Origin of the sequence: Streptomyces sp. NPDC058198 (assembly GCF_042882605.1) — a bacterium.
Taxonomy (GTDB): domain Bacteria; phylum Actinomycetota; class Actinomycetes; order Streptomycetales; family Streptomycetaceae; genus Streptomyces.
This window is the reverse complement of sequence record NZ_JBHVVP010000009.1, coordinates 1-56635: the sequence shown is the minus strand read 5'-3', so window position 1 is coordinate 56635 and position 56635 is coordinate 1. Positions and strand designations below refer to the sequence as shown.

Here is a 56635-nt window from a genome sequence, read left to right as displayed (position 1 = left end):
CCGAGGCCCACGCTGCCCGCCCATATGCCGATGGCCTTGGGCTGCTCGTCGCGCTCGAAGACATTCATCAGGACGGCGAGAGTGGCGGGCATCACAAAGGCGGCGCCGAAGCCCATCAGGGCGCGGTAGCCGATGAGTTCGGCGGGCGACCCGGACAGGGCGGCGAGGCCGGAGCCGAGACCGAAGACGAGGATGCCGAAGAGCAGTACCTTCTTGCGGCCGATACGGTCGCCGAGGAGACCCGAGGTGAAGAGCAGTCCGGCGAAGACGAGCGTGTAGGAGTTGATCGCCCACTCCAGCTCGCTCTGGGTGGCGCCGAGACCGGTGGGTGCGGGGGCGGCGATCGTCTTGACCGCGACGTTCAGGATCGAGTTGTCCAGCACGACGATGAGCAGGCTGAACATGAGGACGCCCAGGATCGCCCAGCGGCGGCGGTGGACGGCTTCGGGTATGCGAGGTGCGGCGGCAGGGGCGCCGGACGGTATGGACATGACCGACAGACTAAGCCTGTTTCGATACGAGACCGTCTCGTATTATAAAGTCTTTACCGTACAAGGCCATTGCCGGCCCACGAAGCTCGACCGGCCAGGTCCTGGGGAAGGGCCCACTTCCCGTGGAAGGCCTCGGGATGCCACCATGGTTACGGTCCGGGGACGCCGTCAGGGCGCCTCGAGATGACGAAAGGGCCATGGGCCATGACTCTCCAGGCTGCGCAGACGCCGCCCGCGGGACGCCCCACCGACAGTGCCAAGGCGCTGTACGGCGGCAAGAGCTCCCGCCGCATCACCGTGCATGACATCGCCGCCGCCAAGGAGCGCGGCGAGAAGTGGCCCATGCTCACCGCCTACGACGCGATGACCGCTTCCGTCTTCGACGACGCCGGGATCCCCGTCATGCTGGTCGGCGACTCCATGGGCAACTGCCATCTGGGCTACGAGACCACCGTGCCCGTCACGCTGGACGAGATGACGATGCTCTCCGCCGCGGTCGTCCGGGGCACGAAGCGCGCCCTGATCGTCGGCGACCTGCCCTTCGGCTCGTACCAGGAAGGCCCGGTCCAGGCGCTGCGCAGCGCCACCCGGCTGGTGAAGGACGCGGGTGTCGGCGCGGTCAAGCTGGAGGGCGGCGAGCGCTCGCACAGCCAGATAGAGCTGCTGGTGCAGGCCGGCATCCCGGTGATGGCCCACATCGGGCTCACCCCGCAGTCCGTCAACGCCATGGGATACCGGGTGCAGGGCCGTGGCGAGGAGGCCGCCCAGCAGATGCTGCGCGACGCCAAGGCGGTGCAGGACGCGGGCGCCTTCGCGGTCGTGCTCGAACTCGTACCGGCCGAGCTGGCCGCCGAGGTCACGCGCGTTCTGCACATCCCGACCATCGGTATCGGCGCCGGTCCCGAGACGGACGCCCAGGTGCTCGTGTACACCGACATGGTCGGTCTGACGGGCGGCAAGGTGCCGCGCTTCACGAAGCAGTACGCGAACCTCCGCCAGACGCTGGGCGACGCGGCGAAGGCCTTCGCCGACGAGGTCGTCGGCGGAACGTTCCCGCAGGAGGACCACACCTTCCACTAGGCCCTGTCCGGCCTAGGTCCTGTCCGGAGCGCCGCCGGAGCATGGTTCCGCGGCGCCTCCCCCGAGCCACTGCCCGCACGAGCGACAGCCCGCCGATCTTCCCCCGTCGGCGGGCTGTCGCGCGCCGACGGCGGTTTGTCGGTGGGATGTCAGTGGGCTGTCGGCCGCTTGTCGGTGGATTGTCGGTGGCAGCTGATCTGATAGGCACATGACGCGAATCGACAAGAACCCCAACGGCGTCCGCACGGGCAACGCCGTCGAGGTGCGGGGGCTGGTCAAGCAGTACGGCGGACCCCAGGGCACCCGAGCCCTCGACGGAGTGGACCTCGACGTGCGCGAAGGCACCGTCCTCGGTGTGCTCGGACCCAACGGCGCCGGTAAGACAACGCTCGTCCGTATTCTCTCCACCCTCGTCCAGCCGGACGCCGGGACCGCGATGGTCGCCGGGTACGACGTGCTGCGCCAGCCCCGCCAGCTGCGCCGCGTCATCGGCCTCACCGGCCAGTACGCCTCGGTCGACGAGAAGCTCTCCGGCTGGGAGAACCTCTACATGATCGGGCGGCTTCTCGACCTGTCCCGCAAGGACGCCCGCCGCCGCTCCGACGAACTCCTGGAGCGCTTCTCCCTCACGGACGCCGCGAAGAAGCCGGCGATGCAGTACTCCGGCGGTATGCGGCGCCGGCTCGACCTGGCCGCGTCGATGATCGGCCGGCCGTCCGTGCTCTATCTGGACGAGCCGACGACCGGGCTCGACCCCCGGACCCGTAACGAGGTCTGGGACGAGGTGCAGCGGATGGTCGCCGAGGGGGCCACCGTGCTGCTCACCACCCAGTACATGGAAGAGGCGGAGCAGCTGGCGAGCGAGCTGACGGTCATCGACCAGGGCCGGGTCATCGCCCAGGGCGGTGTGAACGAGCTGAAGGCGAAGGTCGGCGGGCGGACGCTACAGATCCGGCCGACGGATCCCGCGCACCTCCCGGCGATGGCGCGGGCGATTGCCGAGACCGGACTCGACGGGGTGTCCGGCACCCATGTCGTCCCCGACGAGGAACTCCTCTACGTACCGATCCTCAGCGACGAGCAGCTGACCGCGGTCGTCGGCCTGCTGGGCGAGCGCGGCTTCGGCATCGCCCATATCGGCACCCATCTGCCCAGCCTGGACGAAGTGTTCCTGGCCATCACCGGCCAGAAGACGGCATCCGCGTCCGACACCGCACCCGAGGAGGTCGCAGCATGAGCACGACCACGCTGCCCACGTCCACAACCGAGCAGCAGCCCACGCCGTCCCGCGCCGTCACCGGCGGCGGCGACGAGGGCCGGATCGGACTGCGCGCCAATCTGCGTCACATCGGCGCCCTGGTGCGCCGTAACACCCTCCAGATCAAGCAGGATCCGGAGTCGATGTTCGACGTCCTGCTGATGCCGATCATCTTCACGCTGCTGTTCGTGTACGTCTTCGGCGGCTCCGTCGGCGCCAGCCTCGGCGGCGACCGTGACGCGTATGTGAACTATGTGATCCCCGGCCTGATGGCCATGATGGGCCTGAACATCGCCATGGCGGTCGGCACAGGCATGAACGACGACTTCCGCAAGGGGGTCATGGACCGGTTCCGTACGATGCCGATCGCCCGGTCCTCCGTGCTGATCGCGAAGATCGTCGTCGAGATCGGCCGGATGCTGATCGCCACCACCATCCTGCTCGGCATGGGCTTCCTGCTCGGCATGGAGATCAAGACCTCGGTGCTGGAGCTGCTCGGGGCCGTCGGTCTCTCCCTGGCGTTCGGCGCCTCGCTGATGTGGATCTTCATCCTGCTGGGGCTCACCATGAAGACGGCGCAGGCCGTCCAGGGGGTGGCCATGCTGGTGCTGATGCCCCTGCAGTTCGGTTCGTCGATCTTCGCTCCGCCGTCCACGATGCCCGGCTGGCTACAGTCCTTCACCGACTACAACCCGCTCTCCAACCTGGCGGACGCGGCGCGGAATCTGATCAATGGCGGTCCGGTCGCGCACTCGGCGTGGATGACGCTGGGGTGGGCGGCGGGGATCACGCTGGTGACGGCTCCGCTCGCGGTCGCCAAGTTCCGCAAGAAGTCCTGACGCCGGCGGGACGGCATCAGACGAGGGCGGCGGCCTGCTCCAGCGTGAGGCCGCCGCCCTCGGTGCTCGCCGCCTCGAACGCGGCATCTCCGAGCAGGGCCACCACGGTCTCGCGCGCGTTCATCAGAACGTCCCGCTCCATGCCCGTCCGGAAGTGCCCGCGGGGCAGCAGCGCCTTGTACGCGCCGATGAGCCGGGCCGCGTCCCGTATCCGCTCCCGGCCCCGGTCGTCGCCGGCCTGGCCGCCAAGACCGGCCAACGCCCAGGCCGCCGTCACCAGATGGACCGCGGCCATCTCCGGGGCGACCATCTGTGACAGCGGCGACCGCGCTGACTCCAGGGCCGTGCGCGCCGCCTCCAGCGCCTCGGCGTACCGCCCGTCCGCGCAGTCCAGCCAGGCGAAGGCCCCCGTCACAAAGCCCTCGAAGAGGGCGAGTGTCTCGGTGCGGAAGACCTCCAGCAGCAGGCGGAGCTGGACCCGGGCCTCGTCCCGCCGTCCGGTGCGGCCCAGCCACAGCGCGAGAATGAGCCGGATGGCAGGGAGCGCCTCGTGCGGCACGTCCCGGCCCTCCTCCAGCACCTCGCGGAGGATGCGCTCCCCCTCCTCGCCGCTGCCCGTCTCGAACATGGTCGCCGCGAGCCGGGCCCGCAGCAGCACCACCTGACCGAGGGCGCCGAGCCCCTCGGCGTGGCCGACGGCCGCCGCGTAGTCCTCGGCGGCGAGGGCGTAGTCACCGCGCTTCTCCCTGGCCTCACCGCGGGCCGAGAGCGCCTCCGCGGTGCCCCAGGCGTCGCCGAGCCGCTCGAAGATCTCCAGGCTGCGGTCGGCGTCCCGGGTCGCGTCGCCCGCCCACTCGGTGCGATTCGCCAGGATGTTGGCCCGCAGATAGAGGGCGCCGCCCAGCTCCCACTCGTAACCGAACCGCTCGCAGGCCGCCACCGTCTCGTCGAGGACCACTCTCAGCTGTTCCGCGTCCCCGGTGAACATGATCGCGAAGAACCACAGCGTGCCGGGGAACCGGCAGGTCTGCGGCAGGCCCGGCCGGTAGACGGTGGCCACCGCCTTCAGCCATTCGCGTCTTTCCGGCCTCGCCCAGACGTCCTCGCCGTGGTCCATGCTGACCAGCTCGATCAGCCGCACCTCGCGTCGGGCCTCCAGCAGTACGTCGGGCGCCATGGGCGGCGGAGCGTCCGTGCACCGCTCGACGAGCGGCAGGGCCGGTTCCAGCGGCGGGGCGAACGGATCGGGGCCGAGGGCCGCGGCGGCGCCCGCCCACTGACGCGCGTCGGCGCGCAGGTCGAGCATCTGCCAGAACCAGCTGAGGGACAGGACGAGGCAGAGCGTCTCGTGCTCGTCGCGGAACGCGACGGCCCGGCGCAGCGCGGTGCGGAGATTCTCGAACTCCAGCTGGAAGCGGGCGATCCCGGCACGCTGGCCGCGACCGCGCAGCTCGATGTCGGTGGTCCTGGCCAGCTCCCGGTAGTGGACGAGATGCCGGCGCTCGGTGGGGGCGCGGTCTCCCGCCTCGTCGAGCCGCTCCGTGGTGTATTCGGCGACGGTCTCCAGCAGCCGGTAGCGCATGCCGCCGTCCGGTGAAGGGGCCGCGACGACAAGGGACTTGTCGATGAGCCAGCCGAGCAGCCCGGCGACATCGCGGGACTCGACGGAGTCGTCGTGCTTGCGGCCCTCGCTCTCCGGGCCGACGTCCGCGCAGACCGACTCCGCCGCCGTCAGATCGCAGCCGCCCGCGAAGACGGACAGCCGCCGCAGTACGGCGCGTTCGGGCGCGGCGAGCAGGTCCCAGGACCAGTCGACGACGGCGCGCAGCGTCTGCTGGCGTGGCAGTACGGTCCTGCTTCCGCTGGTCAGCAGCCGGAAGCGGTCGTCCAGACGGTCGGCGATCTGGCGCGGATTGAGCATCCGCAGCCGGGCCGCGGCCAGTTCGATGGCGAGCGGCAGCCCGTCGAGCCGACGGCAGATCTCGGCGACCGCGTCCGGATCGTCGGCCGCGTCGAAGCCGGGCCGTACGGCGCGGGCGCGCTCCGCGAAGAGCCGGTGCGCCGGGTCGGGCGGCAGGGGCTCCACCTGCCGTACGGTTTCACCGGGCACCCCGAGCGGCTCACGGCTGGTCGCCAGCACCGTCAGCTCCGGGCAGCGCGCCAGCAGCTCTTCGGCGAGGGTCGCGGCGGCCTCGATGACATGCTCGCAATTGTCGAGGAGCAGCAGCATGCGCCGGCGCGCGCAGTGCTCGGCCAGCCGTACGAGCGGCTCACTGCCCTGCCGGTCGGCGGCCCGCAGCTCCTCGGCCCCGGCCCCCCGCAGCACGGTCTCCCGCGCCCCGAGTGCGGTCAGTACGGCCTCGGCCACGGTCTCCGGATCGTCCACGGGCGCGAGTTCGGCCAGCCAGACCCCGTCCGGCCATTCCTCCGCCGCCCGCTCGGCGGCCTCCTGCGAGAGCCGCGTCTTCCCGGCCCCGCCGGGCCCGAGGAGGGTCACGAGCCGGGCCCGCCCGAGGTCGCCGCGAAGGGCCTCGATGTCCGCCTCGCGCCCCACGAAGCTGGTCAGCCGGGCGCGGAGGTTGCCGGGTGTGGGGCGCGGCGCGCGGGCGGGGCCGCCGGACCCACCATGGGCGCCTGCCGCGTCCGGCTCACCCACCGGGCCGCCCGGCTGGAGCAACTCCTCGTGCAGTGCGCGCAGTTCCGGGCCCGGGTCGGTGCCCAGGCGGGTCGCCAGGGCGCGGCGGACGGTCTCGTACGCCGCCAGTGCCTCGGCGGGGCGGGACATGTCGCGCAGGGCGCGGATACGCAGCGCCTGGAGCGGCTCGTCGAGCGGGAACGCGCCGCAGAGCGCGGCCAGTTCGGGCAGGACCGCCTCCGCCCGGCCCAGGGCGAGCGCGGCCGTCAGCCGGGTCCTGCGGGCCTCCAGGCGGCGGGTCTCCCAGCGGGCCGCTTCCGCCGTACGGTCGGGGAGGTCGGCCAGGGCCGGCCCCCGCCAGAGTCCGAGCGCGTCGTCGAGAAGGCTCGCCGCCTTCGCCGGGTCGCCCGCCTCCAGGGCCCGCGCCCCCTCGCCCGCGAGCCGGCCGAAGCGGTGGAGATCGACGTCCTCCGGGTCGGCGCAGAGCCGGTACCCGCCGTCCGACGACGCCACGGCCGCGTGCCCGAGCGCCCGCCGCAGCCGTCCGACGAGCGCCTGGAGCGCCCCCACCGCGTCCGCCGGCGGATCACCGTCCCAGACGTCGGCGACGAGCGCGGCGACCGGCACCGTACGCCCGGCCCGCAGCGCGAGAACCGTCAGCAGCGCACGCAGCCGCGCTCCACCGAGGGCGACGGGGGTGCCGTCGTCGTGCAGTGCCCGAGTGGTGCCGAGGACGCGATAGCGCATCCGCCCATTGTCCCCGGACCCGGACTCGTATCCACGCCGCCCTGCCGTGGATGCCCGCCGGCGGACGGGGGCAGGAACCACGGAGGGCGGGTGGGACGTTCCTCCAGCGCCGCCGGTACGGTCGATCCGCACCGCAACCGATCCCCGGGAGACCCGCCCATGACCACCGCCACCACCCGCAACAGCGATCGGCGGATCTCTCCGGTCTTCCTCGGGATCGTCGCCGTCATGGCGGTCTCCGGCTGGGCCGTGTGGACGGACTTCGCGTCGGACATCGGCGTCGCGGTCTTCCTGTTCGTCACGGCCGCCTGGGTCGTCTCGCTGTGTCTGCACGAGTACGCGCACGCACGCACCGCGCTGCACGGCGGCGACATCTCCATCGGCGCGAAGGGCTATCTGACCCTCAACCCGCTCAAATACACCCATGCGCTGCTGAGCATCGTGCTGCCCGTGATCTTTGTGATCATGGGCGGGATCGGTCTGCCCGGCGGCGCGGTCTTCATCGAGCGGAACCGCATCCAGGGCCGCTGGAAGCACAGCCTGATCTCGGCGGCGGGGCCGCTCACGAACGTGCTGTTCGCGGTCGTGTGCACGGCGCCGTTCTGGCTGGGCGCCCTGGACGGGGTGCCGACGGGCTTCCGCTACGCGCTCGGTTTTCTCGCCCTGCTCCAGGTCACCGCGGCGATCCTGAACTTCCTGCCGGTGCCGGGCCTGGACGGCTACGGGGTGGTCGAGCCGTGGCTGTCGTACAAGATCCGCCGGCAGGTGGAGCCGTACGCGCAGTTCGGACTGCTCGCCGTCTTCGTGATCATCCTCATCCCGGGGGTGAACGCGGTCTTCTTCGACGCGATCGACGCGATTCTGCGCGGGCTCGGGGTGACGAACCTGGACACCTACTGCGGCCGGAACCTGTTCAGCTGGTGGACCGACAGGAACGAATTCGCCTGCGGTCCTGTCAGCCCGTAGCCGTGGTCGTACGGGCCGCCCGCTCCATCCTCGCCCGGCGGTGGTAGTACCAGGCCATGTTGGACGAGAGCCCGGCGAGCAGGACCCAGACGATGCCGAGCCAGCTGCCCTGGACGAAGGAGACGACGGCCGCGGCGACGGCGAGGACGCAGACGGCGAGGGCGTACAGAGCGAGGCGGGGCATGGGGGTCGGCTCCTGTCGGGGGCTTCCTGGGCTGCGGTCGTACGCCGTCCAGTGTCCCCCATGCCCGCGGTGCCTCCGGCGGCGCCGCCGGTTACGCGACGGCCCGGTCACCCGACGGCCGGTTACCCGACGGTCCGGTCACCGGTCCGTCCGCTCACACGTCCGTCACGCGCAGCCCGGCGTGCGCCTTGTAGCGGCGGTTGACCGAGATCAGATTCGCCACCAGCGACTCGACCTGGTGGGCATTGCGCAGCCGGCCCGCGAAGACCCCGCGCATGCCGGGGATGCGGCCCGCGAGCGCCTGCACGAGGTCGGTGTCCGCGCGTACCTCTCCGAGCACCATCACATCGGTGTCGATCTGCTCGACCGCGGGGTCCTGGAGCAGCACCGCGGACAGGTGGTGGAAGGCGGCGGTCACCCGGGACTCGGGCAGCAGGGCGGCGGCCTGCTCGGCGGCGCTGCCCTCCTCGGGGGTGAGGGCGTACGCGCCCTTCTTGTCGAAGCCGAGCGGGTTGACGCAGTCGACGACCAGCTTCCCCGCCAGCTCCTCCTTGAGGGACTCCAGGGTCTTGGCGTGCCCCTCCCACGGCACCGCGACGATGACCACGTCGCTGCGGAGCGCGCAGTCGGCGTTGGCGGCGCCCTCGACGCCGTTGCCGAGCTCGGCGGCGGCCGCCTCGGCCCGCTCGGCCACCCGGGATCCGATGATCACTTTCTGCCCGGCCCTGGCCAGCCGGTAGGCAAGTCCACGGCCCTGGTCGCCGGTGCCGCCGAGCACGCCGACCACCAGGCCGGAGACGTCCGGGAGGTCCCAGGGGTCCTTGGCGGGGGGCTTGGGCGTGCTGCCACTGTCAGTCGAAGTCATGACTCCGACTCTACGTGCAGGTAACCGGTCACGTTCGGGTGAGTTGGCGTCGACCGCCCGCGCCCGTGAGCCCGGCTGCGACAGGATGCGGGCCCATGGATGCCGTACGCGTCGCACTGCTGCGTGAAGTTCTCGCCGGAACGCACTGGCCCTCGGCGACCCGCCGGTTCGCCGGGGCGCTGCGGTCCTCCGTCGTACCGCAGGGCGGCGGGCTGCTGCTGGTCGGGACCGAGGAGTACGAGCCCTGGCATCTGGCCGCGCATCTCGTGGACGAGGCGGCGTGGTCCGGGCAGCCGGAGCTGAACCCCACGCTGGTACGGCACCGGGTGCGGGCCGGGGATCCGGCGCATCTGGCCGTCGGTCTCGGCCGGCTCCAGGCGGCGGGCCGGGGCGCGACGCTGCTCGTCGTCGCGCCGCAGCGGCCGGACGGCGGGCTGCTGGAGCGGGTGCACGACGCGCGGCGGGCCGGGGCGACGGTGCTGTCGCTCGACGGCGGGGACGCGGAGGTGCGCGGCCTGGCGCACGAGGCGCTGACGGTGGCCGCGTCGGACGCGGCGCACGGCGTGGACCTGGACACCGTGCAGCATCTGGTGAGCGCGGCCGCCGGGGAGAACAGCCTGCCCGCGCCGCGAGGCCGGCGCCGCTTCAGGGACCGGCTGTCCCACCTGGCCGACCAGCTGACCGCGCCGCCCCCGGCCCGCTGGTAGCCGAGCCCGGGCACGGGCCGCCCCGGTCCGGCGGGGAATCCGGTTGCCCTGGCCTGCCCGCAGCGCGGAACATGGCCCCTCGTGACCAACAAGCTCGGCGCGATCCTGCCGGATCTCTCCCCTCTCCGTTCCTCCCGGGATTTCCGGCTGCTCTGGGTGCAGGGGCTGGTGACGAACTTCGGCAGCTTCATGGCGATGATCGCGCTGCCGCTCCAGATCAAGGAGCTCACCGGCTCCCCGCTCGCCGTCGGCGCGATGGGTGCGGTGGAGCTCGTGCCACTGATCATCTTCGGGCTGTACGGCGGGGCGCTCGCCGACGCCGTCGACCGCCGCAGGGTCATCCTGCTCACCGAGGCGGGGCTCGGGGTGCTGGCCGGCATCCTGCTGGTGAACGCGCTGCTGCCGGAGCCCCTGCTGTGGCCGCTGTATCTGGTGGCGGCCGGGGTGTCCGCGCTGGCGGGACTCCAGCGCCCGGCGCTGGACTCGCTGATGGCGCGGATCGTGCCGCACGACCAGCTGACCGCGGCCGCCGCGCTCAACGCGGTGCGCTGGCAGCTCGGCGCCATCGCGGGACCGTCGCTGGCGGGTCTGGTCGTCGCGTACGCGGGCCATGCCACGGCCTACGGGGTCACGATCCTGGGCTTCGCCGCCTCCGTACTGCTGTGTCTGCGGCTGGCGCCGGCGCCGGCCGCGCACGACGCGGAGAAGCCGTCCCTGCGGGGTATCGCGGAGGGCGCGCGCTACGCCTGGAGCAGACCGGTGCTGCTGGGCACGTACGCGATAGACATGGCCGCGATGTTCTTCGCCTTCCCGAACACGATCTTCCCCTTCCTCGCGGACGACCTGGACGCGCAGTGGTCGCTGGGACTGATGTACGCGGCGGGGTCGGTCGGCTCGGTGGTGCTCAGCCTGACCAGCGGGTGGACCTCGCGGGTGCGGCGGCACGGGCTCTTCGTGGTGTTCGGCGCGGCGGCCTGGGGGCTGGCGATCACGGCCGCGGGGTGGTTCTCCAACATCTGGGTGGTGCTGGTCTGTCTGGCGTTCGCGGGCGCGGGCGACATGCTCAGCGGCCTGGGCCGCTCGACCATCTGGAACCAGACCATCCCGGAGGAGCTGCGCGGCCGGCTGGCGGGCATCGAGGTGCTCTCGTACAGCGTCGGGCCACAGCTGGGCCAGGTCCGCGCGGGCGCGATGGCGGGCTGGACGGGCACCCGCCCGGCGATCTGGGGCGGCGGCCTGGCCTGCCTCGCCTCGGTGGGCCTGCTGGCGGCGGTGCTGCCGAGGCTGGTGACGTACGACGCGGCGACGGACGAGGACGCGGTGCGCCGCCGCGCTCAGAAGGAAGCGACGACGACGGCGCCGGCCTGACCCGGCCGCGCCGCCCGGCCCGTCGCTCCCCGCCGGGTCAGGACCGGGCGCCCGCTTCCGGCCCTGACCCGGTCACACCGCCGTCAGGCGGACCCGTCCCCGTCCTTGCCCCGGGACGCGTCGTGCCAGCGGGGGTCCGTCTCCCACTCCTGGTTGCGTTCCCTCGCCGTCTCCATCGCGTGCTCCGCCTCCTGGCGGGTCGTATAGGGGCCGAAGCGGTCCTTGGCCGGGCACTCAGGACCCTCCTCGACCTTCTTGTGTTGCAGGCAGTAGAACCACTCGCCCGGTTTGCCGGTCGTACGCTTCTTGAACAGGGCCATCATCGGCTCCTTCCTCTGACGCCATGCTGCCCCACGGCCGCTGGTTAGACTCGCTGGCATGTCTGGCCAGTCGCTGCTCGTACCAGGGGAGCTCTCTCCCGTCCGCTCCGTTCCCGGAAAAATCCGGCGCCCCGAATATGTCGGCAAACCTGCGCCTACCCCGTACACCGGGCCGGAAGTGCAGACCGCCGAAACGATCGAGCTGATGCGGATCGCGGGGCGTATCGCCGCGCAGGCGATGGAGGAGGCCGCGAAGCACATCGCGCCCGGCGTGACCACGGACGAACTGGACCGGGTCGCACACGAGTTCATGTGTGACCACGGCGCCTATCCGTCGACCCTCGGCTACCGCGGTTTCCCCAAGTCGCTCTGCGCGTCCGTCAATGAGGTGATCTGCCACGGGATCCCGGACTCCACGGTGCTCCGCGACGGCGACATCGTGAACCTGGACGTGACCGCGTACATCAACGGGGTGCACGGCGACAACAACGCGACCTACTTCTGCGGGAATGTCGACGAGGAGTCGAAGCTCCTGGTGGAGCGGACCCGCGAGTCGCTGAACCGCGCCATCAAGGCCGTGCGGCCGGGCCGCCAGATCAATGTCATCGGGCGGGTCATCGAGTCGTACGCCAAGCGGTTCGGCTACGGCGTCGTCAGGGACTTCACCGGCCACGGGATCAATTCGTCCTTCCACTCCGGGCTGATCGTGCCGCACTACGACAGCCCGCACGCCACCACCCTCATCCAGCGGGGCATGACCTTCACCATCGAGCCGATGCTCACACTCGGCACGTACGAGCACGACATGTGGGACGACGGCTGGACCGTGGTGACCAAGGACCGCAAGCGCACCGCGCAGTTCGAACACACGCTGGTGGTGACGGAGACGGGCGCCGAGATCCTCACCCTTCCCTGAGGTTGCCCCGGGGCCGGGGCGGGGTAGCGTTTTTACCGACAGGACGTCGGGAACCAGTTGACTTAGGTAAGCCTAAGTAAGAGTATCGGTGATGGCTGCCGCCTGTGCTGCCAGCGCCGGTATCCGCCGGCTCCCGTCCCCCTCGGTCCCCGGAGGCCCGCCTTGGACGCAACCGCCACCGCCACCCCGTTCTCCACGCTGATCCGTGTCGCCTCGCACGAGCAGCACACGGAGGCGGAGACCTCGACCTTCATGAGCGATCTGCTGGGCGGCCGGCTCGGGGTGGACGCGTACACCCGCTACACCGAACAGCTGTGGTTCGTGTACCGCGCGCTGGAGAGCGCCGCCGAGTCGCTGAAGGCGGATCCGGTCGCAGGACCCTTCATCCGGCGCGAGCTGCTGCGTACGCCCGAGCTGGAGCGCGATCTCGCGCATCTGCGCGGTGCGGACTGGCGCACGGGCCTTGAGCCGCTGCCCGCGACCGCCGCGTACGCCGCGCGGGTCGAGGAGTGCGCGCGTGTCTGGCCCGGCGGCTATGTGGCGCACCACTACACCCGCTATCTCGGGGATCTCTCCGGCGGCCAGATCATCCGCGACAAGGCGGAGAAGACCTGGGGATTCGCCCGCAAGGGCGATGGCGTCCGGTTCTACGTCTTCGAGGAGATCCCCAACCCGGCGGCCTTCAAGCGGGGCTACCGCGAGCTGCTGGACCAGGTGGCGGCGGACGATCTGGAGAAGCAGCGGATCATCGACGAGTGCAAGCGCGCGTTCGACTTCAACGGGGCGGTCTTCCGTGAGCTGGGCGCCCGGTTCCCGCTGAGCGCGTAGCCACTGTCCCCGGTCGGTCGCCGCCCGCCGCCCGGCATCCCGCCGCCGGGCGGCGTCAGTGGGCCGTGAGCAGGCGCACGCGTCCGCCGATTTCGATCGAGCCGTCCGGGCCGGGTGCCGTGAGCAGCTGCGACCCCCGGCCCTGGGTGATGTTCAGGGCGCGGCCCAGCGCCGCCGTGAGCAGCAGGGCCGCCGCGCCGGTCGCCTCGTCCTCGACGATGCCGTCGTCACGGCGCGGGAAGGCCCGGGCCCTGACGCGGCCCGCCGACTCGTCCAGCCAGGCCCAGGCGTAGAGCCAGCCCTCACCGGGCGGCGGGGCGGGCAGCGCGTCGACCTCGGCGACGGAGGCGTACTGCTGAATGATGCGCGGCGGGGCCCATTCGGGACGGGCGGTGATCCAGGTGAACTCGCCGTCCTGACGGACCCACACCTCACCGGCGGGCGGGTTCACCGACTCCAGATCGAGCAGCCAGCCGGCGCCGACGAGCGGATGCCCGGCGAACGGCAGCCGCAGCCCCGGCGTATAGATGTCGACCACACCACGCTCGGGGTCGTCCACGAACACGGTCTCGCTGTAGCCGAGTTCGGCGGCGATGGCCTGCCGGGACGCCCGGTCCGGGTGGTCGCGCCCTTCGCGGACGACGCCGAGCGTATTGCCGTGTCGGCCGTCCGCACCGCAGAAGACGCTGAGTACGTCGATGTCAGTCACCCGGGCATTCAAACATCACCGACGCGGCGGGGCCGCACCGACGATGTCCGTCGGTGCGGCCCCGCCGTCAGTGGGATCAGGACTCGTCCAGGGCCGTGCGGCGGCGCTTGGTGGCGAGGACCGCCGCCACGCCGGCCGCGGCAATCGCGCCGGCGGCGCTCAGGAGCGTGCCCGTCGGGACCTCGGAGCCCGTGGAGGCGAGGGAACCGGTGCCGCCGACCGTGCCGCCGCCGGTCGTACCGCCGGAGGCGCCTCCGGTGGTGCCGCCCGTACCGCCGGAGATGCCTCCGGACGTGCCGCCCGTACCGCCCGGGAGGTCCGCGTCGTCGTCCAGCGAGACCGCGAGGGTCAGCGTGTCGAGGTCCGTGCCCGCCGGGTACATGCCGCCGAAGGCCTGGGTGCCGTCGGCGGTGAGGGTCGCGGGGACGCCGCTCAGGGTGACGACCCCGTCCTTGGCCGCCAGGTCACCGGCCGGGAGGTCGAGCGTGGCGAAGGTCAGGTCCTTGAACGTGGAGACCTTGTGCGTCTCACGGTCCTTCGTGCTGACGTCCGCGACGAGCGTGCCCTTGCCGTCCTTCACCTCGGCCCGGAGGCCGCCGACGGTGAGGTCGAGGACGTACTCGCCGGCCTCCTGGTGGCCGAGGAAGCGGACCGTACCCGCGAAGGACGCGGAGAGCGTCTGAGCGTCGGCGTCGAAGGAGCCGGTGCCCTCGGGGAAGCGGTAGGCCGCGCCGGACGCCGTGGCGCCGTCGCCGAGTTCGACCTTGCCCTTGGCGATCGGACCCGTGACATAGGACCGGAAGGACTCCTTGACGCCCCAGTCGAGATTGCCGTCGACGATCGCGCCGTCCACGGCCGCCGGGGGCGCGTCGGAGACCGGGGCGGTGGGGGCCGTCGTCGTGGGCTCGGTGGTCGGCGGCCGCGTGGGCTCGGTCACCGACGGCGAGGGCGCCGGGGTCGACTCGGACTCCGACGGCGTCGGGGTCGGCGTGCCGCCCGTGGAGTACGCGACGGCGAGCGTCGCCTTGTCGAGCGCCGTGCCCTCCGCGTACATGCCGTTGAATGCCTTCGCACCGTCGGCGGTCAGCGTGGCAGGGATGTCCTTGAAGACCATCGCGCCGCCCGCGGTCTCCGGACGGATGCCCGCCAGGTCGATCGCGGCGAGCTCGATGTCGTCCTGGGTGGTGCCGTTGAGGGTGACATCCGCCTCGATGGCGCCGGCCGTGCCCTCGGTGACCAGCTTCACGTCGGCGATCTTGATGTCGAAGCCGTGCGCGGCGGAGGAGAAGCGCACGCTTCCGTCGAAGTCCGTGGCCACGTTGTGCGTGGAGGGGTCGTACGTACCAGTGCCGTTGGAGAAGGTGAAGGGGCCGTTGCCGGTGGCCTGGGTGGCGCCGTCGGTGGCCGAGATGGTGCCGGCGGCGATGCCGGTCACGTACGTACGGAAGGACTCCTTGAGCCCCCAGTCCAGCGTGCCGTCCTTCAGCTCCAGCTTCGGGGCCGCGCCGGGTGCGGCGGCGGGGAGGCCGGCCGCGAGCGCAGGGAGGGTGAAGGCGGTGGCGCCGAGGGCGGCCGCCGTCGCGATGGCGGCGGCGAGAGCTATGGGGCGGCGAGTTGCAGCCATGATCGGTGTTCTCCTCGATGGTGTGATGCGCGAAGTGGGCGCACGAAAGGCGTGCGCGGAATGCGTGGGGGTCAGTGGCCGTCGGACCCGGCGGCGCCGCGGCGCCTGAGGGCGAGGCGGACGGCGAGTCCCGCGGCGACGAGCAGGCCCGCGCCGATCGCGAGGTACGTCCCCGTACCGGCCCCCGACGAGGACGAGACGGACGACGCGGCGTCGGTGGCCGGCCCGGTGGGGCTGCCGGTCGTGGCCTTCGGCTGCGCGGAGGGCGAGGCGTCGCTGCCCAGGTCGGGCAGGGCGGGCAGCGACGCCTTCGTGTCGACGGCGACGGCGAGCGAGACGGGGTCCATCGCCGTGCCGGCCGCGTAGAGGGAGCCGAATGCCTGGGCGCCCCGCGACGTCAGCGTGGCAGGAGCCTCGGTGACCGAGGCGAGCCCGTTCTTCGGCGTGAAGTCCTTGGCCGCGAAGGTGACGAGGGGCACGGCCTTGCGCGACGTACCGCCCGCGGCGTCGGCGACATCGGCGGACAGCGTGCCCTTGCCGTCCTTCACCCGGACCACGACCTTGCTCAGCGTCAGATCCAGGCCGTTGCCGGTGAAGCGGACGCTGCCCGCGAAGGCGGCGTCGAGCGTCCCCCCGGTGGTGTCGTACGAGCCCTTCCCGCGGGGGAAGCGGAACAGCGCGCCGCCGTCCTGCGCGCCGTCGCTCAGCGTCCACTCGCCCTGGGCGATGGAGCCGGTGACGTACTCGCGGTAGGTGCGGCGTACGCCCCAGTCGACGGCCGCGTCCTGGAACGCGCCCCGGACCTGTCCGCCCGTCGTGGCCGTGGGCTTCGCGGCCGGCTTCCCGGCGGGCTTGCCCGCGGGCTTCTTCGCCGCCGCGACATCCACGGAGAGGCTGACCGGGTCCAGCGGCGTACCGGCCGTGTAGTAGCCGGCGAAGGCGGTGGCGCCCTGGGAAGTGAGCGTCGCCGGGACGTTGTTGAGGGCGACCGGGCTGCCGCCGCCCACCATGTCGATACCGGAGAGATCGAGCGCGGCGAGCGGGACCTGCGCGGCCGTGGTGACCGTGCCCGACCCCTTCGCCTTGCTGGTCATGTCCGCGTAGAGGGTGCCGCGGCCGCCGGCTGTCCGCACGGTGGGGCGGCTGATGGTGAGGTCGAGTTCATACGATCCGCCGGCCTTCTTGTGGCCGACGAAGCGGACGCCGCCGGAGAAGCCGGCGCGGAAGGCCCCGGTGCCCGGGTCGTACGAGCCGGTGGCCGAGTGGAACCGGAACTGGCTGCCGCCCACCGTGGCGGCGCCCCCGGTGAGGCTCCAACTGCCCTGCGCTATCGGCCCGGTGACATAGCTCTGGAACGAGGACTTGATGCCCCAGTCGAGCCTGCCGCCCTGCACCGTGCGGTTCGCCGCCTGCGCGCCGGCCGCCGGGAGCAGGGCCACCGGCAGGGCCAGAAGGAGCGCGACGGCGAACGCGCGCACGGGTCTGAAGGACGGCATGAAGTCACTCCCATATCCGAATGAACCGGGCTCCGAGCAGCCCAGGGACTAGCAAGCAAGGTAAGGCTAACCTAAGCTATCCCTGGCTCCCGCCGGAACCTTCCGGCACGGAAACCTCAACAAACCCCCGTAGAACGATGGATAGAACGACAGGACGGTGCACTCCGTGCGCAGATCACGTCTGGCGGGTGCGCTCCTCTCCGTGCTCGCCCTCGCCCTGGCCACCACCGGCTGCGGCGGCGCCGACCCCGGCACCGACACCGGCCGTACGAACGCGGCCGCCCCGCAGAACGCCGCGGCCCCCGCCGACCGGGTGGAGCCCCTGGCGACCACGCACCGGCCGCGGTTGCCCGTCACCGTGGACTCGGCGGAGGGCAGGAAGGTCGAGGTCGCCTCGGCCGACCGGATCGTGCCGCTGACCGGCTCGCTGAGCGAGATCGTCTTCACCCTGGGCCTCGGCGACCAGGTCGTGGCCCGCGACATCACCGCCACCTTCGCGCAGGCGGCGAAGCTGCCGGTGGTGACCAGGGCGCACGACGTCTCGGCGGAGAGCGTGCTGTCGCTCAGGCCGACTGTGGTCATCGCCGACACCTCCACCGGGCCGGCCGAGGCCATCGGCCAGATCCGGGACGCGGGCATCGCGCTGGTCGTCGTAGAACCGGCGAAGAGCCTCGCCGACGTCGGGACACGGATCGACGCGGTGGCCGCCGCGCTGGGCGTCACGGCGGCGGGTACCGAGCTGAAGAACCGTACGGAGCGGCGGATCGCCGCCGTACAGAAGGACATTCCGGCGCACGAGGACGGCCGCAAGCCGCGCGTCGCCTTCCTCTATCTCCGGGGTTCAGCCTCGGTGTATCTGCTCGGCGGCAGCGACTCGGGGGCGAGTTCCCTGCTGGAGGCGGCCGGCGCGGTCGACGCGGGCAAGGAGTCGGGGCTGACGAAGGACTTCACGGCGATCACGAGTGAGGCGCTGGCGAAGGCCGCTCCCGACGCGATCCTGGTGATGACCAAGGGACTTGGATCGGTGGGCGGGCCGGCCGGCCTGGTGAAGATCCCGGGGGTCGCGGAGACGCCGGCCGGGATGGACCGCAGGGTCGTCTCGGTCGACGACGGGGTGCTGCTGAACTACGGTCCGCGCACGGACCAGGTGCTGAAGTCGATCGTCGGCCAGTTGTACGCGAACGGGAAGTGACGTGACGACGACACCCACCTCGCCGGACCCGACGTTGGACCCGACTGGCGACCCGACTGCCGGCCCGACTGGCGACGCGGGAACGGACGCGGCGCCCGCCCCCGGCGGCAGGCGGCTCCCCGGGAGCACCGCCCTCCTCACCGGCGGGCTGCTCGGCGCGCTGGTCGTCCTCTGCCTGCTCTCGGCCGGCGTCGGCGCGTACCACATCCCCCTCGGGGACGTCTTCTCCTCCGTCCAGCACCGGACCGGCCTCGGCGGCGCCGCGCTCGACCGCGTCGGCGAGAGCGTCCTGTGGAACGTCCGGCTGCCGAGGGTCGTGCTCGCGCTCCTCGTCGGCGCCTCGCTCGGCTGCGCGGGCGCGCTGATGCAGGGCGTGTTCGGCAATCCGCTCGCCGAGCCCGGCGTCATCGGGATCTCGTCGGGCGCGGCCGTCGGCGCGGTGGCCTCGATCGCGCTGGGACTGACCTTCTTCGGCAACTGGACCGTGACGGTCTGCGCGTTCGTCTCCGGTCTCGTGACCGTCGTGCTGGTGTACGTGCTCTCCCGCTCGGGCGGCCGTACGGAAGTGGTCACGCTCATCCTCACCGGTATCGCGGTGAACGCGTTCGCGGGAGCGCTCATCGGGCTGTTCATCTTCTTCGCCGACAACGCGCAGCTCACGCAGATCACCTTCTGGCAGCTCGGTTCGCTGGCGCAGGCGACCTGGCCGAAGGTGCTCGCCGTACTGCCGTGCGCGCTGGCCGGTCTCGCCGTCGCGCCGTTCTCGGCACGGAAGCTGGACCTCCTCGCCCTCGGCGAACGGCCGGCCAGGCACCTCGGCGTGGACGTCGAGCGGCTCCGTGTCCTGCTCGTCCTGGTCGTCGCGCTGCTCACCGCGGCGGCGGTCGCCGTGGCCGGGATCATCACGTTCGTGGGTCTGCTGGTGCCGCATCTGCTGCGGATGGCGAACGGCCCCGGCCATCGCTTCCTGGTCCCGGGCAGCGCGCTCGGCGGCGCGCTGGTGCTGGTGGCGGGCGATCTGGCGGCCCGTACGGTCGCCGCCCCCGCGGAACTCCCCCTCGGTGTCCTCACCGCCCTCTTCGGCAGCCCCTTCTTCTTCTGGCTGTTGCGCAGAACCCGTCGGAAGCAAGGTGGTTGGGCGTGAGCTTCAAGAGTCTGTTCGCCGCGCGGGGGCGTGCGCTCCCCTCCCCCGCCCGTCCCGGCGCCCCCGTCGCCGAGGTCCGCGGCCTGCGGGTCCGCCTCGGGCAGCGCGATGTGCTCTCCGGGATCGATCTCGTCGCGCGCGCCGGTGAGGTGCTCGCGCTCGTCGGGCCCAACGGGGCGGGCAAGTCGACCCTCCTCGCCGCGCTCGCCGCCGATCTGCGTCCCGACCGCGGTGAGGTACGGATCGACGGGCGCCCCGCGCACGACTGGTCCGCGCCCGAACTCGCCCTGCGCCGCTCCGTACTGCCCCAGGCCGCCACGCTCTCCTTCCCCTTCCCGGTCGCCGAGGTCGTACGGATGGGCCGGGCGCCCTGGGCCGGGACCGCTCTGGAGGACGAGGACGGGAGCGCCGTCGCCGAGGCGATGGCGGCCACCGAGGTCACCGAGTTCGCCGCACGTCCCTTCTCGGCGCTCTCCGGCGGCGAGCGGGCCCGGGTCGCTCTCGCCCGGGTCCTCGCCCAGCGCGCCCCGCTGCTGCTCCTCGACGAGCCGACCGCGGCGCTCGATCTGCGCCATCAGGAACTGGTCCTGCGGATCTGCCGGCAGCGCGCGGCCGCGGGCGACGCCGTCGTGGTCGTCCTGCACGATCTGGGGCTCGCCGCGGCCCACGCGGACCGGACCGCCGTGCTGCACGACGGGCGGATCGCGGCCGAGGGACCGCCCGCCGAGATCTTCCGCGACGACCTGCTGAGCCGGGTCTACCGGCAGCCCGTCGAGGTGTTCCCGCACCCACGGACCGGCGCCCCACTGGTGGTCCCGAAGCGGCCCTCTTGACCTCCCCTTGACCATCCCATGGGGCGGTCGATGGGTCGCTGTGATCTCGCCGTGTCCGAGGGGTGGGAGTGAGATCTGAATCACTGAACGGGCGGACGCTCCTAAGGTAAGGCTCGGTTAAGTTAGGGCCGCCTCAGTTCCGTATTCCATCCATCGTGGAGCCCTTCATGCGACCTGTCCGCCTCTCCGTCGTCACCGCTGCCGCCGCCGTGGCCGCCCTGACCGCCGTCACGGGCTGCGCCGAGAAGAGCGACGCCACGGCCGGCGACGGCGCCGTCCAGGTCATCGCGAAGGACGACTCCTGCGAGGTGTCGAAGAAGGAGTTCCCCGCGGGCCATGTCGAGTTGGCCGTCGAGAACAAGGGCTCCAAGGTCACCGAGGTCTATGTCCTCTTCCCGGACGACCGGATCGTCACGGAGCGCGAGAACATCGGCCCCGGCACGAAGGCGAAGGTCACCGCCGAGGTGAAGGCCGGTTCGTACGAGATCGCCTGCAAGCCCGGCATGAAGGGCGAGGGCATCCGCCAGAAGGTCACCGTCACCGGCGGCACGGCCGCCAAGCGCAGCCCGGAGATGGACACCGCCGTCGCCGCGTACCGCACCTACGTCCAGGCGCAGGCCGACGAGACGCTGCCGAAGGTGAAGGTGTTCACCGACGCCGTGCGCGCCGGTGACCTCGAGGCCGCCAAGAAGGCGTACGCCCCGTCCCGCATCGGCTGGGAGCGCACCGAGCCGGTCGCCGAGTCCTTCGGCGACATCGACCCGAAGGTGGACGTGCGCGCCGACGGCCTGGAGCCCGGCCAGAAGTGGACCGGCTGGCACCGCCTCGAGAAGGCTCTCTGGCAGGACAAGAAGCTCGGCCCGGACGCGACGGCGCTGGCCGACGCGCTCGACAAGGACCTGACGGACTGGCAGAAGCGGGTCGGCAAGGCCGAGATCACCCCGACCTCCATGGCCAACGGCGCCAAGGAACTGCTGGACGAGGTCGCCACCGGCAAGGTCACCGGTGAGGAGGAGCGCTACAGCCACACCGACCTGGTCGACTTCAAGGCGAACGTCGAGGGCGCGCAGCAGTCGTACGAGCTGCTCAAGCCGATCGCCTCGAAGAACGACCCGGCGCTGGTGACCGAGCTGGACAAGCAGTTCGCCGCGCTGAACACGCTGCTCGACCAGTACCGCGACGCCCCGGACTCCTACGAGTTCACCTCGTACGAGAAGGTGGGCAAGCCGCAGCGCAAGGAGCTCTCGGACGGCGTGAACGCGCTCGCCGAGCCGCTCTCCAAGCTCGCCGCGGCCGTCGTCAAGTAGTCGTCACGTAGCCGCCACACAAGGGATCCCGAACTTCATGTCCGACGAAACAGCGGAGAGCACGGCGGCGGCCGGTAACACCCCGGCGCCCCGTGTCCCCTCCCGCCGTTCGCTGCTCGGCTGGGGCGGTGCCGGGCTCGCGCTCGGCGCCGCCGCGGCCGGTGGCGCCGTGGCGGCCGTGCGGGACGGCGACACGGCCGGGCCCGCCGCCGAATCCGGCGCGGCCGTCCCCTTCCACGGCCCGCATCAGGCGGGTATCGCCACCGCCGTCCAGGACCGGCTGCACTTCGCCGCGTTCGACGTGACGACGAAGGACCGCGCCGAACTCGTCCAGTTGCTCAAGGACTGGACCCGGGCCGCCGAGCGGATGACGGCGGGACACGCGGTCGGCGAGGGCGCGTACGGCGGTCTCGCCGAGGCCCCGCCCGACGACACGGGCGAGGCGCTCGGCCTCAAACCGTCCCGGCTCACCCTGACCATCGGCTTCGGGCCCTCGCTCTTCGACCAGGGCCGGTTCGGACTGGAGAAGCAGCGTCCTGCGGCGCTGGTCGGCCTGCCGGCGTTCCCCGGCGACAATCTCGATCCGGCGCGCAGCGGCGGCGATCTGTGTGTCCAGGCGTGCGCGGACGATCCGCAGGTCGCGGTGCACGCGATCCGCAACCTCGCCAGGATCGGCTTCGGGAAGGTCGCGGTGCGCTGGTCGCAGCTCGGCTTCGGCAAGACGTCGTCGACGACGCCCGGCGCCCAGACCCCCCGTAATCTCTTCGGCTTCAAGGACGGCACCAGCAATATCGCGGGCACCGACACCGACGCCCTCTCCCGGCATGTCTGGGCGACGGAGAAGGACGGCTCCTCCTGGATGGCGGGCGGCTCCTATCTGGTGGCCCGCCGGATCTCGATGCGGATCGAGACCTGGGACCGTACGTCCCTCCAGGAGCAGGAGGACGTCTTCGGCCGGGACAAGGGCGAGGGCGCGGCGGTCGGCAAGGCGCGCGAGCACGACAAGCCCAGCCTGAAGGCGATGCTGCCGACGTCGCACGTACGGCTGGCGCATCCGGACTCCCATCACGGAGCCATGATGCTGCGCCGCGGCTACTCCTTCACGGACGGTACGGACGGTCTCGGCCGCCTCGACGCCGGGCTGTTCTTCCTGGCGTACCAGCGTGACGTACGGGACGCGTTCATTCCCGTACAGCGGTCCCTGGCGCGCTCCGACGCGCTCAACGAGTACATCCAGCACGTGGGTTCAGCGGTCTTCGCGGTCCCGCCGGGCGTCCGGGACACGGACGACTGGTGGGGCCGGGCCCTGATCTCCTGATCCTCGAAAAGGAGTTCCGACGTGTTCGGAAACTATCTGATCGGTCTGCGCGAGGGCCTTGAGGCCAGTCTCGTCGTCTGCATCCTGGTCGCCTATCTGGTGAAGACGGACCGGCGCGACGCGCTGCGGCCCATCTGGATCGGTATCGCGGTCGCGGTCGCCGTCGCGTTCGGCTTCGGCTGCGCGCTCGAATTCGGCTCGCAGGAGCTGACGTTCGAGGCGAAGGAGGCGCTCGGCGGCTCGCTGTCGATCCTCGCGGTGGCCCTGGTGACCTGGATGGTCTTCTGGATGCGGCGTACGGCGCGGCATCTGAAGACGGAGCTGCACGGCAGGCTCGACGCGGCGCTCCAGATGGGCACGGGCGCGCTGGTCGCGACGGCCTTCCTGGCGGTGGGCCGGGAGGGTCTGGAGACGGCGCTGTTCGTCTGGGCGTCGGTACGAGCCTCGCAGGACGGCACCCACGCGCCGCTGATCGGTGTGCTCCTCGGCATCGCCAGCGCGGTCGTGCTCGGCTGGCTCTTCTACCGGGGCGCCCTCAGGATCAATCTGGCGAAGTTCTTCACCTGGACCGGCGGGATGCTGGTGGTCGTCGCGGCGGGCGTGCTCGCGTACGGCGTCCACGACCTCCAGGAGGCGCGCTTCCTGGGCGGTCTGGCCGACCGCGCCTTCGACATCAGCTCGACGATCCCGCCGGACAGCTGGTACGGCACGCTCCTCAAGGGTGTCTTCAACTTCCAGCCGGACCCGACGGTGCTTCAGGTCATTGTGTGGTGCCTGTATCTGATCCCGACGCTCGCTCTGTTCCTGGCCCCGGTAGGGTTCGGACGGTCAGTGAGGGTCAAGGAGCAGAAGGCGACCGATGAGCAGGCTGAGAAGGCCGATTCGGGCAGCGGCGGGGCTCGCGACGGTGACGGTGCTGTCCCTGACGGCGAGCGGGTGCGTGACGGTTCACGGGGAGCTGGCGGTCGTACCGTCGGCTGACCGGGGTGAGGCCGCGCGAGCGCTCAAGGACTTCACCGACGCCTACAACAAGGCGGACAAGGCCTACGATCCGGCGCTCGACGCGGACCGGGTCACCGGCGCGCTCGGCGCGATCAACCAGGCGGGTCTGAAGGCGCGGAGCATCACCAGCCCGGGCGGGAATCCCCGGCATCAGCCGCTCGAACTGGCGGATGCGAAGTTCACGATCCCGCGGAAGGCGGGCTGGCCGCGCTGGTTCGTCGCGGACACCGACAGCAACCGCGACCAGGACAGCGGCCCGCAGGACAACCGCTGGGTGCTGGTCTTCGTACGCAACGGGCCCGACCAGAAGTGGAAGGTCCCGTATCTGACGATCCTCGCCCCGGACGACGTCCCGGTCTTCAAGACGGACAAGGACGGCTGGGGCGAGGCGGTGAAGCCGGACAGCGAGGCGCTGTCGGTGGCGCCGAAGGATCTGAGCGCGGAGTTCGTCTCGTATCTGGGGAGCGGCAAGCCGGAGCACTTCGCGGAAGGACCGCACACGACCGCGTGGCGGGACAGCCGCGCGCAGAAGGCACAGCTGCCCGGTCTCACCACGCAGTACATCGACCGGCCGCTGACCGACGGCGACTTCGCGCCGCTGGGGCTGCTGACGAAGGACGGCGACGCGCTGGTCTTCTTCGCCACGCGCTACTTCGAACGCCAGACGGGCGCGAAGGACGTACGCCCTCAGGTGAGCCCGGATGTGAAGGCGCTGATGACCGGCGAGGTGAAGAACACGCTCACCAAGGAGTGGGTCTCCAGCCAGGTGGTGCTGGTTCCCCGTGCCGGCGCGGACACCCCGGCGGTGGAGGTGGCGGGCCGCCTCCAGGGGGTCACGGCCGCCAAGGGGTCGTAGCAGGACGGACGGCGCCGGGCGGGGGCCGCGGGGTTGAGGGTGAACCCCTCAAGGCCGCAGGCTCCCCGCTCAGCCTCTCAGCGGCCGAGCGGCCAGGCCACCGCGTGCGGGTCCAGCTCGCCGTTCTCCCCGGCGTAGCGGGCGCACGCGTCGGTCAGGGTCTCCAGCAGCGTCAGCGGGTCGGGAAGCGGGTGTTCCGGGCCGCGCAGCCAGTGCAGCGCGAGCTCGCCGGGGAGCCGGGCCGGAGGTACGAGCACATAGCTGCCCCGGCAGTGCCAGCGCAGCCCCGGGTGCTCGTCCATCGTCTCGGGGTGGCAGTCCAGCTCACAGGGCCACCACTCGTCCTCGTCATCGGGAGTGCCCCGGGTCGCGGTGAAGAAGAGCATCCGGTCGCCGCCGGAGTCGGCGACGGGGCCGACGTCGATGCCCTGCTCCAGCAGCCGCTCCAGCGCGCGGCTGCCCGCTTCGAGCGGGACGTCGAGGACGTCGTGGATCATGCCGGTCGCGGTGATGAAGTTGGCCTCGGGCTGGTTGAGGGCCCACCGCTCGATCTGTGCGCGATCGGTGGTGGACTGGGTCTGCCAGGCGAAGGAGATGGGGTGCCGGGCCGGGGTCGGACAGCCGATGCGGTCACAGGAACATCGATAGCCGACCGGGTGCGCGGCGGGCGCGATGGGCATACCGGCGGCGGCGACGGCGAGGAGCAGCGCCTCCCGGCCTGCCACGTCCGCGTCGAGCGCGGAGTCACCGGCGCTTTTCTTGGGACGCCTGCGCAGCCACTGGGGAATCCTGCTCTCCGTGCCGCGGTAGCGGCCGAAATCGTCGCCCATCTATCCCCTCACACCTCACGCTCGCCCCTGCGGACACTTCCATGGTCGCACCATCCTGCTCCTCGGGTGGCCGTGCTCCCCAACCGGGGTACGAGGGCTCATCCGCCGCTCCGATGGCTATTGCGGCGTATGTGGCGATATGAAGCGGCCATTCCGGCACAGAGGGCTGATGGCGTTCGCCACACCCGCCCCATATGCCTCCACGCGCCCCCACCGCGCCCCCACCGGAATCAAAGGTTCAGACCGGAAGCCGGGATTCAGCCCGGAAAGCGGGGCTTCAACGCCGCGGCGCTCAAGCCCCGCTTTAGCGCCGCGGCGCCAAGCCGTACAGCGCGTACTCCACGACGGCGTCCGCGTACGCGTGCGTCAGCGGAAGCGTCCGCAGCAGCCAGCGGTGGGCGACCGGTCCCGTCAGCAGCTCCAGGGCGGTACGGAGGTCGATGCCCTGCCGTACGCCGCCGGCGTCCTGGGCGGCGCGCAGCCGCTTCACATAGAGCTGGAGCTGCGGTTCGAGCAGCTTCGCCGTGAATTCGGCGCCGAGTTCCGCGTTGACGATCCCCTCGGCGGCCAGCGCCCGGTAGGGGACCTCGTACCTGGGGTTGTTCATCTCGTCGACCGTGGCACGCAGGACCAGCTTGAGATCGGCCTCCAGATCGCCGGTGTCGGGGATCTCGTAGGCGGCCTCCCCCTCGGGCGCCGCGTCCTCGGCCGCCGCCCGCGCCGCCTGGTCGGCGAGGTCGAGAAAGGCCTCCAGCAGGACGGCGCCCTTGGAGGGCCACCAGCGGTAGATCGTCTGCTTGCCGACGCCGGCGCGGGCCGCGATGCCCTCGATCGTCGTCTTCGCGTAACCGGTCTCGCCGACCAGCGCGAGGGCCGCCTCATAGATCGCGCGGCGCGACCGCTCACTGCGCCGGGTGGAGTCGGGTGCCCTGGTATCGGCCATGGCTCCCATTCTACCCATGGGGCAAGGCGAGACGTATCGTCTCGACAAAGTCAAACGGTCCGCAGGAATCACCCGAACGGATCACAGCGCAGCGGCTCCGCAGAGCGGACCATGGCTTCCACGCACACGTCGTGCGTACTGCCGCTCGTGAGGAGCCCTCATTGCCTCGTGATGCCTCACCCCGCCGCTATCTCATGTGTCCCCCGCACCACTTCAGGGTGACGTACTCGATCAATCCCTGGATGGATCCGGCGAAGCCGGTGGACCTGCCGCTCGCCCTCACCCAGTGGGAAGACCTCCGGGACCGCTATCTCGCCCTCGGCCACACCGTCTCGCTGCTGGAGCCGAGCCCCGACCTGCCCGACATGGTGTTCGCCGCGAACGGCGCCACGGTCATCGACGGCCGGGTACTCGGCGCCCGCTTCGCCCATCAGGAACGTACGCGCGAGGCCGAGGCGCATCTCGCCTGGTTCCGCGCCCAGGGCTACACCGAGATCCACGAGCCCGCGCACATCAACGAGGGCGAGGGCGACTTCGCCGTCACCGCGTCCTATCTGCTGGCCGGGCGCGGCTTCCGCTCCAGCCCGCTCTCCCACGACGAGGCGCAGGAGTTCTTCGGCCGCCCGGTGATCGGCCTGGATCTCGTCGATCCGCGCTACTACCACCTGGACACGGCCCTCGCCGTGCTGGACGACACGGCCGACGAGATCATGTACTACCCCGGCGCCTTCTCCCCCGGCAGCCGGGCCGTGCTCGCCCGACTCTTCCCCGACGCGCTCATCGCCGACGAGGCGGACGCGTCGGCGCTCGGTCTGAACGCGGTGAGCGACGGCCGCCATGTGCTGCTGCCGCAAGCCGCGGCCGGGCTCTTCACCCCGCTGCGCGAGCGGGGGTACGAACCGCTCGGCATGGACCTCGGGGAGCTGCTCAAGGGCGGCGGCAGCGTGAAGTGCTGCACCCAGGAGCTGCGGCCTTAGATGGGCGAGGCCGAGCGGCCCACAGCCCCTACGGCCACCGAACCCCTTACCGTGATGTCAACCACGGGTTGACAGCAATCGACTGTCAACCTAGGGTTGCCTCATGGTGGAACCGACGCAGATGAATAATCCCGTACGCCTCGACGACCTCATCGAGGCGATCAAGAAGGTGCACGGCGACGCCCTCGATCAGCTCCAGAGCGCTGTCGTAGCCGCTGACCATCTCGGCGAAGTGGCCGATCACCTCATCGGCCACTTCGTCGACCAGGCCCGCCGCTCCGGCGCCTCGTGGACCGAGATCGGCAAGTCCATGGGCGTCACACGGCAGGCCGTCCAGAAGCGGTTCGTGACGAAAGACGAGCCGGCGCCCGACGCGAAGCAGGACTTCGGCAGGTTTACCCCGCGGGCCAGGAGCGTGGTCGTCGCGGCCCAGAACAAGGCCCGCGAAGGTGGTCACACGCAGATCGGCACAGGGCATATCGTGCTCGGCCTGCTCGACGACCCGGAGGGGCTGGCCGCACAGGTGCTCGTCGCCCAGGGCGTACAGCTGGAGACGGTCGGGGAGGCCGTGGCCGAGGCGCTGCCGGAGCCCTCCGGTGAGCCCGTGCCCGACCTCGTGCCCTTCGACGCCCGGGCGAAGAAGGCCCTCGAGCTCACCTTCCGCGAGGCGCTGCGGCTGGGCCACAACTACGTCGGCACGGAGCACCTGTTGCTGGCACTGCTGGAGCAGGAGGACGGCAAGGGCGTGCTCAGCGGGCTCGGCCTCGACAAGACGAGCACTGAGGAGTACGTGTCGGCCGCCCTGAGGGCGATCCGGGAGAAGCTCCAGGAGTAGTAGTGGCGCACCGGCCCGCCCGTGCCCGGCGGGCGGGCCCCACAGCAGCGCACGCCGTCAGAAGGTGAACGAGACGCGCCATGGCTCAGCAGCCGCCCCCTGTCCGGGGTTCAGTCAACGGAATCCGGCGGGGGCGGCCAGGTGTCGCCCCACGCCGTGTCACGCGCCGCCCGGTACAGCGCGCCGTGCCGCTTGGCCACCGTCTCCCGCCGCAGTCCGTCGTCCACGGTGCACAGTTCGAGCAGCACCTGCCCCTTGCGGATCTGCGGCTTCCGGGTCACCCGGCCCGCCGCCGGCCGCGCCTCGAAGCGCACCGCCGCGACATAGCTGAACTTCTCGTCCTCGTACGGCAGCGTGCCTCCCTTCACCTGACGGTGCAGCGAGGACCGGCTGACCCGCGCCGCGAAGTGACACCAGTCGGTGCCCCGCTCGATCGGGCAGGCGCCGTCGTGCGGGCAGGGCGCCGCGATCCGCAGCCCCGCCGCGATCAGCCGGTCGCGGGCCTCGATGACGCGCAGATAGCCGTCGGGGGTGCCCGGCTCCACGATCACCACCGCCTGGGCGACCCGTGCGGCTTCGGCGACGAGCGCGCCGCGGTCCCGCTCGGCCAGTTCCTTCAGTACGTACGAGACCGTCACCAGATCGCTCTCGGGCAGCTTCAGCGCCGCGCCGATCCTGGCCTGCCGCCACTCGGCGGCGCGCGGCCCGGGGGACCCGGATGCCTCGGCCAGCTCACGGCCGAGGGCGAGCGCGGGCTCGGCCCAGTCCAGGACGGTGGTGGTACGGGGCTCCGCCCAGGTCGCGTCCGCCGCCCAGACCGCGGCGCCGGTGCCGCCGCCCACATCGAGGTGGCTGCCCGGCACCCAGTCGGGCGCGGCGACGGCCAGACCGTCCAGCGCGGCCCGTACGGCTTCGAACGTCGCGGGCATCCGGTACGCGGCGTAGGCGGCCACATCGGACCGGTCCCGGAGCACGGGCGCGTCCGTGGGGGTGGCCCCGCGGTAGTTGGCGATCAGCCGCTCGACGGCCTGTGCGGCCTGCTTGGGCGGCAGCCCGTCGAGCAGTCCGGCGAGCGCGGCGCGCAGCGCGTCGGCGGTGGGAGGAGTGGCGTTCACCGCAGAATTCTAGTGCCCCTCGCGGCCCGGAGCGGGCCGGGAGGCTTCCCCGGCCCCGTACCACCGATCGAACTGCTGAGTGCCTGGGCGCAGTTGCTACGCTGACGATCGTTGTTCGGCAGCAGCTGTCAGGGGGACCATGAGACAGAGGGTCGTACGCGTGTCCCTGGTGGCGGGCGTGATCGTGCTGGCGCTGCTGCTTCTGCTCGCCACCTGCGGCGGAAGCGGTGACAGCAAGGACGACAAGGGTGACGGCCCGCCCAAGAAGCCCGTGCGGAACAGCGCGGCGCCGGCGACACAGCTGACCGTCCCGCCCTCGTACGACACCCAGCACGGCTGGGAGATCATCGGTGCCTCCCCCGAGTACGCCGTCGCCACCGCCGCGGGCAGTCTCGCCTATCTGCAGCGCGTCGACGAGGTCCAGTTCCGGCTGCGGACGCTGGACCCGGCGACCGGCAAGCGCGGCTGGGACGGCGCGCCCTGGCGTCCGCTCTTCTCCCCCGACCGCTTCCCCCGGCTGCTGTCCGTCGCCAAGGGCGGTCAGGAGTACTTCGTCACCTGGTCGTACGGAAAGCTCACGGCGGACGTGCTGACCCACTCGGACTCCATCGTCTCCCTCGATGTGTACCGCGTCGCCGACGGCTCCTGGCGGCGGGTCGAGGTCCCCTGGACCGACGCGCCGACCGTCACCGCCACCGGCCCCGGCATCCTGATCACCGACTCCAAGGCCACCAGCGCGGTCGTCGACCCGGCGACCGGTGATGTGGTCAAGGCCCCGCCGGGCACGCTCGGCTACCCCAAGGGCTGTACGGAATGCCGCAGGCTGACCGAGGTGCGCGGGGTGACCGACAAGGGGCTGCTGGTCAGCGGGGCCAGGGAGTTCTGGGTGCGCGGCGGCTGGTTCAGCCGGAAGGTCGCGCCGAAGGACACGGAGCCCACCTCGGGGGTGCCGACCTCGACGGCGCCCGGCTATGTCCTCGCCAAGTGGCAGCGGAAGAAGGGCGCCAAGGACGCCGCCACGCACGAGGTGTGGGCGCTGCACGACGCGACGACCGGCAAGACCGTCGCCCAGGTGCGGTGCCGTAAACCGGCTATCGCGCCGGGCACCGATCCGCGGCTGGTCGCCTCCCCGAACGGTCGCTATCTGATCGCCGGGAGGCTCGCCTTCGCCGTGGAGACCAAGACCGCCTACTGCTTCGAGGAGTCGGACGGCACCAAGCCGCTGACCCTGACCACCGTGACGGACCAGGGCACGGCCTACGGCGCGTCGGGCGCCCGCAGCGCGGCGGACGCCCTGGCGGGCGGCGGCACCCCGGTCACGGTGGACGTCACCGCCGGGACGCCCAAGGCCCTCGCCCCCAATGTCCGGCTGCCCAGCGGGGAGGCCACCGGGGTCGGCCTCTTCCGCTGGACGGACACGAACGACACGCTGCATCTGATCGGGTACGCGCAGCGCGGCTGAATCCCTGCCGGGCAGCCCGCCGGTGGTTCAGGCGACGGCCGGCTGCTCCATGGCCCGCCGGTGCTCCCAGGGGCGTACGAGACCCAGGAAGCAGCCGAGCGAACCGAGCGCGCACACCAGCTGGACGACGGCCATCGGGACCGCCGTCTCCTCGCCCGCGATACCCACGAGCGGCGAGGCGATGGCGCCGATCAGGAACGACGCCGTACCGATGAGCGCGGAGGCCGAGCCCGCGGCGTGCGGGGTCCGCATCAGCGCCTGGGCGTTGGTGTTGGGCATCGCCAGACCCATCGCGGACATCAGCACGAACAGCCCCGCCGCGACCGGGAAGAGCCCCACGCGGCCGAACACCCCGCTGGTCATCAGCAGCAGCGCCAGCGCGGCGAGCGTGATGACGAGGAGCCCGAAGCCCAGCACCCGGTCCATGCTGACCCGGCCGACCAGCACCTTGCCGTTGATCTGGCCGACGGTGATCAGTCCGACGGAGTTGATGCCGAAGAGCAGGCTGAAGGTCTGCGGCGAGGCGCCGTAGATGGCCTGCACCACGAACGGTGAGGCGGAGACGTACGCGAACAGCGCGGCGAAGGCGAGGCCGCCCGCGAGCGTGTAGCCGGTGAAGACCCGGTCGGCGAGCAGTCCGCGCATCGTACGCAGCGCCTCGCCGACGCCGCCGCTGTGCCGCTTCTCGGGCGGCAGCGTCTCGTGCAGCCACTTCCAGACGACGAAGGTGAGGACGGCGCCGATCACCGTGAGGACGACGAAGATGCCCCGCCAGTCGGTGAGGCGCAGGACCTGGCCGCCGATCACGGGCGCGATGACCGGCGCGACGCCGGAGATCAGCATCAGGGTGGAGAAGAAGCGGGCCATTTCCACGCCGTCGTACAGGTCACGCACCACCGCGCGGGCGATCACGATGCCCGCCGCGCCGGCGAGGCCCTGCAGGAGCCGGAAGCCGATGAGAAGTTCGGTGGTGGGGGCCAGGGCGCAGATGGCCGTGGCGATGACGTAGACGACCATGCCGAGGAGCAGCGGTCTGCGCCGTCCCCATTTGTCGCTCATGGGTCCGACGACGATCTGGCCGAGCGCCATGCCCGCGAGGCAGGCGGTGAGCGTGATCTGGACGGTCGCGGCGGGTGAGTTCAGCGCGCTGGTGACCTCGGGCAGGGCCGGGAGGTACATGTCCATGGAGAGCGGGGGCAGTGCGGTGAGCCCGCCGAGGATGAGCGTGACCAGCAGCCCGACGCGGCGTGCCGCGGCCACGGGGGCGGCGTCTGTCATGGGGGTGGCGGCCGCCCTGGCGGCGGCTGCCCGCTCCTGCGGGGAAGCCTCTGCGGGGGCCGGCCGCTGCCCCGGGATCTGTGCCGAGCGGCGCTGCTCGGGCCGTATGTGTCCTTCGCGTCCTTGAGTGGTCTGGCCGCCGTCCGGCATCCGTATCTCCATGTCGTCGAATCCTTACCTATGCTCTCAGCTCAGCCGGAGTGGTCGAGACCCATTAATGAGGCAGCTATGACAGCGGGACAGGTGGCACAGGACCGAGCCGTGCGCTGGGGCGTCGTGGCGACGGGCGGGATCGCCGCGCGGTTCACGGCCGATGTGCTGGAGATGGCGGACGCCGAGGTCGTGGCGGTGGCCTCGCGCAGCGACGCCGGCGCGAAGGAGTTCGCCGGCCGGTTCGGGATCCCGCGGGCGTACGGCGAGTGGGCCGCGCTCGTCGCCGACGAGGAGGTGGATGTCGTATACGTCGCCACGCCTCACTCCGCGCACCGGGCCGCCGCCGGACTGGCCCTCGCCGCCGGAAAGCCGGTGCTGTGCGAGAAGGCGTTCACGCTGAACGCCCGGGAGGCCGGGGAGCTGGTCTCGCTCGCCCGGGACCGGGGCCTCTTCCTGATGGAAGCCATGTGGATGTACTGCAACCCGGTGATCCGCCGCATGGTGGAGCTGGTCCGGGACGGCGCGATCGGTGATATCCGTACCGTCCAGGCGGACTTCGGCCTCCAGGGCCCCTTCGCTCCCGACCACCGGCTGCGCGACCCGGCCCTCGGCGGCGGCGCGGTACTCGACCTCGGGGTCTATCCGGTGTCCTTCGCCCAGCTGCTGCTGGGCGAGCCCGACCGCGTCCAGGCGGACGCGCTGCTCTCGCCCGAGGGTGTGGACCTCAACACCGGGATGCTGCTGGGCTGGGACTCGGGAGCGACGGCGCTGCTGACCTGCTCGGTGACGGCCGGCACCCCGGTGACGGCGGCGGTGACGGGCACGGCGGGGCGCATCGAGGTCCCGGCCGGCTTCTTCCACCCCGAGCGCTTCGTCCTGCACCGGGACGGCGCCGAGCCCGAGGAGTTCACGGCCGCGAGCGGACTGCACGGGATGCAGCACGAGGCGGCCGAGGTGATGCGCTGTCTGCGGGCCGGCGAGCCGGAATCCCCGCTGGTGCCGCTGGACGGCACCCTCGCGGTGATGCGGACGCTCGACGCGGTACGCGACCGCATCGGCGTCCGCTTCCCCGTGGACGCGTAGGCCCTGCCCGGTCGCTCTTCGCGGGGACACGGCCTGGCAGACGGATGTCAGGCCGGTTCGAGGCCAGGACGGCCCGCCTCGGTCACGAAGGACGCCACCGTCGTGACCGGGGCGCCGGGCGTCGTGACGGCGGAGACCGTCCTGAAGTCCGCCCGCGCCTGCGCGTCGCCGAGCGCCACGGTCACATAGCCGCGCCGCCCGTTGTAGAACTTCATGTGCGCGTTGGCCGCCATGAGCGTGGCCCAGTCGGCCGGCTTGTCCGCGCCGTCCTTGCCGCTCGCGATGGAGGTCGCCACGATCTCCGTGCCGAGGGTGCGCGACTCCGGGTCGTTCCAGTCCTTCTTCAGGTCGTACGCGTTACCCGTGTGCACGTCGCCGGTCAGCACCATGAAATTCTCGATCCCGGCTGCCTCGACGCCGTCCAGGAGGCGCTGCCGGGAGGCCGGGTAGCCGTCCCAGGCGTCCATCGACAGCTTGAAGCCTTCCGTCGGAAGGTTGCGGCGCCGGGCGAAGGTCACCTGCTGCGGTACGACGTTCCAGGTCGCCGTGGAGTTCTTCCAGCCGTCCAGCAGCCACCGCTCCTGGGCCTCGCCGGTCATCGTGCGCGACACGTCCTCGGACTCCGGGCCCGGCACCTGCCAGCCGTCGCCGTACGCCTGGTCGGAGCGGTACTGCCGGGTGTCGAGGATGTCGAACCGCGCGAGCCGCCCGAAGTCCAGCCGGCGGTAGAGCCGCATGTCCGGGCCGGTGGGCCGCTGCGGGGCGCGCAGCGGCTGGTTCTCCCAGTAAGCGCGGTAGGCGGAGGCCCTGCGCAGCAGGAACTCCTCCGGCGGTACGTCGTTCTCGGGGGTACCGCCCGCGTAGTTGTTCTCGGTCTCGTGGTCGTCCCAGGTGACGACGAAGGGGTGCGCGGCGTGCGCGGCCCGCAGGTCCGGGTCGGACTTGTAGAGGGCGTACCGCAGCCGGTAGTCCTCCAGCGTGACGGTCTCGCGGTTGTAGTGCGCGGGCAGCCGGCGGTCGGTGTAGCCGCGGGCGCCGCCGACGGCGGTCACGGCGTACTCGTACAGATAGTCGCCGAGGTGGAAGACGACGTCGAGGTCCTCCTCCGCGAGGTGCTTGTACGCGGTGAAGTAGCCGTCGTGGTACGCCTGGCAGGAGACGGCGGCGAAGGTGAGCGCCGTGATCCGGGCGTCGCGGGCGGGGGCGGTACGGGTGCGGCCGACGGGGCTGAGCCACGTACCGGCGCGGAAGCGGTAGTAGTACACCCGGCCGGAGTCCAGCCCGTCCACGGCGACATGGACGCTGTGGTGCAGTTCGGGGTGGGCGTCGGCCCGGCCGCGCCTGACGATCCGGGTGAAGTCCGCGTCGTGAGCCAGCTCCCAGCGCACGGAGACCCGGTTGGCGGGCAGGCCGGTGTCCGCCTCGTACGGGCGGGGCGCGAGCCGGGTCCAGAGCAGCACGCTGTCCGGGCGCGGGTCTCCGGAGGCGACGCCGAGCGTGAACGGGTCCTCGGTGATCTTCCCGGCGTCCAGCTCGGCGGCGCTCGCGACGCCGAAGGACGGCAGGTTGACGGCGAAGGCGAGCGCGGCGGCGGCCGCGGTGCCGGTGAGGAAGCGGCGGCGGCCGAGGTGCGCGGCGGCGGCCCTGAGCTCGGGTGCGTGGGTGCCCTGTGCGTGGCGGTGTGTCATGTGCCCCTCCCCTGACGACGGCTGTCCCGGGCCATTGCAGTCGGGGGCGGCGGCGCCCTGTTGTCGGGTACACAACATGCACATGGCGGACGGATGAGGTCCGGGTGCTGTGCGCACAGTTGTATCTCACGTACGCTGCGTCGCCATGAATGCCATGCGGAAGATCGACACCCCCCGGAAGATCGCCGTGGTGACAGGGGCGGGCTCGGGCATCGGACGGGCGGTCTCACGGGCGCTGAGCGGCGCGGGCTGGTCGGTGGTGCTGGCGGGACGGCGCACCGAAACCCTGGAGGAGACGGCGCGCGCGGCGGGCGGTGACTCGCTGTGCGTACGGACCGATGTGTCACTCCCGGAGGACGTCGACGCGCTGTTCGCGGCGGTGGGTGAGCGGTACGGCAGGATCGATCTGCTCTTCAACAACGCGGGCACGTTCGGGCCCGGGGGTATGGCGCTGGAGGACCTGCCGTACTCGGCCTGGCGGAAGGTGGTGGACACCAATCTGACCGGCACGTTCCTCTGTGCCCAGGCGGCGTTCCGGATGATGAAGGCGCAGGATCCGCAGGGCGGCCGGATCATCAACAACGGCTCGGTCTCGGCGCACGCGCCCCGCCCGGACTCGGTGGCCTACACGGCCACGAAGCACGGCATGACCGGGCTCACCAAGTCGCTCTCCCTGGACGGCCGTCGCTACCGCATCGCCTGCGGCCAGATCGACATCGGCAACGCGGCGACCGATATGACGGAGCGGATGCGGCGGGGAGTTCCGCAGGCGAACCGCGAGCTGGCGGTGGAGCCGGTGATGGACGCGGCCGACGTGGCGACGACGGTGCTGCACATGGCGGAGCTGCCGCTGGAGGCGAATATCCAGTTCGCCACGGTACTGGCGACGGCGATGCCGTTCGTGGGCCGGGGCTGAGAGCCTGCCGCGCGGACGGTCAGGTGCTGCCATCGGCCGCCGCCCGCGCGGGAATGCACGCGGGCGGCGGCGCCGTTGGCCCAGGCATGAGCCCGCACACCTCCGCCGCGCCCGGCCCCGCCGCCGCGCCCGCCGCCGTCCTCCGGTACACCGCCTTCTCCAGCGATCCCCGGGGCGGCAACCCCGCCGGTGTCGTCCTGGACGCGGCGGGGCTCGGTGACGACGAGATGCTCTCGATCGCGGCGGAGCTGGGATACAGCGAATCCGCGTTCCTGACCGCGCCGCCCGAGGGGCTCGGCGAGCCGGGCCGGGCGTTCACCATCCGGTACTTCAGCCCCAAGGCGGAGGTCCCCTTCTGCGGCCACGCCACGGTCGCCACCGCCGTCGCCCTCGCCGACCGGGCCGGCCCCGGTGAGCTGGTCTTCGAGACCCGCGCCGGGACCGTGCCGGTGACCGTCACCGAGACGGACGGGGTGCTGCGCGCCACCCTCACCAGCGTCGAGCCTTACGTGACCGGCGTCGACGAGCAGGACGTACGGGAGGCCCTCGCCGCGCTCGGCTGGCCTGCGGCCGATCTCGACCCGGCCCTGCCGCCCCGTATCGCCTTCGCCGGAGCCCGCCATCTCGTCCTCGCCGCCGCGAGCCGGGCCCGGCTCGCCGACCTCTCGTACGACTTCGACCGCCTCGAAGCGGTCATGCGGCGGCTGGATCTGACGACGGTCCAGCTGGTGTGGCGGGCGTCCGCCGCCGTATTCCATGTCCGCGACCCGTTCCCGGTGGGCGGGGTCGTCGAGGATCCGGCGACGGGGGCCGCGGCGGCGGCGTTCGGTGCGTACGCCCGTGAACTCGGCGCCGTACCCGACGAGTCGGTGCTCACCCTGCACCAGGGCGAGGACATGGGCCGCCCCGGCGTCCTGACGGTGGAACTGCGCGCGGGCGACCCGCGCGTCCGCGTGGGCGGCGCGGGGGCGCCGATTCCGGAGCCGTCCGACGGCTGAGGGCCACCGCTCCCGGTCCGGTTTCGGCCAGCCCGCCGATCGCACACCCGGCAGGAGTCTGCTGATGTCAGACTTTGTCCGCACGCACGGACCAACCGGGGGGTTCTGATGTCTGTCGTCGGCCGTACCGCACCCATGCCGTTCACCGGCCGCACCGAGGAACTCACGGCGCTGCACGCCGCGTTGCGCCGGCCCGGCTGCAAGGGAGCCGCCGTCACGGGCGCGCCCGGCGTCGGCAAGAGCCGGCTCGCGGAGGAGTTCGTGGGCCGGACCGGTCCTGCCCACCGGACCGTGCGGGTGCTGGCCACCCTGACGGCGTCGACCGTGCCGTTGTCGGCCCTCGCTCCCCTGCTTCCCGCGCACGCCGGCGCCGAGGACCCGGCCGTGTTCTTCCGTGAGGTGCGCCAGTCGTTCGCGGCCACCGGCGGCGGCTCTCGTACGGTGCTGCTGGTGGACGACGTACACCTCCTGGACCCCACGTCACTGGCCCTGCTCGGCCAGCTGGCCGCCGACTCGTCCGTGTTCCTCGTCGCCACCCTGCCCACGGACGCCGACTGGCCGGACGTCCTTCATTCGCTGTGGCGCGCGGACGCGCTGGACCACCTCCGGCTGCCCGCGTTCAGCCGTCCCGAGATGGCGGGCCTGCTGCGGGCGGCCCTCGCCGGTGCGGTCTCGGCGCCCGCGGAGCTCGCCCTGTGGGAGGTCGGCCTCGGCAACGCGCTGTGGACGCGGGAAGTGGTACGGACGGCCGTGCGGGACGGGTCACTGGTCCAGGTGGACGGGGTGTGGTGTCTGGCGCGGCCGCTGAAGCGGCTTCCCGCGGTCGTTCCGTTCGCGGACCGGATGAGAGACCTGCCCAGGGACCGGCGCACCGTGCTGGAACTGCTGGCGCTGTGCGGTCCTGTCGGCCTCGACGACGCCCTGGAGCACGCCGACGCCGACGCCCTGGTCGACCTGGAAGTGCTCGATGTGCTGACCGTACGCCTGGAGGACCGGCGCGAGCGGGTCGCCCTGGCTCATCCCTGGCAGGCGCGGCTGCTGCGCGACGCGATACCCAGAACCCGGGCCAGACAGTTGCTGCGCCGGCAGGCGGAGCGGGTCCGCGGGTACGGGGCCCGCCGCGTCGGCGACGCTCTCGACCTCGCCTGCTGGGACCTCGACGCCAACGGCACGGCGGACCCGGCCCTGCTGGTGCGCGCCGCGGCCCAGGCCCTGCACGCCGAGGACCTGGCCACGATGCGCCGTCTCGCCGGAGCGGCCCTGGTGCACGGACCGGATGTACGGGCCTGTCTGATGCTCGGTGAAGCCCTCGGCCAGCAAGGTGAGTTCGGCGAAGCAGTCCCCGTCCTGGAGCGGGCCTTCGGCGCGGCCGCGACCGAGGAGGACGTGCAGGCGGCCGCCGCGGTCCTCGCCCAGCACTGCCTGTACGGGCTCGGGGACCTGGAACGGGCACGCGCGGTGCTCCGGGAGGCCGCCGTACGGATCCGCAGCCGCCCGCTGCCCGTCGCCTACGAGGCCACCCTGCTGACCGCGGTGGGCCGGACGGGCGAAGCGGCCGCGCTGTTCGCCGGGCAGACGGCCCCGGATCCGCGTCGCCCGACCGCCATGGCGGGCCAGGAGTACGTGGCGCACCTGCACGCCCGGTTACGGATCGAGCTCGGCGCCGGCCTCGTGGAGGACGCCGTACGCACCGGACGCGAGGCGTACGCGGCGCACTGCGACCTGGCGGACCGCTGGGCCGCCTACTATCCCGCGCGCCACCTGTACCTGCTGGCCGCGGCGCTGCTGGAGTCGGGACGTACGGAGGAGGCGGAGCGGACGGCCCGTGAGGGCCGGGAGACCATGGGCGCGCCGGTGCCCGCGCTCACCGTCTGGTTCTCCTGGGTGCTGGGCCGCATCGCGCTGGAACGCGGACAGGTCGCCGCGTCCGTCGCGCACTTCCGGGAGGCACGGGCCCAGGCGCTGCTGTGCGGACAGCCGTTCGCCGGGCAGCGCGCCCTCGCCGGCCTCGTCCTGGCGACGGCCCACGCGGGCCGGATCGCTCCCGAGGCCGAGGAGCTCGCGGCTCTCGCGGCGCGGCCGGCGTCGCCGCTGTGCGGGCTGGACACGCTTCGCGCGCACGGCTGGGTCCTGTTGCTCCGCGGCGAGACGCCCCGGGCACGGCGGTTGCTGCGGCGGACCGCTGACGACGCGCTGGCGGCGGGTGAGGTCTCCGGCGCCGTCACCGTCCTGCACGACCTGGTCCGGTGGGGCGTGGTGGAGGCCGCCGAGGATCTGCGGGCGGCGGCCGCGCGGATGCAGGGTCCGTTCGCCGCTGCCCGGGCCGCACACGCCGCCGCGGTCCTGGGGCCGCCCGGCGGGACGGCCCTCGAGGAGGCCGCCGCGCTCCTGGAGGCGCTGGGCGCCGGTCTCCAGGCGGCGGAAGCGCTGGTCGCGGCGGCGGGCCGGTGGTCCGCCTCGGGGCAGCCGTCCCGGGCGACGCGAGCGGCGGCGCACGCACGGATCCTGCTGGAGCGCTGCCCGGACGCGGCGACACCCGCCCTCAGTGACGCCTCGGCGCCCGAACCGCTCAGCTCGCGGGAACGGGACATCGCGCTGATGGCGGCCCGGGGACGTACCAGCAGGGAGATCGCCGAGGCGTGCGTGCTGTCGGTACGGACGGTCGAGAACCATCTGAGCCGCGTCTACCGCAAGCTGGGCGTCTCCAGCCGGGCCACGCTCGCGGGGGTTCTCCTCCCGCGGCCTTCCTCGGTCCTGAGACCGCCGCCCCCGGAGAGCAGACACGGGGAGCAGACGCGGGGAGTGGACGCGGGGAGTAGACGCGGGCCGGAAGTTGAGTAGCCGACTGCTCTGTGGCGTGGCGGCCCGGGCCGCGATCGTTGTGTTCAGACGCGGAACCCCGCCGGCCACCCGGCCGGCTCGGCTCCCGGGCCTCTTCGCCCGGAGTCAATGGTCCCCGCGGTGCCATGAACAGAACGGGGAATGACATGACAAGCCGCCTGACGAGCCTGATCGCCACTGCCGCGACGGGTGCGATCCTGCTGGTGAGTGGAGCGGCCGCGACCAGCGCCGCCGCCGCCGAGCCCACGACCACGGCGAGCGCCGCCGAGGCCGCGCCGCTCCTGGTCTGGCAGAAGTACGGGAACTTCCCGCTCAGCCAGTGCGTCAACTGGGGCACCCTCCTGGTCAACAACGGCCAGGCCGCCGCATGGCAGTGCGTGTCCATCGGCTCCGGCATCCACGAGCTGTGGGTCCTGCGCTGATCCGAGCGATTCCCATCCGCTGGTGAGGGTCCTCCTCGGGGGGCACAGGGCGGAGGACCCTCACCGTGGCGGACCGGCTGCCGCGCGACGGCATCAACCCCTGTCACTACGGGCAGCATCCGGCGGACACGCACACACCCGCCGGGCCGGACCGACCCGGCGGGATGGCGCACATGGTTTACGGGGGAACCGTGAAAATGATGGACAGTCACGACCATATGAACCGTGCGGACGAGTCGACGGGCCGCAGACCCGTGGCGGTAGCCCCGCCCACACCCGGCAACCGGCTACCCGCACCCCGCATCGCACGCACCATCCTCATCACCGCGCTCCTGGGCTACGCGCTCCTCACCATCACCAGCATCCTCACCGCCGGAGTGTCCCCTACAGCCGAAGCAACCGGGCTGCTCCTGCTTCTGCCGATCCTCGCCCTGCAGCTTCTCCACTCCACACCCGGCGGCAACCAGGCACCCCTGTCCCGTACCTGCCTGATCCTCGCCCTCCAGGCACTCCTTACCTATCTCCCACTCATCATCTTCCAGGCCTACTGGGAAACCATGGCCGGCTATCTCGCCGGCTCCTTACTCCTTCTCCTGCCGGCCCGATTGGCCTGGCCCCTCTACGCCACCGTGGGACTCAGCATGCTCATCCCACCACTCCTGACCGGCCGGCCCCTCCTCGACAGCATCAACTTCACCCACACCACGCTCCTGACCGGACTCGTCCTCTACGGACTCACCCGCCTGGCGCACCTCATCACAGACCTCCACACCACCCGTGGGGAACTCGCCTGCCAGGCCGTCACCGGAGAGCGGCTCCGCTTCGCCCGCGACCTCCACGACCTGCTCGGCTTCAGCCTCTCCGCCATCGCCCTCAAGACCGAACTCGTCCACCAGCTCGTCCCCACCCAACCCGACCGCGCCATGAAAGAGATCAACGAAGTTCTCACCCTGGCCGGCCAGTCCCTCACCGACGTCCGCAGAGCCGCCGGCGGCTACCGCGCCATCTCACTCCAGCAGGAGATCAGAACGGCACAATCCATGCTCCAGGCCGCCGGCATCCACGTACACGTAGAAATGGAACTCGCCACGCTCTCCCCGCACATCGACACCGCACTCGCCACCACCCTGCGCGAAGCCGTCACCAATCTCCTCCGCCACAGCAGCGCCACCCACTGCCGCATCAGAGCCGTCCACCACGGCGGTGTCGTCCGGCTCCTCATCGAAAACGACGGCGCCGACCCCGGTTACCGCAATACCGCACCCCACAGCGGCAACGGACTCGGCAACCTTCAGGCGCGCATGACCGCCATCGGCGGACGCCTCAAAACCGGCCACGTAAAGGACGGCACGTTCCGGCTCCTCGCCGAAGCACCCGCGAGACCCTCGGACACACCCGTGGAAGCCACGGGCGCCGCCGTGCCCGCCCCCGCCGGAAGGTCGCACATGTCCTGATCAGTCATCAGATCGCTCTCGGTGATACCGAGTGAGGCCAGTGTCTGCCACGGCCACACGGTGCCGATCGCGGTGCCGGAGGTCGTACCGTCGTCGTTCCTGAGCTCGCTCATGAGGCCCTCACGCTCGTCGTCGGCCGGGCGCGGCGGCGCGCGAAGCGCAGCCACAGCAGCTGGGAGATGAGCCAGCGCCGCATCGCGTCGAGATGGGCGGGCGAACCGTGCACGTCGTCGAACGTCTTGAACCGGACGTCGTCGAGCGTGCCGCGCAGCAGCGCCTGATCCGTGTCCGGGATGATCTCGTCGCGGCTGCTGGCGACGTACCTGACGGGTATCCGCACCTGCCGGAGCTGCTCCGGTGTGAGCGCGAACTGCGCCAGCCGGTGCCGGAGTTCGGTGAGGTCCTTGCTGCCGGTGAGGCGGCGCAGGGTGTCGGTCGTGATGCCGGGCACCCGAGGCCACCAGGCCTCGTCGGTGAAGAAGTCGGCGACGGGCGCGCCCACGGTGAGGACGCGGCGGATGCGGGGGTCCTCGGCGGCGGCGCCGAGGGCGAGGTGGCCGCTGAAGCTGAGGGCCAGCATCGAGGTGTCGGAGACCTGGGCGCGGTCGGCGAGCTGGTCGAGCAGGAAGCTGAGGGTGCGCCAGGAATCGGGGCCGTAGGTGACGGTGTTCTCGCCGACGCCCGGCAGCTCGGTGACGACGGCGGCGAAGCCGAGTTTGCGCAGCAGGGGCAGCAGCGGCGCCCACTGTTCCTTGACGCTGACGATGCCGCCCATGACGACCAGCAGCGGGCGGGACCTGTCGAGCCCGGCAGCCCAGCAGGCGACGGTGCCGTCGGCGTGGTCGAACTCCAGGCGCTCGATGCCGTCCTGGTCACCGCGCCACTGGTCGAAGGTGTCGACGCAGAGCCGCTGGGCGTGCAGGCGATCGGCGTCACCGTGGTACGGGAAACGGGCGAGCGCGTAGTGCCGGCACGCGTCGAGGAGATCACCGCGGGTGGCGGCGGCCCGGCCCTCGGCGGTCCACACCGCGGCCCAGGAGTCCGGATCCCCCGTGGTGTCGTTGGTGATACGGGCGAGGACGCGCGTGGCGTGCTCGGCCGTCATGCCCTGGCCCCGGGCGTGCAGGCGGGCGAATTCCTTGAGTTCTTCCAGATGGTCCATGGCTGTCGAGTCACCGTCCCCGGTCAGTGGGTGGCGCCGTCGAGACGGCGCGGACCGAGGCCCGAGGCCCGGTCGGCTGCGATGTGGTGGTTCGGACGGCCCCGGACCTTGACCGGGCCGGCCGATGCCGACCGGTGTCGTACGGCCTGTGAGCGAGGGCCGTACGACACCGGTGCGGGCCCGCCGCCGCGACACGGATCCGTGTCGCGGCGGCGGGTACTCAGCTCTGCTGGGCCAGGTACGCCTCGACTGCGTCGGCCGCGACGGCCGGACCGTCCATGGACCGCATGCGCTCCCGCATGGCCCGCACCCGGTCGGTCACGGACGCGTCGCCCGTCACCTGGGCCACGGCCTCGCGCAGGCTCTGCACCGTGACGTCCTCCTTGGCCAGACGGCGGCCGAGGCCCAGCTCTTCCACGCGCTGGGCGTTCGCCCGCTGCTCGCTCGTCTGCGGCACGACCACCATGGGCACGCCGTTGTCCAGCGACTCCATGGTGCTGTTCATACCGCCGTGGGTGATGAACAGCTTGGCGTGGCGCAGCACGTCGAGCTGCGGCGCGTACCGGCGTACGTCGACGTTCGCGGGCAGCGGCCCGAGGCCGGCGGGGTCGGTGTGCTCACCGACGGTGATGAGGACGTCCCACTCGGAGTCGGCGAAGGCCTCGATGGCCATCGTGAAGAACTCCGACCAGCCCCTGGCCGAGGTGCCGAGCGAGATCAGCAGCACGGGCCGGTCCGCCGAGGCCGGCTGCCAGCTGCCCTGGTAGGGGCGTTCGGCGATGCAGGGCCCGGTGAAGACGAACCGTTCGTCGAAGGTCTCGCCCGCGTACTGGAATTCGCGCGGGAGGAAGATGATCCCGAGCTTCTCGATCCCCGCAAGGAAGCCCATCGGGTCGGGCGCCAGGCCGAACTGGGGCAGCACACCCGCGAGCTTCTTCACCGCTTCCATGATCTGCGGGTCGTTCAGCTCCGCCACCGGGAACTTCTCCCGGAGCGAGAAGTGTTCGTTCGCCCCGAACACCGGATAGGTACGGATCAGCGGAATGTCGTTCTTGGCGGCGAAGAACCGCGCTCCCCACGCCATGAAGTCATGGACGATCACATCCGGCCGGTTGTCCTCGTAGAACGGCGCGACCTGTTCCACGAGGGAGGTGCTTTCGTCCAGGCACCGCAGTCCCTCGCCCGCGTTCTCCTCGGCGGTCAGGGGGGCGCGGTAGAAGTCGCCGAAGACCGAGTCGTACCTGACCGCTTCGGCGCCGGCGGCCTTCACTATGGGGGCGAAATGGTCCGTCGCGGTGCAGGTGACGCGATGACCTCGTTTCACCAGTTCCTCGACCACGCCGATCGTGGGATTGACATGGCCTACGGCCGGAAAGTTGAAGAAAGCGATGTGGCGTTGCACGAATGTCTCCTTCCATGCCCTGCCGGTGTCCTTCGGCCGGTCATCGCCGAGGGGCCCGGGCAGCGGCCGCTCATCCAGTTCTGAGGGGTTCTCCGCGCGAGGCGGACCGGTGTGTCTCGTCGAGAAGTTCCGCCTGCCGCAGGGTGGCGCGGGTGTCCGGGAGGGTTCCGGTGCGTACCGCGGCGGCGAAGGCCGCGACGGTGGCCGCCACCTGATCGTGCGGTTCGAGCCGGATCTCCTCGGTCTTCCCGTCGCGGTGCAGGCCGATCACGGGGACGTGGTCGGCGGGCGGGGTGAACGCCCGGTCGACGGTGATGCTGCCCTCGCTGCCCCACAGTTCGTACGACGAGCGGTAGGCGTGCTCCATGCCGAAGGTGATCTGGGCCGTGACGGCGCCGGGAGTGCTCAGCAGCGCGGCGCCGGAGGTCTCGACCCGACGTCCCGCGCCCCGGACGAGGCGGGCGCCGACGACGTCGAGTTCGGGGCCGAGGAAGTGCAGTGCGGCCCGGAGGGGGTAGACCCCGACGTCCGCCAGTGCCCCGCCGCCGAGTTCGGGGTCGTATCTGATGTCACCGTCCGGCTGTGGGGGGATGGTGAACGCCGCGTGGAACGACCGCAGTTCACCTATCGCGCCGTCGGCGACCAGGCGCTGCACGGCCCGGTGCCGGTGGTGATGGACGAACATGACGTTCTCCATGAGCACCAGGTCGCGGGATGCGGCGAGTTCGAGCAGTTCGCCGGTGCGGTGGCGGTCGGTGGTCAGGGGCTTCTCGGCGAGGACGTGCCGGCCCGTGTTCAGTGCCGCCTCGGTCCACCGGGCGTGCAGCGCCGCGGGCAGCGGTATGTAGACGGCCTGGATGTCGTCGAGTTCGAGGAGCTCGCCGTATCCGTGCACGGGACGGCAGCCGAAGCGCTCCGCGACCTGCCGCGCCTTGGCCGGATCCCGGCTGGCCACGGCCGCGATCTCGATGTCGGGGCAGGCGGCGAAGGCGGGAAGCATACGGCGCACCGCGATGCCCGCGCATCCGATCACTCCCACCCGCAAGGGTCCGGTCACCGGGTACTCGTCGCCGTCGCGTTGAGGCAGGCGAGCATGGTGCGGGCCTGGACGTTGAGGTAGTGGCCGTGCCGGACCAGGGTGGTGAGCTGCGCGGGGGTGACCCAGGCATAGCCGGGCGGCGGGTCGAGCGGAGCGTCGGCCTCGTCCGCCTCGACGATGAGGAAGCGGCTCTCGGCGTTGAGGAAGCGCCCGCCCTCCTCGGAGTGCACGACCTCGTAACGGATGCGGTCCGCGCCGGCGCGCAGCACCGTGTCCAGGAACCGGGGGCGTTCCTTCTCGGGCAGGTGGGCGTAGTTGTCCGGAGTGCACTGCACGGTCGGTCCCAGCTCGAGGGTGTCGAGGAAGCCGGCCTCCACCCGGGCGTGCGCCAGCACATGCTGGACGCCGCCGAACTCGCGGGTGAGGAAGGCGGTGACACCCAGGCCGACCGGCTCGAACAGGGGCTGGGTCCAGCCCGTCACCTCGCGGTTTCCCGCCCGTACGGACACGGCCACGACGTTGAAGTAGCGGCCCTCCCCGTGCTCGATCTCGCTCTCGCCGCGCTTCCAGCCGGGAATGGAGTCCAGCGGGACGCGCTCGGTCCGCACGGAGTGCCGGGTGCGCTCGCCCGTGATCCAGGAGAGCAGTTCGATGTCGGAGAGCAGCGCGCCGTCCGAGCCGTCCGCGAAGGGCAGGCAGGACAGCACCGTACGGGAGTCCATGTTGACCACGTTGTCCCGGCTCAGCAGCTCGTGGATCTGCCCGAGGGTGAGCCAGCAGAAGTCGTCCAGCAGCGGGACGTCACCCACCGCCTCCACCACCATGTTGCGGTTGGACTTGCGGTAGAACCACGAGCCGTGCTCGGACTGGAGCACGTCCGCGACGATCCGGCCGCGGTTCGGCCCGACGAAGTACTCGATGTACTTGACGTCCGCGCCCTTGTGGGCCTTGGTGTAGTTGCTGCGGGTCGCCTGGACCGTGGGCGAGAGCTGGAGCAGGTTCGGGTTGCCCGGCTCCATCTTCGCCTGCATCAGGAAGTGCAGCACCCCGTCGAATTCCTTGACGAGGATGCCGAGGATGCCCACCTCGGGCTGTTTGATGATGGGCTGGTACCAGTCGGCGTAGGGACCGTCGCCGTGCGGTTCCCCCTCCTCCGTGACATGCAGGCCCTCGACGGTGAAGAACCGGCCGCTGCGGTGCACCAGGTTCCCGGTGGACTCCTGGAACGACCAGCCGTCCAGCTCCGCGAACGGTATCCGCTCCACCCGGAAGGTATTGGCCCTGCCCCGCTCGGCCAGCCAGTCGCCGAAGTCTTCGGTACGCAGGTGCGCACCCTGGGCGGCGGCGGCCGACAGAGCGATGCGGTCGGGCAGGCTCTTGTTCTCACGCGTCTGGATGATGTGGGACGGCATCGGAGGGACTCCCTGCCTTTCTCGTGATGCGTACGCGGCCGGGTCAGGCATCTTCGGCCGCGAGGAGGTCGTTGAGAACCAGGCGGTAGTAGTCGGGGCCGAAGCCCATGTCCGCCACGTGAGGGACCAGGGCGAGCAGCTTCTTGGTGGAGATGGCGTACTGGACGCCCGTGGCCACGTACTCCTTGCGCGGTTCGAGCCCCAGCGCGCCGGCGAGATGGTCGACGATGTCTTCCACCGGGACGGCGAAACCGGAGGCCACGTTGACCGTGTCGGCCCGCAGACCCGCGGCGAGCAGCCGGTCGATGATCGTTATCGCGTCGCTGACCCGGAGCAGGTCACGGCCGGCGCCCCGGTGCATGGTGACCACCCCCTCGCGTACCTGCCGCAGCAGCGTGGGGATGAGCTGGTGGTAGCGCCCGTGCGGTCCCACCAGGTGCGCCAGCCGGAGGATGAGGTAGTCGACCCCGGAGTCACGCAGCTGGTCCTCGAGCTCGAGTTTGTGTGCGCCGTAGGAGGTGTAGGGGGTCACCGGGGTGTCCTCGTCGCCCGGTCCCTCGGCGAACCCGTACATTCCGGTCGCGGCCGTGGAGAAGAACAGCAGCCGCTGCCCGTTGGCCGCGCACTGCTTGGCGACATCGCGCAGCAGTGCGGCCTCCCGCGCGAAGTCCGCGTCGGTGGCCCCGCTCGTTCTGGACTCCCCCGCGGCGAGGGCCACGGTGCCCGGATGCCGGCCGGCCAGCGGACGCAGACTCCGCGCCAGGAAACCGGTTCCCACAATGTCCATCGTCCTCGTCCTGATCTCTGGGTGGGAGGCGGTCCGTCGGGCTCAGCCGCGCTGGGCCACGAACTCCTTGATCGTGGCGGTCATGTAGTCGAGCATTTCGTCGGTGAGCCCCGGGTAGACGCCGATCCAGAAGGTGTGCTCGGTGATGACGTCGCTGTTGGTGAGCTCGCCGACGATGCGGTGGGGCTGGCCGATGTAGGCCGGCTGGCGGGTGAGGTTGCCGGCGAACAGCCGCCGGGTGCCGATCTTCCGCTCCTCCAGGTGGGCGACCAGTTCGGCGCGGGTGAAGCGGGCCTCGGGGTCGACGGTGATGACGAAACCGAACCAGCTCGGCTCGGACCGCGGGGTCGGCTCGGGGAGCAGCAGGCCCGGCACACCGTCCAGTCCCTCGCGCAGCCGGCGCCAGTTGCGCCGCCGTGCCTCGATGAAGCCGTCGAGCTTGGCGAGCTGCGTGAGGCCCAGCGCGGCCTGGATGTCGGTTCCCTTCAGGTTGTAACCGACATGGGAGAAGATGTACTTGTGGTCGTATCCGGCGGGCAGGTTGCCCATCTGGTACTCGAACCGCTTGAAGCAGGTGTTGTTCTTGCCGGGTTCGCACCAGCAGTCCCGCCCCCAGTCGCGCAGCGACTCCACGATGCGGGCCAGGCCGAGGTTGGAGGTGAGGACACAGCCGCCCTCGCCCATGGTGAGGTGGTGCGCGGGGTAGAAGCTGACCGTGGTCAGGTCGCCGAAGGTGCCGGTGATCTGACCGTCGTAGGTGGAGCCGACCGCGTCGCAGTTGTCCTCGATGAGGAAGAGGTCGTTGTCCTTGGCGAGCTGGGCGACCTCGGCGACCTCGAAGGGGTTGCCGAGCGCGTGCGCGATGATGATCGCCCGGGTCTTGGGGCCGATGGCCCGCGCCACCCGGTCGGCCGTGGTGTTGTACGTGGTCAGATCCACGTCCACGAAGACCGGCAGGAGGCCGTTCTGCAGGATCGGGTTGACGGTGGTGGGGAATCCCGCCGCGACGGTGATCACCTCGTCGCCCGGCTTCAGCCGCCGGTCACCGAGCTGGTGCGAGGTGAGGGCCGAGACGGCGAGGAGGTTGGCCGACGAACCGGAGTTGGTCAGATGGGCCTTGCGTCGCTTCAGGCGCTTGGCGAAGTCGGACTCGAACTTCTTGGAGCTGGGCCCGGCGGCGATGCGCATGGTCAGCGCGGCCTCGACAATGGCGACCCGGTCCTCTTCGTCCAGGACCGCGCCGGAGGGCCAGATCTCGGTCACCCCGGGCTCGAACTCCCTTTTGGGCGCGGTCTCCCGGTGGTACTTGCGGACCTCGTCCAGCACCAGTTCTTTGTTGTCGCTCATGGTCATTTCCTTCCGTTGACTGGCGCCGGCAGCACGGCCGCGAGCAGGTCGCGCAGCGAGGCGTCGAGGGTGCGCCGCGGCTGCCATCGCAGGAGCCGCAGCGCCCGTGAGACGTCCAGTTGCAGCCACTCCGCGTCGGTGCGTGCGGGCTGGTCGGCAACGGCCTCGACGACCGGGAGATCCACACCGCTGAGTTCGACCATGCGATGGATCAGCGCATGCATCGGAACCGCCTCGCCGCGGCCGATGTTGACCACGTGGCCACTGAGGTCCGCCCCCGGCGCGATGGCGGCGGCCCGTACGGCGTCGACGGCGTCATGCGCGTCCACGATGTCGCGGTGGGCGCGCAGCGGCGGGAGCCTGAGCTCGTCCGGCTTCTCGCCCAGGAGCTGGGCGCGGGCGGCCTCGCCGAGGTGCGCGGCGACCATGCCGAAGAGGCTGCCGGCCGGCACCCCGGCGCCGATCACGTTGGCGAGGCGGAGTACCACACCGTCCAGGCCGTGTTCCGCCGCGGCCCGTAGCACGATCCGGGTGCCGAGGAGTTTGGTGCGCCCGTACGGTGTGACGGGAGCGGGCTCGTGCTCCTCGGAGGTGCCGGCGCCCGGCGTGCCGGCGCCGTACTCGTGGACGGTGCCGAGCTGGATCAGCCGCGGCGGGCGGGGCAGGCCGACGAGTGACTCCGTCACCCGGGCCACCAGGTCCGCGTTGCCTGCGGCCATCTCGGGCTCGCCGGACTGCCAGACCCGGCCGGCGGCGTTGACCACCACGTCGGGCCGCACCGAGCCGAAGAACTCGGTGAGTTCTCGCGGGCCGGCCGCCAGCAGGTCCATGCGGACGGAACGCGGGTCCGCCGGGGCGTCCGCCGCCGGGCTCCGGGACACCAGGTGCACCAGGGCGCCGTCGGCGGTGAACGCCTCGCCGATGCGGCGGCCCAGATAGCCGGTGCCCCCGAGCACCACGACGCGGAGCCCGGCGGCTCCGCCGTTGTCAGCCGTCCGCACGTTCGGCCCCGTACTTGACGGTCTTCCACCAGTCGGGGTTGTCGCGGTACCAGGCCACCGTGGCGGACAGGCCCTCCTCGAATCCGGTCAGCGGCGCATAGCCCAGCTCTTCCCGGATCTTGGACTCGTCGATGGAGTACCGCAGGTCGTGCGCCTTGCGGTCGGCGACACGGCGGATCATCTCCGGTCCCGAGCCGGTCAGTTCGAGCAGCCGCTCGGTGATGTCGCGGTTGGTCTGCTCGTTGCCGCCGCCGATGTTGTAGATCTCACCGGCCCGGCCGCCTCCGAGCACGAGGTGGATGCCACGGCAGTGGTCGTCCACATGCAGCCACTCGCGGATGTTGAGTCCGTCGCCGTACAGCGGCACCTGCTGCCCTTCGAGCAGGTTGGTGACGAACAGCGGGATGAGCTTCTCGGGGTGCTGGTACGGCCCGTAGTTGTTGGAGCAGCGCGTGATGGAGAGGTCCACTCCGTGGGTGCGCCAGTAGGTGCGGGCGACCAGGTCGGAACAGGCCTTGGAGGCCGCGTAGGGGGTATTGGGCAGCAGCGGCCAGTCCTCGGTCCAGGAGCCCTCCCCGATCGAGCCGTACACCTCGTCGGTGGAGACGTGCACGACCCGCTCGACACCGCTGTCCAGCACGGCGTCGAGCAGCGTCTGGGTGCCCAGGACGTTGGTGCGGAAGAACTCCCCCGCGCCCTCCAGTGAGCGGTCCACGTGGGACTCCGCGGCGAAGTGCACCACGGCGTCGTGTCCGGGCAGCAGTTCGCGCAGCAGGCCCGAGTCGCAGATGTCGCCCCGGACGAACTCCAGGCGCGGGTGCGAGGCCGGCAGGTTGGCGCGGTTGCCCGCATAGGTCAGCTTGTCCAGGGCGGTGACCTTGGCGCCCTCCCACCCCGCGTAGTTGTCCGCGAGGAGGTTACGGACGAAGTTGGAGCCGATGAAACCGGCTGCTCCTGTGATGAGGATCCTCATGCCGCGACTTCCACTCGGGTGTGGTCTCCGACCACCAGGCGGTAACGGTCCGTGCTCTGCCCGATGGTGCCGACGGAGGCGGAGCGACCGATGACGGAACTGCGCAGGCCCTGGACGCCGGTGACCGACGCGCCGTCCAGGGCTATGGAGTACTCCACCCGGCTTCCGGTGATCGCACAGCCGCGTCCGATGGACGTGTGCGGGCCGATGTGGCTGTCCTCCACGACCGTGCCGGCACCGATGATCGCCGGCCCCTCGATGTGGGAGCGCACGATGCGCGCCCCTTCTTCCACGACGACCGGTCCTGCCAGCACGCTGGCGTCGTCGACCTCACCGGCCACGGAGGGCCGCAGGTTCTCCAGGATGTGCTGGTTGCACTCCAGGACGTCCTCGACGTTCCCGGTGTCCTTCCAGTACCCCTCGTACTGGCTGGCCCGCACATCCGCTCCCGCCGACACCAGCCACTGGATCGCGTCGGTGATCTCCAGCTCGCCGCGGGCGCTGGGCTCAATGGCCTCGACCGCCTCGTGGATGGCGTCGGTGAAGAAGTACACGCCCATCAGGGCCAGGTCGCTGCGCGGCTGCTGCGGCTTCTCCACCAGGCGCAGCACCTCGCCGCCGGGGCCCAGTTCGGCCACGCCGAAGGCGCGCGGGTCCGGGACCTTGTACACCACGACATGGGCGGCCGGGCGGTGCGCGGCGAACTCCTCGGCGATGCCGACGATCCCCTCGGGCAGCATGTTGTCGCCGAGGTACATCACGAAGTCGTCGTCGCCGAGGAAGTCCCGGGCGATGGCGACGGTGTGGGCGAGGCCGAGCGGAGCTTCCTGCTGGATGTAGGTCAGCTGTGCCCCGAACCGCGATCCGTCCCCGAGCGCCTGGTGGATCTCGGGGGCGCGGTCGCCGACGATGACCCCGATCTCGGTCACGCCCAGGTCCAGGATGTTCCTCAGAACGTGTTCCAGGACGGGCGTGTTCGCGATGGGGATGAGCTGTTTGGGCATCGAGTAGCTGAAGGGCCGTAGGCGGGTGCCCGATCCGCCGGCCAACACCAGAGCCTTCATGGCAGGTCCTCTCGATTCATGTGGTGATGCCTTTTCGGTCTGGTGCGCGGTTCGCAGCCGCTCGGCCGTGCACTCGTCGTCCCGGTGCGCCGGCGGCCGGCAGGACAGGGGTGTCGCCGCGTCAGGCGGCGTCGAAATCGGACAGCGTGCCCGCTGCCAGGGCCTCGGCCAGTGTGGGCGCCTTCGCGTCCTTGTCCGAGATCAGCGGTGTCCCGGCGCAGTCCCAGGGCAGGTCCAGGTCGAGGTCGAGCGGGTTGATGTCGATCTGTGTTCCGGGGACGTACGTGCTGGAGACGACGTAACAGATGCAGCTGTCGTCGGTGAGCGCCAGGAATCCGTGGCCGACGCCCTCCGGGACGTACACGGACCGGCCCGAGGCGGCGTCCAGTTCGTTCACCTGGTGCTTGCCGAAGGTGGGCGAACCGACCCGCAGGTCGACGACGATGTCGCGCAGCGCGCCCCGGACGCAGGTGACGAACTTGGCCTGCCCCGGAGGGCTGCTCACGCTGTGGATGCCGCGCAGGGTGTGGCGCTTGGAGACCGAGTAGTTGATCTGACGGGGCTGGAAGGTGATCCCCGCGGCCCGCTCCAGTTCGTCGGACCGCATCGACTCGTAGAACACACCACGGTCGTCGGATATGTGGTCCGGCTCGATCAGAAACGTGCCGGGGATGGTGGTTTCCTCGATGCGCACGGCTCGCTCGCCCTTTCGTCCTGAACTCGACTCGTGCTGTGCGGGCGAAGGCCGGCCGCTCAGCCGCGATGCTCCGCGGTCAGCCTCTCCAGGACCGGGACCACGTCCTTCGGCGCCGGGGCGGCCAGCATGTCCTCGTACAGACCGCGGGCCCCGAGCTGGAAGGACGGCTCCTCGATCAGCCGGACGAGGTCCTTCTGCGTGCTGCCTGCGTCGATCGTCGCCGGGTCGGCGACCAGTCCCGCGCCCCGCCGCTCGACGTACCGCGCCGTGACCATCTCGTCCCACATCGGGAGCGGCACGACGAGCTGCGGCACCTTGAAGGCGACGGCGGCGGCGAACGTCCCGCCGCCACCGTGGTGGATGATCGCCGAGCTGGTGGGCAGCACCTGGTTGAGCGGTACGTACTCGATGGCGCGGACGTTGTCCGGGAGCGTGCCCACGGCGGTGAGCTGCTCGCTGTTCAGCGTCGCGACCAGTTCCAGGTCCAGGCCGGACACGGAGTCGAAGAACTCCCGCATCGGGAAGCCACTGTGCTTCCCGGCGAGCAGTCGGCGGCTCACACCCAGGGTGAGCACCGCGCGGGGCCGCTCGGGCCGGGCGTGCAGCCACTGAGGAAGCGTGGCGGCCCCGTTGTACGGAACCCGGCGGACCGGGACGTACATCAGGTCCAGCGGGTTACGCATCCGGGACTGGGTCAGGTCGAGGGTCCACTGGCCGACCAGCGTCTCCTCGGTGAAGTCGAGCCCGTAACGCTCCAGCACCGGGCCCAGCCACGCCATCCACGGGTCCTCGGTCAGGCCCGAGGACGGATCGGCCAGCTCCTGCCGTGTCTTGGAACGGATCAGACCGATGTTGTCCATACCGAACAGAAGGCGGGCATGGGCGGCGCCGCAAGCACGCGCGGCCACCGCCCCGGTCGGCGCCAGCGGATCCCACAGCACCAGGTCAGGACGCCAGTCCCGGGCGAATTCCACCAGCTTGTCCAGGATCGGACGAGGCCCGCCGCTCGCCGGCCCCGGCGGGTAGTACGCGTTGAACATGCCGCCGAGGACGGCCCTGGCTTGGCGCCAGGCGTTCTCGTCGTCAGGGTCGAGCGCCAGGGTGGGCCTGCTGGGGCCCGCACCGGCGATGAGGGGCGCCAGTGAGGCGGTGAGCTCCTCCTTGCCGCCCAGCGACACCGCGGTGAGGCCGGCCGAGGTGATGTTCGCGATCACCTTCGGATCGACCACACCCTCGGGGCTCGCCACCACGACCTCGTGACCGGCACTCTGCAGCGCCCATGCCAGCGGAATGGCTGGATAGAGATGTGCCGATGTCGGGAAGATGGTGAAAAGAACGCGCATCGCTGACCTCTCCGAGACTGCCGGCTCAACGCCGACGCGTGCTGTTCGCTCTCGAATCCTGCGAGGGGGCTCTAAAGAGCCGCTTGTGCAGAGCGGACAGGGAGCAGCCTCCCGTCGGCGGCCGGCACGGTGGCCACGTCTTCGTCTTCGCGCGGGCGTTCCGCCGCCGCGGCGCGGGGTGACCGGCTCCCGGGAGCCGCCCGGGCTCCATCGCCCCGGGTCCTGTCCGGCGGATATTCGCGGATCAGCCCATGGGGTCCAGTGCCGTGTCGCCAGCCGGAGGATCACCCATGTACTGGATGTATTCGGGCGTTCCGACAAGCCAGCGAGGTGCCGTAGCTGTCGTGGTGCGCCCGCCAGGGATTACGGGACGGCCCTTAGGGCCGATTGGTTCCGCAAATTTGTGTCCACGAGACCCTGATCGCTGCACACGCTTTACCACGTTGACTTATCATCCCCGCAGGATGACGCACATGGTTGCGGGGGACAGGTTGCAGATGATGGACAGTCACGACCGTTCCGACAGTGCGGACGAGTCGCGGGGCCGCAGACCCGAGGCGGTAGCCCCGCCCAGCCCCAGCAACGACCTTCCCGTTTCCCGGCTGGCGCGCACCATCCTCATCACCGCGCTGCTGGGCTACGCGCTCCTCACCGCCATCGGCATCCTGAGCGCGGGAATGTCCCCGACGGGCGAGGCAACCAGCCTGCTCCTCCTGCTGATCCTCGCCCTGCAACTCCTCCACTCCGCACCGGGCAGCAACCAGGCACCCCTGACCCGGAAATGCCTGATCCTTGCCTTCCAGGCACTCCTGACCTACCTTCCGATCCTTGTCTTCCATGGCTACTGGGAAACCATGGCCGGCTACTTGGCCGGCTCACTCCTGCTGCTCCTACCACCCCGCGTGGCCTGGCCGCTCTACGCCGCCGTGGGCCTCAGCATGCTCATCCCACCCCTCCTCGACGGCCGACCGCTCATCGAGAGCATCCCCTTCTCCCACACCACACTCCTCGCGGGACTCGTCCTCTACGGGCTCACCCGGCTGACGGAACTGATCACACACCTCCACACCACCCGCGGTGAACTCGCCCGCCAGGCCGTCACCGGAGAACGGCTCCGCTTCGCCCGCGACCTCCACGACCTCCTCGGCTTCAGCCTCTCCGCCATCACCCTCAAAAGCGAACTCATCCACCGCCTCATCCCCACCCACCCCCACCGCGCCATGAAAGAGATCAACGAGGTCCTGACCATCGCCGGCCAGTCCCTCGCCGATGTCCGCAAGACCGCCAGCGGTTACCGCACCATGTCACTCCAGCAGGAGATCAGAACCGCGCAGACGATGCTCGACGCCGCCGACATCGACGTACAGGCGCAGGTCGAACTCGGCACACTCTCCCCCCACGTCGAGACCGCGCTCGCCACCACGCTGCGCGAAGCCGTCACCAACCTGCTGCGACACAGCAACGCCACACACTGCGGCATCAAAGCCGTCCAACAGGACGGCCTGGTGCGCCTCGTGGTCGAAAACGACGGCGTCGACCCCGCTTACCACAACCCCGCACCGCACAGTGGCAGCGGACTCGGTAACCTCCACGCACGCATGACCGTCATAGGCGGACGCCTCGAATCGGGCCCCGGAAAAGACGGCATATTCCGCCTCCTCGCCGAAGCGCCCACGAGAAGGACATCGGAAACCTCCGCGGAATTAGCTGCGGAGCCAAGGGAGATCACGTTCCCGCCCAATGGATCAGCCGCATGACCGCGCAAGCCTTCAGCAACGGTACGGACCACGACACCTCGCCACGATCCGAGCCCGCACGGACCGCAGACGGGAACTCAGTGATACGGATACTGATCGCAGAGGACATGAACATGGTCCGCGGCGCCCTGGTCGCTCTGCTGAATCTCCAAGAGGATCTCGAAGTGGTCTGTGAGGTCGAACGCGGGGACCAGATCGTCGACATGGCGCTCAAGCACCGGCCCGAGGTCGCCATCATCGACATCGATCTGCCCGGTGTCGACGGTCTGTCAGCGGCGACTCAGCTGCGCGAACGGCTCCCCCAGTGCCGCGCCCTCATCCTCACCAGCCTCGGCCGGCCCGGCACCCTGCGCCGGGCCCTTGAGGCCCGGGTCTCCGGATTTCTCCTCAAGGACGCGCCGTCCGCCGAACTCGCCGCAGCCGTACGGCGGGTGGCCGCGGGGCACCGAGCCGTCGACCCGGAACTGGCGCTGGCCGCCTGGGGAGAGTTCGAGAACCCCCTCACCGACCGGGAGGCCCAGGTACTGCGGCTCGCGGCGGAAGGCGCGGAGGCACGGGAGATCGCCTCCATGCTGCGGTTGTCGGCGGGGACGGTGCGCAACTATCTGACCACCATCGTCACCAAGCTCAACGCGCGCAACCGGGTCGACGCGATCCGTATCGCCAGGGACGCGGACTGGCTGCCGTAACGGCATCCGCCGGTCGCGGTCAGGCGGCTTTGGCCGGTCACAAGGGTCGCTCAATACCGTTCGGCGGCAGCCACCCAGCTGCGTCGACGGGAAGGAGCGGCCGGTGGCCGTTGACACAACTCATACCAGTGATACGAGCGCCCCCGGGAGCACGGACGGAACGACTCGTCCGGCTCCCGGGGTCCGTCGTCTGGACCGGGTGATCATCCGTTTCGCGGGTGACTCGGGTGACGGGATGCAGCTGACGGGTGACCGGTTCACCTCGGAGACGGCGTCGTTCGG

General features: G+C 71.2%; 50 protein-coding genes (1 of these 50 cut by a window edge). 26 read left to right on the top strand and 24 right to left on the bottom strand.

Features of this window, described 5'->3' with window-relative positions:
• Positions 1 to 491 carry the 5' end (the start) of an MFS transporter gene (locus ACFVWW_RS25770; protein ID WP_386877903.1) on the bottom strand. It extends 1114 nt beyond the left edge of the window, so only the first 491 of its 1605 coding nucleotides appear in the window; its start codon is at positions 489 to 491; its stop codon lies beyond the left edge, outside the window.
• A 204-nt stretch (positions 492 to 695) separates the two neighbouring features.
• On the opposite strand from ACFVWW_RS25770, the gene panB reads away from it, so the two are divergent.
• From panB to ACFVWW_RS25755, 3 genes are all read left to right on the top strand, one after another.
• Positions 696 to 1571 (top strand): 3-methyl-2-oxobutanoate hydroxymethyltransferase, encoded by an 876-nt coding sequence (gene panB, locus ACFVWW_RS25765; RefSeq protein WP_384188581.1) that lies wholly within the window; start codon positions 696 to 698, stop codon positions 1569 to 1571.
• 208 nt (positions 1572 to 1779) lie between these two features.
• On the top strand, positions 1780 to 2808 hold the full coding sequence (locus ACFVWW_RS25760) for an ATP-binding cassette domain-containing protein (protein ID WP_384188580.1): 1029 nt from the start codon (positions 1780 to 1782) through the stop codon (positions 2806 to 2808).
• On the top strand, positions 2805 to 3668 hold the full coding sequence (locus ACFVWW_RS25755; RefSeq protein WP_384188578.1) for an ABC transporter permease: 864 nt from the start codon (positions 2805 to 2807) through the stop codon (positions 3666 to 3668). Before ACFVWW_RS25760 ends, ACFVWW_RS25755 begins: the two co-directional genes overlap by 4 nt.
• A gap of 16 nt (positions 3669 to 3684) precedes the next feature.
• Here ACFVWW_RS25755 and ACFVWW_RS25750 read toward each other — a convergent pair whose 3' ends face one another.
• On the bottom strand, positions 3685 to 7050 hold the full coding sequence (locus ACFVWW_RS25750) for a BTAD domain-containing putative transcriptional regulator (protein WP_386877904.1): 3366 nt from the start codon (positions 7048 to 7050) through the stop codon (positions 3685 to 3687).
• 159 nt (positions 7051 to 7209) lie between these two features.
• Here ACFVWW_RS25750 and ACFVWW_RS25745 point away from each other — a divergent pair, with 159 nt between their 5' ends.
• Entirely contained in the window at positions 7210 to 8016 is an 807-nt protein-coding gene (locus tag ACFVWW_RS25745) for a site-2 protease family protein (RefSeq protein ID WP_384188575.1), read from the top strand.
• On the opposite strand, the gene ACFVWW_RS25740 is transcribed toward ACFVWW_RS25745, so the two are convergent.
• Both ACFVWW_RS25740 and npdG read right to left on the bottom strand, forming a co-directional pair.
• Positions 8006 to 8200 (bottom strand): hypothetical protein, encoded by a 195-nt coding sequence (locus ACFVWW_RS25740; protein WP_384336584.1) that lies wholly within the window; start codon positions 8198 to 8200, stop codon positions 8006 to 8008. The two genes, ACFVWW_RS25745 and ACFVWW_RS25740, sit on opposite strands and share 11 nt — an antisense overlap.
• Positions 8201 to 8354: 154 nt before the next feature.
• Entirely contained in the window at positions 8355 to 9065 is a 711-nt protein-coding gene (npdG, locus tag ACFVWW_RS25735) for an NADPH-dependent F420 reductase (protein ID WP_384336582.1), read from the bottom strand.
• A 95-nt stretch (positions 9066 to 9160) separates the two neighbouring features.
• Between npdG and ACFVWW_RS25730 the strand changes: the two genes are divergently transcribed.
• Together ACFVWW_RS25730 and ACFVWW_RS25725 are read left to right on the top strand one after the other, a co-directional pair.
• Positions 9161 to 9772 (top strand): hypothetical protein, encoded by a 612-nt coding sequence (locus ACFVWW_RS25730; protein WP_384188569.1) that lies wholly within the window; start codon positions 9161 to 9163, stop codon positions 9770 to 9772.
• 81 nt (positions 9773 to 9853) lie between these two features.
• On the top strand, positions 9854 to 11140 hold the full coding sequence (locus ACFVWW_RS25725; RefSeq protein ID WP_384188567.1) for an MFS transporter: 1287 nt from the start codon (positions 9854 to 9856) through the stop codon (positions 11138 to 11140).
• Between the two features lie 83 nt (positions 11141 to 11223).
• On the opposite strand, the gene ACFVWW_RS25720 is transcribed toward ACFVWW_RS25725, so the two are convergent.
• Positions 11224 to 11460 (bottom strand): hypothetical protein, encoded by a 237-nt coding sequence (locus tag ACFVWW_RS25720; protein WP_384188565.1) that lies wholly within the window; start codon positions 11458 to 11460, stop codon positions 11224 to 11226.
• A gap of 58 nt (positions 11461 to 11518) precedes the next feature.
• Between ACFVWW_RS25720 and map the strand changes: the two genes are divergently transcribed.
• Positions 11519 to 12376 carry a type I methionyl aminopeptidase gene (gene map / locus ACFVWW_RS25715; protein ID WP_384188563.1) on the top strand — a complete coding sequence of 286 codons (858 nt, stop codon included), beginning with the start codon at positions 11519 to 11521 and terminating at the stop codon, positions 12374 to 12376.
• A gap of 162 nt (positions 12377 to 12538) precedes the next feature.
• Positions 12539 to 13204: a heme oxygenase (biliverdin-producing) gene (locus ACFVWW_RS25710; protein ID WP_384336580.1), complete on the top strand. Its 666-nt coding sequence runs from the start codon at positions 12539 to 12541 to the stop codon at positions 13202 to 13204.
• A gap of 55 nt (positions 13205 to 13259) precedes the next feature.
• On the opposite strand, the gene ACFVWW_RS25705 is transcribed toward ACFVWW_RS25710, so the two are convergent.
• From ACFVWW_RS25705 to ACFVWW_RS25695, 3 genes are all read right to left on the bottom strand, one after another.
• On the bottom strand, positions 13260 to 13913 hold the full coding sequence (locus tag ACFVWW_RS25705) for a PhzF family phenazine biosynthesis protein (protein ID WP_384188559.1): 654 nt from the start codon (positions 13911 to 13913) through the stop codon (positions 13260 to 13262).
• A gap of 76 nt (positions 13914 to 13989) precedes the next feature.
• Entirely contained in the window at positions 13990 to 15537 is a 1548-nt protein-coding gene (locus ACFVWW_RS25700) for an HtaA domain-containing protein (protein WP_386877905.1), read from the bottom strand.
• 71 nt (positions 15538 to 15608) lie between these two features.
• The gene (locus tag ACFVWW_RS25695) at positions 15609 to 17033 is read right to left on the bottom strand and encodes an HtaA domain-containing protein (RefSeq protein ID WP_386877906.1); all 1425 of its coding nucleotides are present in this window, start codon (positions 17031 to 17033) and stop codon (positions 15609 to 15611) included.
• A 166-nt stretch (positions 17034 to 17199) separates the two neighbouring features.
• On the opposite strand from ACFVWW_RS25695, the gene ACFVWW_RS25690 reads away from it, so the two are divergent.
• From ACFVWW_RS25690 to ACFVWW_RS25660, 7 genes are all read left to right on the top strand, one after another.
• Complete coding sequence (locus tag ACFVWW_RS25690; RefSeq protein ID WP_386877907.1) at positions 17200 to 18225, top strand: hemin ABC transporter substrate-binding protein; 1026 nt, start codon at positions 17200 to 17202, stop codon at positions 18223 to 18225.
• Positions 18226 to 18259: 34 nt separating this feature from the next.
• Positions 18260 to 19369, top strand: coding sequence for a FecCD family ABC transporter permease (locus ACFVWW_RS25685; protein ID WP_386877931.1), 1110 nt, complete (start codon positions 18260 to 18262; stop codon positions 19367 to 19369).
• On the top strand, positions 19366 to 20202 hold the full coding sequence (locus ACFVWW_RS25680) for a heme ABC transporter ATP-binding protein (RefSeq protein WP_384337573.1): 837 nt from the start codon (positions 19366 to 19368) through the stop codon (positions 20200 to 20202). The genes ACFVWW_RS25685 and ACFVWW_RS25680 overlap by 4 nt, the downstream gene beginning before the upstream one ends.
• A gap of 167 nt (positions 20203 to 20369) precedes the next feature.
• On the top strand, positions 20370 to 21509 hold the full coding sequence (gene efeO / locus ACFVWW_RS25675; RefSeq protein ID WP_384192321.1) for an iron uptake system protein EfeO: 1140 nt from the start codon (positions 20370 to 20372) through the stop codon (positions 21507 to 21509).
• A gap of 37 nt (positions 21510 to 21546) precedes the next feature.
• Positions 21547 to 22827: an iron uptake transporter deferrochelatase/peroxidase subunit gene (gene efeB / locus ACFVWW_RS25670; RefSeq protein ID WP_384192318.1), complete on the top strand. Its 1281-nt coding sequence runs from the start codon at positions 21547 to 21549 to the stop codon at positions 22825 to 22827.
• A 21-nt stretch (positions 22828 to 22848) separates the two neighbouring features.
• Positions 22849 to 23808, top strand: a complete 960-nt coding sequence (gene efeU, locus ACFVWW_RS25665) for an iron uptake transporter permease EfeU (RefSeq protein WP_384192316.1) — start codon at positions 22849 to 22851, stop codon at positions 23806 to 23808.
• Positions 23768 to 24685: a hypothetical protein gene (locus ACFVWW_RS25660; protein ID WP_384337569.1), complete on the top strand. Its 918-nt coding sequence runs from the start codon at positions 23768 to 23770 to the stop codon at positions 24683 to 24685. Before efeU ends, ACFVWW_RS25660 begins: the two co-directional genes overlap by 41 nt.
• Positions 24686 to 24762: 77 nt before the next feature.
• Here the strand turns inward: ACFVWW_RS25660 and ACFVWW_RS25655 are convergent, their stop codons facing one another.
• Positions 24763 to 25515 carry a bifunctional DNA primase/polymerase gene (locus tag ACFVWW_RS25655; RefSeq protein WP_384192310.1) on the bottom strand — a complete coding sequence of 251 codons (753 nt, stop codon included), beginning with the start codon at positions 25513 to 25515 and terminating at the stop codon, positions 24763 to 24765.
• A 304-nt stretch (positions 25516 to 25819) separates the two neighbouring features.
• Entirely contained in the window at positions 25820 to 26458 is a 639-nt protein-coding gene (locus tag ACFVWW_RS25650) for a TetR/AcrR family transcriptional regulator (protein WP_386877908.1), read from the bottom strand.
• A 131-nt stretch (positions 26459 to 26589) separates the two neighbouring features.
• Between ACFVWW_RS25650 and ddaH the strand changes: the two genes are divergently transcribed.
• Together ddaH and ACFVWW_RS25640 are read left to right on the top strand one after the other, a co-directional pair.
• A complete protein-coding gene (ddaH, locus tag ACFVWW_RS25645; RefSeq protein WP_384192305.1) occupies positions 26590 to 27435 on the top strand; it encodes a dimethylargininase in 846 nt (281 codons plus the stop codon).
• Between the two features lie 103 nt (positions 27436 to 27538).
• Positions 27539 to 28270 (top strand): Clp protease N-terminal domain-containing protein, encoded by a 732-nt coding sequence (locus ACFVWW_RS25640; RefSeq protein WP_384192303.1) that lies wholly within the window; start codon positions 27539 to 27541, stop codon positions 28268 to 28270.
• Between the two features lie 110 nt (positions 28271 to 28380).
• Here the strand turns inward: ACFVWW_RS25640 and ACFVWW_RS25635 are convergent, their stop codons facing one another.
• On the bottom strand, positions 28381 to 29385 hold the full coding sequence (locus ACFVWW_RS25635) for a small ribosomal subunit Rsm22 family protein (protein ID WP_386877909.1): 1005 nt from the start codon (positions 29383 to 29385) through the stop codon (positions 28381 to 28383).
• Between the two features lie 139 nt (positions 29386 to 29524).
• Between ACFVWW_RS25635 and ACFVWW_RS25630 the strand changes: the two genes are divergently transcribed.
• Complete coding sequence (locus ACFVWW_RS25630) at positions 29525 to 30847, top strand: hypothetical protein (RefSeq protein WP_386877910.1); 1323 nt, start codon at positions 29525 to 29527, stop codon at positions 30845 to 30847.
• Positions 30848 to 30874: 27 nt separating this feature from the next.
• Here ACFVWW_RS25630 and ACFVWW_RS25625 read toward each other — a convergent pair whose 3' ends face one another.
• Entirely contained in the window at positions 30875 to 32275 is a 1401-nt protein-coding gene (locus tag ACFVWW_RS25625; RefSeq protein WP_386877932.1) for a multidrug effflux MFS transporter, read from the bottom strand.
• A 78-nt stretch (positions 32276 to 32353) separates the two neighbouring features.
• Between ACFVWW_RS25625 and ACFVWW_RS25620 the strand changes: the two genes are divergently transcribed.
• Positions 32354 to 33361, top strand: coding sequence for a Gfo/Idh/MocA family protein (locus tag ACFVWW_RS25620; protein ID WP_384337563.1), 1008 nt, complete (start codon positions 32354 to 32356; stop codon positions 33359 to 33361).
• A 47-nt stretch (positions 33362 to 33408) separates the two neighbouring features.
• Here the strand turns inward: ACFVWW_RS25620 and ACFVWW_RS25615 are convergent, their stop codons facing one another.
• Complete coding sequence (locus ACFVWW_RS25615; RefSeq protein WP_384192291.1) at positions 33409 to 35049, bottom strand: alkaline phosphatase D family protein; 1641 nt, start codon at positions 35047 to 35049, stop codon at positions 33409 to 33411.
• A gap of 145 nt (positions 35050 to 35194) precedes the next feature.
• Between ACFVWW_RS25615 and ACFVWW_RS25610 the strand changes: the two genes are divergently transcribed.
• The 5 genes from ACFVWW_RS25610 to ACFVWW_RS25590 all read left to right on the top strand — a co-directional run bounded on the left by ACFVWW_RS25610 (position 35195) and on the right by ACFVWW_RS25590 (position 41680).
• Complete coding sequence (locus ACFVWW_RS25610) at positions 35195 to 35965, top strand: SDR family oxidoreductase (RefSeq protein ID WP_384192288.1); 771 nt, start codon at positions 35195 to 35197, stop codon at positions 35963 to 35965.
• An 86-nt stretch (positions 35966 to 36051) separates the two neighbouring features.
• Positions 36052 to 36963, top strand: coding sequence for a PhzF family phenazine biosynthesis protein (locus ACFVWW_RS25605; protein ID WP_386877911.1), 912 nt, complete (start codon positions 36052 to 36054; stop codon positions 36961 to 36963).
• A gap of 108 nt (positions 36964 to 37071) precedes the next feature.
• The gene (locus ACFVWW_RS25600; protein ID WP_386877912.1) at positions 37072 to 39804 is read left to right on the top strand and encodes a LuxR C-terminal-related transcriptional regulator; all 2733 of its coding nucleotides are present in this window, start codon (positions 37072 to 37074) and stop codon (positions 39802 to 39804) included.
• Between the two features lie 146 nt (positions 39805 to 39950).
• Complete coding sequence (locus tag ACFVWW_RS25595) at positions 39951 to 40226, top strand: hypothetical protein (RefSeq protein WP_386877913.1); 276 nt, start codon at positions 39951 to 39953, stop codon at positions 40224 to 40226.
• A 200-nt stretch (positions 40227 to 40426) separates the two neighbouring features.
• Positions 40427 to 41680 (top strand): sensor histidine kinase, encoded by a 1254-nt coding sequence (locus tag ACFVWW_RS25590; protein ID WP_386877914.1) that lies wholly within the window; start codon positions 40427 to 40429, stop codon positions 41678 to 41680.
• A gap of 109 nt (positions 41681 to 41789) precedes the next feature.
• On the opposite strand, the gene ACFVWW_RS25585 is transcribed toward ACFVWW_RS25590, so the two are convergent.
• The 11 genes from ACFVWW_RS25585 to ACFVWW_RS25535 form a co-directional block, all read right to left on the bottom strand.
• Positions 41790 to 42842: an alpha/beta hydrolase gene (locus ACFVWW_RS25585; protein ID WP_386877915.1), complete on the bottom strand. Its 1053-nt coding sequence runs from the start codon at positions 42840 to 42842 to the stop codon at positions 41790 to 41792.
• 220 nt (positions 42843 to 43062) lie between these two features.
• Positions 43063 to 44244, bottom strand: coding sequence for a macrolide family glycosyltransferase (locus ACFVWW_RS25580; protein ID WP_386877916.1), 1182 nt, complete (start codon positions 44242 to 44244; stop codon positions 43063 to 43065).
• 70 nt (positions 44245 to 44314) lie between these two features.
• Entirely contained in the window at positions 44315 to 45301 is a 987-nt protein-coding gene (locus ACFVWW_RS25575) for a Gfo/Idh/MocA family protein (protein WP_386877917.1), read from the bottom strand.
• Positions 45298 to 46695 carry an NDP-hexose 2,3-dehydratase family protein gene (locus ACFVWW_RS25570; RefSeq protein ID WP_386877918.1) on the bottom strand — a complete coding sequence of 466 codons (1398 nt, stop codon included), beginning with the start codon at positions 46693 to 46695 and terminating at the stop codon, positions 45298 to 45300. Before ACFVWW_RS25570 ends, ACFVWW_RS25575 begins: the two co-directional genes overlap by 4 nt.
• A gap of 43 nt (positions 46696 to 46738) precedes the next feature.
• The gene (locus ACFVWW_RS25565) at positions 46739 to 47482 is read right to left on the bottom strand and encodes an NAD-dependent epimerase/dehydratase family protein (RefSeq protein WP_386877919.1); all 744 of its coding nucleotides are present in this window, start codon (positions 47480 to 47482) and stop codon (positions 46739 to 46741) included.
• A gap of 42 nt (positions 47483 to 47524) precedes the next feature.
• Complete coding sequence (gene rfbH, locus ACFVWW_RS25560; protein ID WP_384193459.1) at positions 47525 to 48829, bottom strand: lipopolysaccharide biosynthesis protein RfbH; 1305 nt, start codon at positions 48827 to 48829, stop codon at positions 47525 to 47527.
• Between the two features lie 2 nt (positions 48830 to 48831).
• Positions 48832 to 49830 carry an NAD-dependent epimerase/dehydratase family protein gene (locus tag ACFVWW_RS25555; protein ID WP_384337696.1) on the bottom strand — a complete coding sequence of 333 codons (999 nt, stop codon included), beginning with the start codon at positions 49828 to 49830 and terminating at the stop codon, positions 48832 to 48834.
• The gene (rfbB, locus tag ACFVWW_RS25550) at positions 49817 to 50803 is read right to left on the bottom strand and encodes a dTDP-glucose 4,6-dehydratase (RefSeq protein ID WP_384193463.1); all 987 of its coding nucleotides are present in this window, start codon (positions 50801 to 50803) and stop codon (positions 49817 to 49819) included. Before rfbB ends, ACFVWW_RS25555 begins: the two co-directional genes overlap by 14 nt.
• Positions 50800 to 51867 carry a glucose-1-phosphate thymidylyltransferase gene (locus ACFVWW_RS25545; protein WP_384193465.1) on the bottom strand — a complete coding sequence of 356 codons (1068 nt, stop codon included), beginning with the start codon at positions 51865 to 51867 and terminating at the stop codon, positions 50800 to 50802. The genes rfbB and ACFVWW_RS25545 overlap by 4 nt, the downstream gene beginning before the upstream one ends.
• A 121-nt stretch (positions 51868 to 51988) precedes the next feature.
• Complete coding sequence (locus ACFVWW_RS25540) at positions 51989 to 52561, bottom strand: dTDP-4-dehydrorhamnose 3,5-epimerase family protein (protein ID WP_384193468.1); 573 nt, start codon at positions 52559 to 52561, stop codon at positions 51989 to 51991.
• Between the two features lie 59 nt (positions 52562 to 52620).
• Positions 52621 to 53907: an activator-dependent family glycosyltransferase gene (locus tag ACFVWW_RS25535; protein ID WP_384193471.1), complete on the bottom strand. Its 1287-nt coding sequence runs from the start codon at positions 53905 to 53907 to the stop codon at positions 52621 to 52623.
• A gap of 464 nt (positions 53908 to 54371) precedes the next feature.
• Here ACFVWW_RS25535 and ACFVWW_RS25530 point away from each other — a divergent pair, with 464 nt between their 5' ends.
• A complete protein-coding gene (locus tag ACFVWW_RS25530) occupies positions 54372 to 55664 on the top strand; it encodes a sensor histidine kinase (protein WP_384193474.1) in 1293 nt (430 codons plus the stop codon).
• Positions 55665 to 55744: 80 nt separating this feature from the next.
• Positions 55745 to 56353 (top strand): DNA-binding response regulator, encoded by a 609-nt coding sequence (locus tag ACFVWW_RS25525; RefSeq protein ID WP_384193475.1) that lies wholly within the window; start codon positions 55745 to 55747, stop codon positions 56351 to 56353.
• Positions 56354 to 56635: the final 282 nt, after the last annotated feature.

Excerpts from the sequence above, each read along its gene's own strand:
- panB (WP_384188581.1), top strand. The coding sequence starts at position 696 with ATGACTCTCCAGGCTGCGCAGACGCCGCCCGCGGGACGCCCCACCGAC.
- ACFVWW_RS25760 (WP_384188580.1), top strand. The coding sequence starts at position 1,780 with ATGACGCGAATCGACAAGAACCCCAACGGCGTCCGCACGGGCAACGCC.
- ACFVWW_RS25755 (WP_384188578.1), top strand. The coding sequence starts at position 2,805 with ATGAGCACGACCACGCTGCCCACGTCCACAACCGAGCAGCAGCCCACG.
- ACFVWW_RS25750 (WP_386877904.1), bottom strand. The coding sequence starts at position 7,050 with ATGCGCTATCGCGTCCTCGGCACCACTCGGGCACTGCACGACGACGGC.
- ACFVWW_RS25745 (WP_384188575.1), top strand. The coding sequence starts at position 7,210 with ATGACCACCGCCACCACCCGCAACAGCGATCGGCGGATCTCTCCGGTC.
- ACFVWW_RS25740 (WP_384336584.1), bottom strand. The coding sequence starts at position 8,200 with ATGCCCCGCCTCGCTCTGTACGCCCTCGCCGTCTGCGTCCTCGCCGTC.
- npdG (WP_384336582.1), bottom strand. The coding sequence starts at position 9,065 with ATGACTTCGACTGACAGTGGCAGCACGCCCAAGCCCCCCGCCAAGGAC.
- ACFVWW_RS25730 (WP_384188569.1), top strand. The coding sequence starts at position 9,161 with ATGGATGCCGTACGCGTCGCACTGCTGCGTGAAGTTCTCGCCGGAACG.
- ACFVWW_RS25720 (WP_384188565.1), bottom strand. The coding sequence starts at position 11,460 with ATGGCCCTGTTCAAGAAGCGTACGACCGGCAAACCGGGCGAGTGGTTC.
- map (WP_384188563.1), top strand. The coding sequence starts at position 11,519 with ATGTCTGGCCAGTCGCTGCTCGTACCAGGGGAGCTCTCTCCCGTCCGC.
- ACFVWW_RS25700 (WP_386877905.1), bottom strand. The coding sequence starts at position 15,537 with ATGGCTGCAACTCGCCGCCCCATAGCTCTCGCCGCCGCCATCGCGACG.
- ACFVWW_RS25695 (WP_386877906.1), bottom strand. The coding sequence starts at position 17,033 with ATGCCGTCCTTCAGACCCGTGCGCGCGTTCGCCGTCGCGCTCCTTCTG.
- efeO (WP_384192321.1), top strand. The coding sequence starts at position 20,370 with ATGCGACCTGTCCGCCTCTCCGTCGTCACCGCTGCCGCCGCCGTGGCC.
- efeB (WP_384192318.1), top strand. The coding sequence starts at position 21,547 with ATGTCCGACGAAACAGCGGAGAGCACGGCGGCGGCCGGTAACACCCCG.
- ACFVWW_RS25655 (WP_384192310.1), bottom strand. The coding sequence starts at position 25,515 with ATGGGCGACGATTTCGGCCGCTACCGCGGCACGGAGAGCAGGATTCCC.
- ACFVWW_RS25650 (WP_386877908.1), bottom strand. The coding sequence starts at position 26,458 with ATGGCCGATACCAGGGCACCCGACTCCACCCGGCGCAGTGAGCGGTCG.
- ACFVWW_RS25640 (WP_384192303.1), top strand. The coding sequence starts at position 27,539 with ATGGTGGAACCGACGCAGATGAATAATCCCGTACGCCTCGACGACCTC.
- ACFVWW_RS25630 (WP_386877910.1), top strand. The coding sequence starts at position 29,525 with ATGAGACAGAGGGTCGTACGCGTGTCCCTGGTGGCGGGCGTGATCGTG.
- ACFVWW_RS25625 (WP_386877932.1), bottom strand. The coding sequence starts at position 32,275 with ATGCCGGACGGCGGCCAGACCACTCAAGGACGCGAAGGACACATACGG.
- ACFVWW_RS25620 (WP_384337563.1), top strand. The coding sequence starts at position 32,354 with ATGACAGCGGGACAGGTGGCACAGGACCGAGCCGTGCGCTGGGGCGTC.
- ACFVWW_RS25615 (WP_384192291.1), bottom strand. The coding sequence starts at position 35,049 with ATGACACACCGCCACGCACAGGGCACCCACGCACCCGAGCTCAGGGCC.
- ACFVWW_RS25610 (WP_384192288.1), top strand. The coding sequence starts at position 35,195 with ATGAATGCCATGCGGAAGATCGACACCCCCCGGAAGATCGCCGTGGTG.
- ACFVWW_RS25605 (WP_386877911.1), top strand. The coding sequence starts at position 36,052 with ATGAGCCCGCACACCTCCGCCGCGCCCGGCCCCGCCGCCGCGCCCGCC.
- ACFVWW_RS25600 (WP_386877912.1), top strand. The coding sequence starts at position 37,072 with ATGTCTGTCGTCGGCCGTACCGCACCCATGCCGTTCACCGGCCGCACC.
- ACFVWW_RS25595 (WP_386877913.1), top strand. The coding sequence starts at position 39,951 with ATGACAAGCCGCCTGACGAGCCTGATCGCCACTGCCGCGACGGGTGCG.
- ACFVWW_RS25590 (WP_386877914.1), top strand. The coding sequence starts at position 40,427 with ATGGACAGTCACGACCATATGAACCGTGCGGACGAGTCGACGGGCCGC.
- ACFVWW_RS25585 (WP_386877915.1), bottom strand. The coding sequence starts at position 42,842 with ATGGACCATCTGGAAGAACTCAAGGAATTCGCCCGCCTGCACGCCCGG.
- ACFVWW_RS25570 (WP_386877918.1), bottom strand. The coding sequence starts at position 46,695 with ATGCCGTCCCACATCATCCAGACGCGTGAGAACAAGAGCCTGCCCGAC.
- ACFVWW_RS25565 (WP_386877919.1), bottom strand. The coding sequence starts at position 47,482 with ATGGACATTGTGGGAACCGGTTTCCTGGCGCGGAGTCTGCGTCCGCTG.
- rfbH (WP_384193459.1), bottom strand. The coding sequence starts at position 48,829 with ATGAGCGACAACAAAGAACTGGTGCTGGACGAGGTCCGCAAGTACCAC.
- rfbB (WP_384193463.1), bottom strand. The coding sequence starts at position 50,803 with ATGAGGATCCTCATCACAGGAGCAGCCGGTTTCATCGGCTCCAACTTC.
- ACFVWW_RS25545 (WP_384193465.1), bottom strand. The coding sequence starts at position 51,867 with ATGAAGGCTCTGGTGTTGGCCGGCGGATCGGGCACCCGCCTACGGCCC.
- ACFVWW_RS25535 (WP_384193471.1), bottom strand. The coding sequence starts at position 53,907 with ATGCGCGTTCTTTTCACCATCTTCCCGACATCGGCACATCTCTATCCA.
- ACFVWW_RS25530 (WP_384193474.1), top strand. The coding sequence starts at position 54,372 with ATGACGCACATGGTTGCGGGGGACAGGTTGCAGATGATGGACAGTCAC.